Genomic DNA, 57106 nt, shown 5'->3' on the forward strand with positions numbered 1-57106 from the left:
CGAGCGCCTCGTAGGTGAGGCCGTTGAGGCCGATGACCTCCGGCCAGGACGTGGGGTCGTCGCGCAGCACGCCGAGCCTGGCGTGCTCGAGGTCGATGGCGCCGACGAGCTTGTCGGGACGCAGCGTCAGACGTCCGGCCTGCAGGCCGCGCGCCTCCACCGCGTGCCCTCCCGGGTTCTCCAGGTCGGCGTCGGTGAGCTGAAGGATGCGGCCTATCTTCGCCTCCGCGACCCGCAGCACCCCGTCGATCCGCGCGCGGCCGAGGAACACGTCGCCGGTCACGTCGGCGAGCGACAGCCGCAGCGCGACGTCGCCGGGATGGGAGAACTCGGCGTCCCTGCCGTCGACCATGTCGACTATCCGCGCGCCGCGCAGCGCGACCTCGCCCGTCACCTTGGCGTGGTTCATCCGCAGCGAGCCCGCGCTCAGGCCGTCGGCGACGATCGCCTTCGCGCCGTCGCCCTCAAGCCTCGAGTTCTCGATCCGGATCTCACCGCTCACCTGCGAGCCGCGCAGCATGATCCGGCCCACCGCCGACAGGCCGGGCGCCCAGATCCCGCCCGCCGTGAGCCAGTCCGCGCCGAGCGCGATCCCGCCCGGGGTCGTCAGGACCGCCTCGGCGAGGTCGATGACGCTGCTGACGTTCGTCGCGCGCACCGACACGATGCCGTCGGCGACGAGCCCCGAAAGGTAGATGTTGACGGCGGTCGAACCCTCGACCGTGAACGCGTAGCCCTTCTCGTCGGCCGTCGCGTGGGCGTTGCGCGCCGAGATGTCGCGCGCTATCTGGGTGCCGCGCATCGACACACGGCCCGCGGCGTGCATGTCGTCGAGGTTCACCCGCGCCGCGCTCATCCCGCCCGCCACCAGCGACACGCCGCTCAACCCGGAGGACACCCGCGCCTGGCGCAGGTCCAGATCGCCGACGATCTGCGCGCCGCGCAGCGAGATCCTGCCGTCGATCCGCGCGTCCCAGCCGAGCACGTGCACCGCCTGGAGGCCGTCCGCTGACAGCGCGCGGCCTTCGAGGTCGCGGCCGACCTCGGCGGCGATCAGGTTGACGTCGCCGGAGATCGCGGCCGCGCGCAGCGAGATCCGGCCGCCCGCCCTTGCCGACTCGAGCTTCAGGCCGCCCGAGGACAATCCGTCGGCCGAAAGGCACAGGCCGGTGGCGTCGGTCGAGACGGACACGGAAGAGAAGTCGATCTCTCTGGTGACCTGTGCGTCATCGAAGGTGAGCAGCCCTTGGGCGCGTAGGCGGGCCGCGCGTACGCCGCCCGCCTGAAGTCCCGCAGCGGTCAGTGCCGAACCCTCGGTGTCGCCCTCGAGGACGATGCCGCGCAGGTCGACCTCGCCGGTGATCCGGGCGTCGTCAAGGGACACGAGGCCCGTCGCGTAGGCGGAGTTGAGGGACAACTGGGCGGCGTCCATGCCGTCGGCGACGAACGCGAGACCGTCGTCGCCCGCCGTCAGCCGGGACTCGCCGAACCGCACCCCGCCCGTGAAGGTCGCGCCGCGCAGCGTCACCCGTCCCTCGGTCGTGACGCCTTCGGCCGACAACGCGCCCGCGTGCGCGCGGTCGAGCCGCAGCGCGTAACCGTCAAGGCCCGCGACGAGGACCGCCTGGTCGATCTCGACCTCGCCGATCCGGGTGTTGCGCAGCGAGACCCTGCCCGTCGCGTGCAGGCCGTCGAGCTTCACCGTCGCGGCGGTCATGCCGTCGGCGGACAGGGCGACCCCGTCCGGCCCGGCGGTGACGCGCGCGCCAGGCAGCACGACGTCGCTGATGAGCTGCGCGTTCACCAGCCTGACCTGCCCGCCCGCGACGACGAGGCCGCGCCCCTCGAGCCCCGAGATCACCGCGCCCTCTAGGTTCAGCGACGCCCGGTCGAGCCGCGCGTCGTTCAGCGTCAGATGCCCGCGCAGCGTCGCCCCGATGAGCCTCACCTCGCCCTCGGCGCTGAACCCCCGGTTCATCCACACCGAGCCGTGCGCGGTGATGCCGCCCGCGCTCACCGACACCCGCCCCGGATTGCGCACCGACGCGTTCGTCAGCGAGAACGGCCCCTCGATCTGGGCGTTGTCCACGAGCAGCGCGGCCCACTGGTCGGCGGCCTCCACGGCGGCCTCCCCGAAGTTCAGCCTGCCGCCGAACCGCGCGTGCGTCAGATGCACGCTGCCCCGCGCGTTGAACCCCCGATTGAAGTTCGCGGTACCGCTGACCCGCAGACCCTCCCCGTAAAGCGCGGTCTTCCCGGGCCCGGCGCCGATCTGCGCGCCGGTCATGTGGATCTCGCCCTCGATCCGCGCGTGGTCGAGCCGCACCTCCCCGGCGATGACCGAACCCCGCAGCGACAGCAGCCCGTCGAGGTGCAGCCGCGCGAGCCCGAGCCCCGGCATCGTGCACCGCACGAACCGCACGGTCTTCGTCGTCGACTCCATGAACTGCGGAGCCTCGTCGAGCTCGCACTCGGTCAGCACCACCGGGCACCCGACCGTCGCCGCCCGCAGCTCAAGCCGCCCCACGACCCGCGCCCCCCGCAACCGCACCCCCGGCGACCTCCCCGGCACCGCCTCCGAGGCCCCCAACAGCAACGCCGCGATCACCCGCGCCCGAATCCGCCGATCCCCCTCCTCCCGCGACAAATCCAACGTCGCCCCATCCGGATAACACTCCCAAAGCCTCCGCTCAACCTCCGACAACCCCTCCGTCCCCATCCCCCCAATCTCCCAGAAACCCCCACCCCTTTTCCACATCCCCCCCAACAAACCCCCACCCCCACCAACCAACCACCCCTCCCCTCCAAACCACCCCCCACCCCCACCCTCCCCAACACCCACCCCCACCCCCCCAACCTCCGCGCCACCCAGGCTCCGCACCCCCCAAGCTCCGCACCCCCCGACTTCCGCACCGCCCAACCTCCGCGCCACCCGACTCCCGCGCTACGCGAGCCCCAAAACAAGCACCCCACCCCCAAGCTCCCCGCCCCCCGGACCCGCCGCCCAGGTCCCGCACCCCACCTACTCCGCGCCACCCGAACCTCACAACGAAACGCATGCCGCCCGGATCCCACGCCCCCCAGGCTCCGTGCCACCCAGGCTTCGCACCCCGCAGCCCTCCGCGCACTCCGCACCGCCCAGCCGTTCACGCGGGCTACACGCCGGTGAGGGCTCCATGCTGCCTAGGCTTCGCGCGCCGCAGCCCCACCGCGCGCTCCGCGCCGCGCAGAAGTCCGCGTGGGCTCGCGCCGCCCGGGCTCCGCAACAGGCCAGGCTCACCACCCGACCTCCCCGCACACGCGCAGACTCCGCGCCGCCAGGTATTCGCGCGGGCTCCGCGCTAGCCGGGCACCGTCCCGCCCGGGCTTCGCGCCCCGCAGGCCCGCCGCGCGCTCCGCGCCGCGTGGTCTCCACGACGGGCAGGCCCGCCGCCCGCGCTCCACGCCCCGCAGACTTCACACCGCGCAGGCCCGCCACACAGCCGTCCGCGCGGATTTCACGCGACGCAGGCGAGGCACCTGGGCCCAACAACAGACAGGCATACCACGCAGACTCCACGCCGCCCGGGTTTTGCGTCGCACAGGCCCGCTGCGCGCTCCGCGTCGCGCAGGCGTCCACACGGGCTTCACGCCGCGCGGGTTTCGCACCGGGCAGGCGTGCCGGTCAGGCTGCACGCCGCGTGGGCTCCTTGCCGCCCGGCCCTCCCGTCGCGTAGGCCCGCTTCGCGCTCTGCGTCGCGCGGTTGTTTGTGTGAGCTTCGCGCCGCGCGGTTTCCGAGTCGCCCGCGCTTCGCGGCGGGCAGGAGTGCCGCGTGGGCTTCACGCTCTGCGCGCTCCGTGCTGCCCGGGCACCGTGCCGCCCGGTTTCCGCGTCGTGCAAGGCCCGCTGCGCGCTCCGCGTCGCGCGGTTGTCCGCACGGGCTTCGCGCGGCGCGGGTTTCGCGACGGCCGAGCGTGCCGCATGAGCTCCGCGCCGCATGGGCTCTTTGCCGCATGGAGCTCGGGTCGCGTAGGCCCGTGCTTTGCGCCGCGGGTGTTCGCGGGGACGGCACGCCGTGCGGGCTCCGAGCTGCCCGGGCTCCGGGTCGAGCAGGCACGCTGCGCGTTCCGCGTCGCGCAGACGTCCGCGCAGGCTGCACGCCCTGTGGGCTGCGCGCGCGTGGGCTCCTTGCCGTCTGGGCCTTGCGTTGCGTGGGCGCGCTGCGCGTTCTGCGTTGTGCAGGTGTGCGCCGGTTGGGCTTTGCGGCGGGCGGGCGTGGTGGGCGGGGTTCATGGGGCGTAGGTCTGAGGCTTAGGTTTTGGGCTGTGTGGGTCTTGTGGGGAGTAGGGGGTCGGGCTGGGTGGGTTTTGGGTGGGGGAGGAGGGGTGGGGTGGGTGGGGTTAGGTGGGTGGGGAGGGGTGGGGGCGGGTTGTGATGTGGGTGGGGGTGGGGGTGGTGGGGGGGAGGAGGGGGTCGGGGTGGGGGGTGCCGAAGGTGGTGTGGAGGGGGAGGACGCCGGCCCAGATGGGCAGGGAGTAGTCGTCTTCGTCGTCTATGGGGGGGCCGGTGCGGATTTTGACTGAGGACTCGGTTAGGGGAAGGGCTACTACTAGGGTTGCGGCGAGTTCCTTGCGGGTGGGGGCGCGGACGACGTCCCACTGGCCTGGGGCGAGCTGCTCGGTGATCGCGCGCAGGGCGGCGAGCCGCTCGTCGGGGTCGGTGACCTTGCGGGGGACGCCGTAGATCATCGCCGAGCGGTAGTTGAGCGAGTGGTGGAACGCCGACCTCGCCAGGACGATCCCGTCGAGATGGGTCACCGTCACGCACACCTCGCCCTCCAGCCGCAGTGAGCGCGCGCCCGTGGAGCCGTGCAGGTACAGGGTGTCGCCGATCCTGCCGTAGCCCGTCGGCACGACCATGGGCGCGCCGTCCGGCCGCACCACCCCGAGGTGGCAGACGAGTCCGGCGTCGAGGATCGCGTGCAGATCGGCCGGGTCGGTGGACGCGCGGTGCGCACCCCGGCGCAGCCGGGTGCGTTCGGTAGCGGAAAGCATGCCCCCTATCCTTCGACCAAGTGGACCGGTATTACATGGCCACTTCGTACCGATACTCGAAGACCACTTTCTGTCCGGGAGGCCCGCGCACATGGCAAGGACCCACGCAGACCTGCCCCTCCTCCTGGACCGCGCCCTGCCCGAGCCCCTGCACGTCCAGCTCGCCAACGCGCTGCGCCGGCTGATCCGCGCGGGCGGACTCCCGGCGGGCGAACGCCTCCCCTCCAGCCGGGCCCTCGCCGCCGACCTCTCCGTCAGCCGAACCGTCGTCACCGAGGCGTACCAACAGCTCTACGCCGAAGGCTGGCTGGAAGGCCGCCACGGCTCCGGCACCTACGTGGTCGACACCAAGCCCTCCGACGGAGCCAGTTCCCCCGGTACCGCCCGGACCTCCGGCGACGCCGGAAGCGCCAACGCCACCGGGACCGTCGGTATCGCCGCGTCTCCCAGCGGCGCCGGGACCGTCAGCACTGCCGCGTCTGCCGGCGCCGCCGGGATCTCCGACGGTGCCACGCGTCCTGGCTATGCCAGGCCCTTCGGCGACGCCGAGACCTTCGGCGGTGCCGGGAGCGCAGGCGGTGCCGGAGCCTCCGGTAGCGCCGGGAGCTCTAGCGGTGCCGGGGCCTTCGGCGGTGCCGGGGGTTCTGGCGGTACCGAGACCTCCGGTGATGCCGGGAGCTGTGGCGGTGCCGGGAATTCTGGCGGTACCGAGACCTCCGGTGGTGCCGAGACCTCCGGCGGTGCCGGGGCCTTCGGTGGTGCCGGGACCTCTGGTGGTACCGGGAGCTGTGACGGTGCCGGGAGTTCTGGTGGTGCCGGGAGCTTCGGTGGGGTTGGGGGGGCTGGTCGTGTTGGGGGTGTTGGGAGGGGGGAGGCTCGGGGGGTGGGGTTGGTTGATCTGCGGCCCGGGGGGTCGTGGGTGAGGGGGTATTCGGAGGCGGCGTGGCGGCGGGCGTGGCGGGCGGTCGGGGGGTGGCCGCCGGGGGATGATCCGGATCCGCGGGGGTTGGCGCGGTTGCGGGTGTTGCTTTGTGAGCATTTGCGGCGGGCGCGCGGGGTTGTGGCGGGGCCGGAGAACGTGATCGTTACGCGGGGGACGGGGAATGGGCTTGATCTTGTCGCCGCGTTGTTCGCGGCGGGGCGACGGGCGGGGGTTGAGGATCCCGGGTATGGGAGGGCCAGGTCGATCTTCGCGGCGCGGGGGGCGGAGACCGTCGCGTGTCCGGTGGACCGGGAGGGGATTCTTGTCGACGGCCTGCCCGATGATCTCGCGCTGCTGTACACGACGCCCGCGCATCAGTATCCGCTCGGCGGGCGGTTGCCGATCGCGCGCAGGGAGCGGCTGTTGGAGTGGGCGTGGCGGACGGGGGCGCTCATCGTCGAGGACGACTATGACGCCGAGTTCCGTTACGACGTCGCGCCGCTGCCCGCGCTCTACGGGCTCGACCCCTCGCGGGTCGTGCTGCTCGGCACGCTGTCCAAGACGCTCAGCCCGGACCCGGGGATCGGCTGGATCGTCGCGGAGCCCGGGACCATCGACCGGATCGCGGAACTGCGCCGCGACCTCGTGGACCGCACGAGCGTGCCCGTCCAGCACGCCATGGCCGAGTTGTTGGAGCGCGGCGACCTCGACCGCCATCTGCGCAGGATGCGGCTTGAGTACGCGCGTAGGCGGGCGCTGGTCGTGGAGATCCTTGGAGACCGGGTCACCGGTGACACCGCGGGGCTGCACGTGATGGTCCCGGTCGCGCGCGATCGCCTCGCCGGGCTGGCCGAGGCCGCGTTGGCGCGCGGAGTGCTCGTTGACGACACAAGGCGCTACACCCGGGGCGACCACGACAACCACGGTCTCGTCCTCGGCTACGCCACGGCCACCATGCAGGAGCTTCGCCGAGGCTGCACGATCCTCGCCTCCCTCCTCCCCGCCTGACCGCGCGGCGTCGGGACCGGCGTCGGGTCGGGCCTGCCCGACTGACCGAGTGGCGTCGGCGTCGGGTCGGGTCTTTCCGACTGACCGGACGGCGACGAGGCCGGGTCGGGCTTCTCCAACTGGCCGCGTGGTGGCGGGGTCGGGTCGGGTCTTTCCGGGTGGCCGCGCGGCGACGGGACCGGCGTCGGGTCGGGCCTGCCCGACTGGCCGCGCGGTGGCGGGGTCGGGTTGGGGCTCTCCGAGTGGCCGCGCGGCGGCGAGGCCGGGTCGGGCTTCTCCGACTGGCCGCGTGGTGGCGGGGGCGGGTTGGGTCTTTTCGGCTGAGCGTGTGGGGGTGGGGTTGGTGGAGGGTTGGGTGGGTGGGGGTGGTGTGGTGGTATGGGGTGCGTGAATGCGGGTGTGGAGGACTCCAATCGGAGGATGTTGCGGGCGCGGGACGCGATGGACCGGGCGTATGCGCGGCCCCTTGACGTGCCCGCGCTGGCGCGGATCGCGCATGTCTCCGAGGCGCACTTCTCCCGCACCTTCCGGGCGACGTTCGGGGAGACGCCGCACAGGTACCTGCAGCGGCGCAGGGTGGAGCGGGCGATGTTCCTGCTGCGCGACACCGACCGCCCGGTGACCGACATCTGTTTTGAGGTGGGGTTCAACAGCCTCGGCACGTTCAGCCGGACGTTCCGCGGGATCGTCGGCAGCTCGCCGCGCGAGTACCGGAAGAACGCGGTGCGGGCGGGGGCGCCGACCTGCTTCACGATGGCCTGGACCAGGCCGCGCCAAGACCCGCAGGACGGCGTGGCCGAGGCCGCGGATTGATCGGTTTTGGAGAAGTACGCGAGGTCCGCACGCCCTAGCGTTGTCCCCATGTTCAACGCCATCACGCAATCGCAGATCTTTGTCCTCGACCAGGATGAGGCCCTCGACTTCTACGTCGGCAAGCTCGGCCTCGAGGTCGCCGTCGACGTGGACCTGGGCTTCATGCGCTGGCTGACCGTGTGCGTCCCCGGGCACCCCGAGCGGCAGATCCTCCTGGAGAAGCCTGGCCCTCCGGCGATGTCGGAGGAGACCGCCGCGCAGGTGCGTGACCTGCTGACCAAGGGTGCGATGGGCGGCTGGCTGATCCTCACCACGGACGACTGCCGCAAGACCTACGAGACGCTGCTCGCGCGCGGCGTGGAGTTCACCGAGGAACCGACGGAACGCCCCTACGGCATCGACTGCGGCCTGCGCGACCCGTTCGGCAACCGCGTCCGCCTCGGCCAGACGAACGCCTAGCGGACGCGAGCGCGCCGCCGCCCCGGGACCCGCGCGCCCTCCCCGACGGGCGTCGCGGATCGCGCAGGGGCGGGTCGCGGCGTTGCCTCCCGGGTCCCGGCAGGCGTCGTGGGTCGTGTGGGGGCGGGGCGCGGTGCTTGCTTCCGGGGGCCGGTGGGTGGGTGGTTCGGGGTGTCGGTTTGTGGGGGGTTGGGTGGTTTTGGGCTGTGTGGTGATCGTGTTCGTCATGCCCCCAGCATGCGCCCGTCGCGACGCTCCGAACGGGGTTGGGCACAATCTGTGGATAACTTTTTTGGGTGGGGCTGGGGGCCGTGGTGTGGGGGTGGGCGGGTTACGGTTTGGGGCTCATGGTGACGTTTCTGGCGCTTGCGGCCGCGGTCATGTACGGGGTCGGGGACTTTGTGGGCGGGGCCGCCTCGCGGCGGGCCGGGGCGCTGACCGTGCTGCTGGTGAGCATTCCGCTCGGGCTCGGCTGCACGGCGGTGGTCGCGGGCCTCGCGGGCGGGACGCCGACGGGCGCGGGGCTGGCGTGGGGGTTCGCGTCGGGTCTGGCCAGCGGGATCGGGTTCCTCGCGTTCTACCGCGCGCTGGCGATGGGGCCGATGAGCGTGGTGGCCCCGGTGGAGGCGATGGTCGGGACCGTCGTCCCGGTCGCGGTCGGCCTCGGGCTCGGGGAGCGGCCCGAGGCGCGGGTGCTGGCCGGGGTCGCGCTGTGCGTCGGCGCGATCGGGTTCGTCAGCAGGGAGCCGGGCGGCGGACGGGTCCGGTGGCGGATCACCGAGGGTCCGGGGCTCGCGCTGCTCGCCGGGCTCGGCTTCGGGGTGTTCTTCGTGCTGCTGCACCAGGCGGGGGACGGCGCGGGCCTGTGGCCGCTGGTCTCCTCGCGCGCCGGGGTCCTCCTCGTGGTGCTCCTCGCGATCCTCGCGGCGCGCGGCAAGACGACGAACCCGCGCGCCGCCCTGCGCGTCAAGGGGACGTTCGCGCTCGTCGTCGCGGCGGCGGTCATCGACGTCGGCGCGAACGTCGCGTACTTCCGCGCGAGCACGGCGGGGCTGCTCACCGTCGTGGCGGTGCTGACCTCGCTCTACCCGGCGGTCACCGTGCTGCTGGCGCGGGTCGTGCACGGCGAGCGGCTGCGCGCGGCGCAGCGGTTCGGCCTGGGGATGGCGTTGACGGGAGTGGCCCTGGTCACTCTAGGGTGAGATCCGTCTTCTATATGACCGGTAAGTGATGATTTACTACCGGAAGTCACTCAGAAGGGGGATCGCACCGGATGGCTAGGTTGGATCTGGCGAACCTGTTCGAAGCGATAGCCGACGCGATCCCCGCGCGCGAGGCGGTGGTCTGGCGCGACACCCGCCGCACCTTCGCCGAGACCGCCGACCGCGTGCGGCGGCTCGCCCGCGTCCTTGACGCCCACGGCCTCGGCCGCACCGGAGAGCGCGCCGAGCCGTGGACGTCGAACCACGACCACCTCGCCCTCTACCTGCACAACGGCCCCGCCTACCTGGAAGGGCTCGTCGGCGCGCACCGCGCGCGGGTGGCCCCCTTCAACGTCAACTACAGGTACGTGGACGACGAACTCGTCTACCTGTTCAACGACGCGCGCCCGAAGGCGATCCTCTACCACGCGGCGTTCGCGCCGGCCGTGGAACGCGTGCTGCCCTCCCTCGCGGAGCGGCCGCTCCTCCTCCAGGTCGCCGACGACTCGGGCAACCCCCTCCTGCCCGGCGCGCTCGACTACGACGACGCCCTCGCCGCCGCCCCCGAGGGAGCGCCTGACGCCGTCCCGGACGGCGACGACCTGCACATCCTGTACACCGGCGGTACCACCGGCATGCCTAAGGGCGTCCTGTGGCGGATAGAGGACCTCGTGGAGGGCCCGCTAGGCATCCTCCGCAAGGACGGCTCAAGCTACGAGTCCCTAAGCGAAGTCGTGGATATCGCCGTCGCCAGGCAGAGCGCGAAGGTGCTCGTCCTCCCGCCGATGATGCACGGCTCAGGCACCTGGACGGCCCTGGGCGGCTGGCTCGGCGGCGCGACGGTCCTCATCCCCGACGCCGTCGACAGGTTCGACCCCGTCGGCACCCTCGACCTGATGGAGCGCGAGGGCGCGACCCGCATCCCGGTCGTCGGCGACGCGTTCGTCCGCCCCCTGGTCGCCGAGCTGGAGCGCGCCCCGCGCGACACCTCGCGCATCCGACATCTGATCAACTCGGGCGCGGCGATCAACCCGGCGACCAAGGCGCGGCTCGCCGAGCTGATGCCGCACACCAAGATCTTCGACGTGGTCGGGTCGTCCGAAAGCGGCCTGCACATCACCCGCTACGGCGCGGGCGACACCCCCTTCCAGGCGACGCCGGGCGCGGCGGTCGTCAGCGAGGACCGCGCCCGCCTGCTCGCCCCCGGTGACGCCGAGCTCGGCTGGCTCGCCAAGGGCGGCTCCATCCCGCTCGGCTACCTCGGCGACGGCGCGAAGACCGCCGCGACGTTCCTGGAGATCGGCGGACGCCGCTGGGTGCTGCCCGGCGACCGCGCGCGGCACCTCGCCGACGGGACGATCGAGATGCACGGCCGCGACTCGATGACGATCAACACCGGCGGCGAGAAGGTGTTCGCCGAGGAGGTCGAGGCCGTCGTGCGGGCGCTGCCCGGGGTCGCCGAGGCGCTGGTGCTCGGCCGCCCCTCGGAGCGGTGGGGCACCGAGATCGTCGCGGTGGTCAGGCTCACCGAGGACCTGTCGGACGACGACCTGCGCGCGGCGTGCGCGGCGCGTCTGGCCCGTTACAAGATCCCCAAGACGTTCGTCCGTACCGAGCGCGACCTTCGCCTGCCCAACGGCAAGGCGGACTACGGCACGGCACGAGCCCTCACCAAGTAGCCCCACAGCAGCAGCACCACAGAAGCAACCCGTAGACGCAGGCAAGCAAGACCGGCAAGCAGAGCAGGACCCCCCGCACCGCACCGCACTCCGACTCTCCCCGGGAGCCCGCCCATGTCCCACCCCAAGACCCTCGTAGAGGCGTTCCAGAAGACGGTCGCCGAGATCCCCGACGAGGTGGCCCTGCGTACTCCGGGCGGAGCCCAGAGCTACACGTGGGCGCAGTACGCCGCGAAGGTGGAGCGCCTAGCGCGCGCGCTTCACAAGCTCGGCCTTCGCCCGGGCGACAGGATCGCGCTCATGCTGACCAACCGCCCGGAGTTCAACTTCGTGGACAGCGCGGCCCTGCACCTCGGCGCGATCCCGTTCTCGATCTACAACACCAGCTCGCCGGAGCAGATCGCCTACATCATCGGCCACGCGGGCCCGAAGATCGCGGTCGCCGAGGAGCAGTTCGTCGGACGGCTCACCGAGGGCGGCGCGGCCTCCCTCGACCACCTCATCGACGTCGCCGACCTCGACGCGCTCGAGCCGGACGAGGAGTTCGACTTCGAGGCCGCGTGGCGGAAGGCCGACCCCGACGCCGTCATCACGCTCATCTACACCTCGGGCACGACGGGCCCGCCCAAGGGCGTGGAGACGACCCACCGGGCCGCCCTGGCCAACGCCTACGCGCTCGCGCAGGGCTTCGAGGTCAGGCGCGGCGACCGCGTCACGTCCTACCTGCCGTCGGCGCACGCGGTCGACCGGATGGCCTCGCACTGGCTGCACATGCTGCACGGCACTGTCGTGACGTCGGTCGCCGACATCACCCAGATCCTGGGCGCGCTCGGCGAGGTCCGTCCGACGGTCTGGGCGGCGGTCCCGCGCGTGTGGGAGAAGATGAAGAACGGCATCCAGGCGCTGCTGGCCGGGGCCGACGAGGAGAAGCGCAAGGCCGCCGAGTGGGCGTTCGACGTCGGCCTGCGCAAGGTGCGCCTGGAGCAGGCGGGCGAGCCGGTGCCCGAGGAACTCGCCAAGGAGTACGAGCTGGCCGACCAGCTCGTCTTCGCCACGATCCGCCAGCTCCTCGGCCTTGACGAGATGCGCTACGCCTTCTCCGGCGCGGCCGCCGCGCCGAAGGAGACCCTCGAGTTCCTGCTCGCGATGGGCCTGCGGGTCGTGGAGGCGTGGGGGATGACCGAGGTGACGTCGGTGGCGATCTCCAACCCGATCGACGCGCCGCGCATCGGGACCGTCGGCAGGCCGCTGCCGGGCCTGGAGGTCAGGATCGCCGAGGACGGCGAGCTGCTGGTGCGCGGCCCGTGGGTGATGAAGGGCTACCGCAACGACCCGGACAAGACCGCCGAGGCGATCGACGCCGAAGGCTGGCTGCACACCGGCGACGTCGCGACGGTCGACGCCGACGGCTATGTCACGCTGGTCGACCGCAAGAAGGAACTGATCATCAACGCGGCCGGCAAGAACATGTCGCCGAGCAACATCGAGAACACGTTGCGGGCGCACAACCCGCTGCTCGGCGGGATCATCGTGGTCGGCGACGGACGGCCCTACAACGTCGCGGTCTTCTCCCTCGACCCCGACGGCGCGGCGGGCTACGCGGCCGCCAACGGCATCTCCGCCGACCCTGACGTGCTCGCCAAGGACCCCGCCCTGATCGCGCAGGTCCAGGAGGGCGTGGACAAGGCGAACGCGAAGCTGTCGCGGGTGGAGCAGATCAAGAAGTTCACGATCGTCGGCGGCTACTGGGAGCCGGGCGGCGACGAGCTCACCCCGACGATGAAGCTGCGCCGCAAGCCCATCCACGAGAAGTACGCCGACGAGATCGACGGCCTGTACGCGTAACGACGTGACCGCCGCCTGACGTTCGAGTGGCACGACCGTCACCCAGGGTGTACGAATCGTGCCATGGCCTTCACGCAGCGTCAGCGCTCGAGTCTTCTGTTCCAGGTGGGGCACGCGATGCGGCATCCGTCGCGCATCCGGCCCTACCTGAGCCGGTACGCCCGCGACCTTGTGCTGCGCGCGGGCGCGCCGGACCATGTCGCCTACTACCGGGAGGTCATGCGCGCGGAGGTGGCCGACAAGAGCCCGTTCGACGCCGTCGGCAGTCCGAGTCACGGTCACTGGCTGCGCAACGGGCGGCGTCAGTTCGACTATCTGCGCGCGCACGGCCTCCTGCCCGGTCACTCGGTGCTGGAGATCGGCTGCGGGAACCTGCGCGCGGGCTGGCGCTTGATCCGCTACCTGGACGCCGGCCGCTACCACGGCGTGGACATCTCGCCGGACATCCTCCTTGCGGCGTCCGACACCGTCGTCCAGTACGGCCTGCAAGACAAGCTCCCGCACCTGACGCTGGTGGCCGACCTCACCTTCTCCAGCCTGCCTGACGCCCACTTCGACGTCGTCCACGCGCACAGTGTGTTCAACCACACACCCATCGAAGTGATAGACGAGTGCTTCGCGCACGTGGGCCGGATCATGCGTCCCGACGCGTTCTTCGACCTGACCTTCGACCGCACCGAGCGCGCCGACCACCAGGTGCTCCAGGAGGACTTCTACTACCGCACCGACACCCTCACCGCCCTTGCCGAGGCCCACGGCCTCAAGGCCCTGTTCATGGACGACTGGGAGGCGGGCCCGTCCCCGCACAGCAAGCTGCGCCTGACGGTCGCGAATTAGGCGCTGCGGCGCATGGACTCGGAGATCTTCTCGGCGGCCGCGACGACGGGGCCGGCGTGGGTGCGTCCGGGGGAGCGGCTGAGGCGTTCCAGCGGGCCGGAGACGGAGATCGCGGCGATGACGCGGCCGCCGTTGCCCCGGACGGGCGCGGAGACCGAGCCGACGCCGGGCTCGCGCTCGCCCACGGACTGGGCCCAGTTGCGGCGGCGGACCGAGGCGAGGGTCGCGGCGCTGAACTTCGCGCCGCGCAGGCCGCGGTGCAGCCGGTCGGGCTCCTCCCAGGCCAGCAGGACCTGGGCGGCCGATCCGGCGGTCATGGGCAGCGACGCGCCGACGGGTACCGTGTCCCGAAGGCCGCTGGACCGTTCCGCCGCCGCGACGCACACGCGCACGTCGCCCTGCCGACGGTAAAGCTGGGCGGACTCCCCGGTGAGGTCGCGCAGCTGCGTGAGGACGGGCTGGGCGATCGCCAGGAGCCTGTCCTCGCCCGCCGCGACGGCCAGTTCCGCCAGGCGCGGCCCGAGGATGAAGCGGCCCTGCGTGTCGCGGTGCACGATCCTGTGGTGCTCGAGGGCGACGGCGAGCCGATGGGCCGTGGGGCGGGCCAAGCCGGTGGCCGTGACGAGCTGGGCCAGTGACGCGGGGCCGGCTTCGAGGGCGTTGAGGACGAGAACTGCTTTGTCCAGTACGCCGACTCCGCTAGAGTTGTCCATACCTCGATATTGCCGTCTCGATAGATGAGACGCAACTCGGGGGGACGATGATGAAGATCTCAACGGAGAGAGGTGCACCGATGGGCCGCACACTGGCCGACAAGGTTTACGACGCGCACGTCGTGCGTCGGGTCGAGGGCGAGCCCGACCTCCTCTACATCGACCTGCACCTCGTTCACGAGGTCACCTCGCCGCAGGCGTTCGACGGCCTGCGCATGTCCGGCCGCCAGGTCCGCCGCCCCGACCTGACGATCGCGACCGAGGACCACAACGTCCCCACCCAGAACATCGACCAGCCGATCGCCGACCCGGTCTCGCGGACCCAGGTCGAGACGCTGCGCAAGAACGCCTCGGAATTCGGGCTGCGCCTGCACCCGATGGGCGACGGCGGCCAGGGCATCGTGCACGTGATCGGCCCGCAGCTGGGCCTGACCCAGCCCGGCATGACCGTGGTCTGCGGCGACTCCCACACCTCAACGCACGGCGCGTTCGGCGCGCTCGCGCACGGCATCGGCACGTCCGAGGTCGAGCACGTCCTGGCCACCCAGACGCTGCCGCAGATCAAGCCGAAGATGATGGCCGTCACCGTCGAGGGCGCGCTGCCGGCCGGCGTCACGGCCAAGGACCTGATCCTGGCGATCATCGCCGAGATCGGCACCGGCGGCGGCCAGGGCTACATCATCGAGTACCGCGGCCAGGCGATCCGCGACCTGTCGATGGAAGGCCGCATGACGGTCTGCAACATGTCGATCGAGGCGGGCGCGCGCGCCGGCATGATCGCCCCCGACGAGGTCACCTTCGCCTACCTGAAGGACCGCGACCACGCCCCGAAGGGCGCGGAGTGGGACAAGGCCGTCGAGTACTGGAAGACCCTGAAGACCGACGACGACGCGGTGTTCGACAAGGAGGTCGTCATCGACGCCTCCACGCTGACCCCGTTCGTCACCTGGGGCACCAACCCGGGCCAGGGCCTGCCGCTGGGCGCGTCGGTGCCGTCGCCCGAGGAGTTCACCGACCCGGCCGAGCGCCAGGCCGCCGAGCGCGCGCTGGAGTACATGGGCCTGGAGGCCGGCACCGCGCTGCGCGACGTCAAGGTCGACACGGTCTTCGTCGGCTCCTGCACCAACGGCAGGATCGAGGACCTGCGGGCCGTCGCCGAGGTGCTGAAGGGCCGCAAGGTCGCCGACGGCCTGCGCGCGCTGATCGTGCCCGGCTCGGTCAAGGTCAAGCTCCAGGCCGAGGCCGAGGGCCTCGACCAGGTCTTCACCGAGGCCGGCGCGGAGTGGCGTGAGGCGGGCTGCTCGATGTGCCTGGCGATGAACCCGGACAAGCTGGTCGCGGGCGAGCGCAGCGCGTCGACCTCGAACCGCAACTTCGAGGGCCGCCAGGGCAAGGGCGGACGCACCCACCTGGTGTCCCCGGCCGTCGCCGCGGCCACCGCCGTCAAGGGGCGCCTCGCGGCCCCCGCCGACCTGTAGCCGCCCGGCCTGACAAGGAGATCCACGATGGAGAAGTTCACCGTCCACACGGGCCGCGCGGTGCCGCTGCGGCGCAGCAACGTCGACACCGACCAGATCATCCCGGCCGTGTGGCTGAAGATGGTCTCGCGCACCGGCTTCGACAAGGGCCTGTTCTCGGTCTGGCGCGAGGACCCCTCGTTCGTCCTGAACAACCCGGCCTACGAGGGCGCGTCGATCCTGGTCGCGGGCCCGGACTTCGGCACCGGCTCGTCGCGTGAGCACGCGGTGTGGGCGCTGCAGCAGTACGGCTTCCGGGTCGTGATCGCGCCGCGCTTCGGCGACATCTTCCGCAACAACTCCACCAAGATGGGCCTGCTGCCCGTGATCCTTGACGAGAAGATCGTGGAGGAGCTGCAGGCGGCCGCCGAGGCCGACCCGACCACGGAGATCACCGTCGACCTGGAGGCCCGCGAGGTCCGCTGCGGCGAGCTCGTCGCCTCCTTCGACCTCGACGACTACACCCGCTGGCGGCTGATCGAGGGCCTTGACGACATCGGCCTGACGCTCCGCCACGCCGACGACATCGCCGCCTTCGAGCAGGCGCGTCCGGCCTGGCTGCCCGCCACGCTCTAGGCCGCCCGCGAGGCTCCGCCAAGACCCCGGCCCGCACCAAGGCCGAGTGATGGGCGGCCGCCCACCACGCGCGGCCGCCGTTCGTCCGAGCGCGCGCCCCCCGAACGTACAGTTCTGGGGGCGCGCGTCCGTTTTCGCGCTGTCCGGTGGGCTTTGGGGTCCCAAGCGGTTCGGCTGTCGGAGGCGGCTGCGACAATGACGACATGGGTGCTGAGGATGACCGGTACGGACCGGCCTGGGACGACCCGGTCCTGATGCTGCTCGCGGCCCAGCTGCGCACCGCGCACCAGCGGATCTCGCCGCTGCCGCGCGAGTCGAGACAGCGGCTGCACCGCCAGCTCCTGGCGATCACCGACCTCGCCAAGCGCGATCACGAGCTGGCCGCGCGGCGGCTGTCGGCCTTCATCGACACCTTCATCGAGGCCGACGACGCCGACGTCGACGCGGGTCCGACCCGCTCCTGAGGCCGAGCGACTTTTCCCAACGAATCACCATAAGCAGGGCGATATCTGCCTTTGGATTCGCCCATGACATGGGAAAACTCACGACAAGGTGATTGTGCGGCCCGGTGGATGCCCTTAGTTTCGGGGTCGCAACGGGGGAAGCCGGAGGAGTAAACCCTATGAACAAGCGTGAGCTGGTCGACGCGATCGCCGAACGGCTGAACGGCAGCAAGAAGGACGCCGCCGAAGCCGTCGAGGCGTTCCTCGACACGATCCAGACGACGGTGGCAAAGGGCGAGAAGGTGGCCATCACCGGATTCGGTTCGTTCGAGAAGGCGCACCGCCCCGCCCGTACCGCGCGGAACCCCGCGACGGGCAAGACGATCGAGGTCGCCGCGACGTCGGTGCCCAAGTTCAAGGCCGGCGCCGACTTCAAGAACCTGGTCGCCGGCAAGTAGAGCTAGACGCGAGACGCCCGCACGCCGGTTGTGCGGGCGTTTTCGTGTTCCCGGGGACGGCGCGGCGGGGGCGTCAGGGGAGCGGGAGGGTGGACAGCGTGATGGCGGTGATCCTGACGCCGTCGAAGGCGAGGTTCACCCGCTGGCCGAAGCGCAGGAGGCGCAGACCGCCTGCGGCGAAGGCGTCGCCGTCGAAGGGGAGTTCGCTCCCGTCGTCGAGCAGCACGCTGCCGGAGGCCGTCGCGGTGTCGAAGTCCTTCACGGTGCCCTGCATGGCAGTCACCCTAGCCCGACGCGCGTCCGTCCGATGTGCGCGCTAGGGGAGCCGGTCGGCTGAGGGGGCAGGGAGAATGCGGGAGGCGACGCGCCGGGTACGCGGTCCCGCGCCCAGGGCGAGGGCGGCCCTGAGGTCGTCAAGGGTGTCGACGTCGGTACGGACGCTGTCCAGGTCGGCCAAAGGCAGCTCGGCGGCTCCCGTCGCCAGATGACGCGCCCGCGACGCCCCGCCGAACGCGGGCGAGAAGGGCTCCCCGGGAAGCGCCGTGTACAGGACGGTTCCGGTGCCCGCGCTGTCGGCGAGGAACGCGTGCGGGAAGGCCGACGCGGCGGACAGCGCGTAAGACAACTCCGCAGGACGCAGCGCGGGAAGGTCGGCTTGGAGCGCCGCCCGAGCCGTCGCGGAGCCCACGGCCTCGGCCCCCTGCCGCAGGGCGGAGTTCAGCCCCTGCGGGGAGCCTTCGCGCAGGACGCGCGCGCCAAGGGCGGTGAACCCGTCGGCGGCCGAAGGGTCGGCGGTCACTACGAGGACCTGGCTTACCGCCTCGCAGCGCAGGGCGGCTTCGACGGTGTCCAGCGCGACCGCGAGCGCGAGCGCGGCGCGGTGCGCCCCGGCGTCGTCGGCCAGCCGTGACTTGCCGAGCGTCGGCGGTTTCACCGGGACGATCAGCGCCCATGCGGCGGCGACGGTGTTCGACATGACAAAGACGACATTATGGTGTTCCGGTCGCCGTTCCGCCGCCACCCCGCCAGGAAGGACGCCGCCCATGCTCCCCGGCTCTTCTTCCGTCTTCGCCGCCTACCGGTTCTCCGGAGGCTGGAGGCTGTTCATCGTCGCCCTCCTGCGGCCGCTCCTGTGGGCGCTGCTCGGACGGCGCTGGCGCGGGCGCGACATGATCCCCCGGCGCGGCGGCGTCATCCTCGCGGCCAACCACCTGTCGGAGGCCGACCCGCTCGCCCTCGGTCACTTCGTCTACAAGGCGGGCCGCTTCCCCGTGTTCCTCGCCAAGGACGCGCTGTTCCGCGTGCCGCTCGTCGGCGCGCTGCTCGCGGCGTCCGGGCAGATCCCCGTGGCGCGCGGCACCGAGGGCGCGGCCCGGTCGCTCGAGGGCGCGCGTGCGGCGCTCGCGGCGGGCCAGTGCGTGATCTTCTATCCTGAGGGGACCTGCACCCGCGATCCGCTGCTGTGGCCGATGCGCGCCAAGACCGGCGCCGCCCGCCTCGCCCTGGAGACCGGCGCTCCGGTGATCCCGGTGGCGCAGTGGGGCGCCCACGAGCTGCTGCCTTACCGCTCCGGCGGGCTCCGCCTCCTGCCGCGCAAGACCATGCGGGTGGCGGCTGGCGCGCCCGTCGACCTCACCGCTTATGCGGAGGCGGCCGCCGACGCCGATACCCTCAGAGCGGCGACCGATGAGATCATGCGGAAGATCACGGGGTTGCTGGGCGAGCTGCGCGAGCAGGCGCCGCCCGAAAGACCGTACGTCCATGAGGAGCGTAGACAGACGTGACGCGCGTTGCGGTGATGGGAGCCGGGTCCTGGGGGACGGTCTTCGCGAAGGTCCTGGTGGACGCCGGAAGCGACGTGATGCTTTGGGGCCGCCGCACCGAGGTCACGCGGGAGATCAACGAGCGGCACGAGAACAGCGAGTACCTGCCCGGAGTGACGCTGCCCGCAGGGCTGCGCGCGACGACCTCCGTGGCGGAGGCGCTCGAGGGCGCGGAGTTCGTCTGCCTCGCGGTCCCGGCGCAGACGCTGCGGGAGAACCTCGCGGCCTGGGCGCCCATGATCCCCGACGGCGCGGTGCTGGTCAGCCTGATGAAGGGCATCGAGTCGGGCACCAGCCTGCGCATGTCGCAGGTGATCACCGAGGTGCTCGGGGTCGGTCCTGAGCGCGTCGGCGTGGTGTGCGGGCCGAACCTCGCGCCGGAGATCGCCCGCGAGGAGCCCGGCGCTGCCGTGGCCGCCTGCGCCGACGAGGAGACCGCGCTCCGCCTCCAGGCCGCCTGCATGAACCCGTACTTCCGCGTCTACACCAGCACCGACGTGATCGGCTGCGAGGTCGGCGGCGCGGTGAAGAACGTCATCGCCCTGTGCGTCGGCATCGCCACCGGCCTCGGCTTCGGCGACAGCACCAAGGCGCTGCTGATGACGCGCGGCCTGGCCGAGATCATCCGCCTCGGCGTCACGCTAGGCGCGCAGGAGCCGACGTTCGCCGGCCTCGCCGGGCTCGGCGACCTCGTCGGCACGTGCAGCTCGCCGTTCTCGCGGAACCGTACGTTCGGGGAGAACCTGGGCCGGGGGATGACGCTCGAAGAGGTCATCGCGGTGACCAAGCAGACCGCCGAGGGCGTCAAGTCCGCGCGGCCGATCCTCACGCTGGCCCGCGAACACGCCGTCGAGATGCCGATCACCGAGGTCGTCGCCGCCGTCATGCACGACGGGGTGCCGATCGAGGAGGCGTACCTGAAGCTCATGTCGCGCTCGCCCAAACCCGAGCGTTACGGCGTCTAGCCCCCCGAGAACACGTTTCGTGACATCATTGTCGCGATGCGTAGGAGAACGAGGGGTGAGAACACCCGGGCCGTCCAGCTTCCCGAGCCGCCGGTCCCGGCACAGCGGCCGTCCGGGCTGCCCGTCTACCGCACGAGCGGCTTCGCCTTCTCCGGCGCGGGCGAGCACGCCGACCTCGTCCACGAGGGCGGCGGGTACCTCTACGGCCGCGTCGACAACCCCACCTGCGACGCGTTCGCCGACGCCGTCGCCGCGCTCGAAGGGGCGACCGTCGAGGGCGTCAGGGCGCAGGCGTTCGCCTCGGGGATGGCCGCCGTCAGCGCGGTGCTGCTCGCCTTCACCAGGTCCGGAAGCCATGTCGTCGCCCCGCGCGCGCTGTACGGCGGGGTGTACGAGCTGCTGGCGGGGCTGATGTCCCGGTTCGGGGTGAGCGCCGACTTCGTGGACTTCGCCGATCCCGAGCGCGTCGAGGCGGCCATGCGGCCGACGACGCGGCTGGTGTGGGCCGAGGCGCTGTCCACGCCGGGCATGGAGGTCGCCGACCTTCCCGCGCTGGCGGCACTCGCGCGCGGGCGCGGCGCGCTGCTCGCGGTCGACTCGACGGTCGCGACGCCGGTGCTGTGCCGTCCCCTGGAGTACGGGGCGGATCTCGTGGTGCACTCGGCGACCAAGTACCTGGGCGGGCACGGCGACGCCGTCGGCGGGGTCGTCGCGGGCCGCGCCGAGCTGGTGGAGGAGTTGCGCAGGGTGCGGGTCGCCACGGGCGCGGTGCTCGGCCCGGACGACGCCTTCCTGCTGCGGCGCGGCCTCGAGACGCTGCCTTTGCGGGTGCGCAGGCAGTGCGACACCGCCTCGCAGTTCGCCGCCGCGCTCGTGCGGCACCCGGCGGTCGCCGCGGTGGACTACCCGGGCCTTTCCGGACACGCCGGGCATGCCCTCGCCCGGCGGCTGTTCGACAAGGGCCCCGAGGGCACCCGCTTCGGCGCGCTGGTGACCGTCACCCCGCACGGCGGCCGGGAGGCCGGGACCGCGTTCTGCGACGCGCTGCGCCTCGCCCGTCCCGCGACGTCCTTCGGCGGCACCCGCACCACAGTCGCGCACGTCGCGACCACCGCGCTGACCGGCCGTGACGACGCACTGCTCGCCGGAGGCGGCGTCGCGCCCTCGGCCGTGCGGTTCTCCATCGGCCTCGAGGACGCCGACGACCTCATCCGCGACGCCGTGGAGGCCCTCGACACGCTGCCGGGCGTGGCCCACCCTGGGAGTGCGACGGCGGGCTCCGGACGTCTCACCGAGGAGGCGGTGACCGGCTGACCGGCCGCTGAGGGCGATAGAGTCGGAGCATCATGCCGGAAAAGATCACAGTCGCCGTGGTGTTCGGCGGCCGAAGCTCAGAGCACGCCATCTCCTGCGTCACCGCGGGCAGCGTCATGGCGGCCATCGACCCCGACCGCTACGAGGTCCTGCCGGTGGGCATCGCCCGTGACGGACGGTGGGTCCTGGCCCGCGACGAACGTCTGGCGATCACCGACGGGGCACTTCCCGAGGTCTCCGGCGACGGCCCCGCGCTCGCGCTGCCGTTCGACCCCGACGCCGCGGGCCTCGTCGCCATCGAACCGCACGAGATACCCCGCGCGCTGGGCAAGGTCGACGTAGTCCTGCCGCTCCTGCACGGCCCATACGGCGAGGACGGCACCATCCAGGGGATGCTCGAGCTCGCGGGCCTGCGCTATGTCGGCGCGGGCGTGCTGGCCAGCGCCGTCGGCATGGACAAGGCGTTCATGAAGCTGGTCTGGCAGGCCCAGGGCCTGCCGGTCGGCCCGTACGTGATCATCACCGACCGCGAATGGCGGCTCGAGCGCGAACGCAAGTTGGATGAGGTCAAGCAGCTCGGCTGGCCCGTGTTCGTCAAGCCGGCCCGCGCCGGGTCGAGCATGGGCATCTCGAAGGTCAGCCGCGCCGAGGACCTGATTCCGGCGATCGAGGCGGCCCGCGAGCACGACCCCAAACTGATCATCGAGGCCGCCGTCGAGGGCGTCGAGGTCGAGTGCGGCGTCCTCGAGGGCGTCGGCGACGGGCCCAACGAGGCGAGCCTTCCCGCCGAGATCGTCATGATCGGCGAGCACGACTTCTACGATTTCGAGACCAAGTACCTCGACGGCACCTCACGGCTGGAGATCCCGGCGTCCCTGCCGGCCGAGGTCGTCGAGCGGCTGCGCGCGACGGCCGTGCGGGCCTTCGACGCGCTCGGCTGCGAGGGCCTGGCCAGGGTCGACTTCTTCGTCACGCCCGAGCACGAGCTGGTGCTCAACGAGATCAACACGATGCCCGGGTTCACGCCGACGTCGGCGTTCCCGCAGATGTGGGCGGCGACCGGGCTCGAGTACTCCGAGCTGGTGGACCGGCTTCTCCAGACGGCTCTGCACCGCTCGCTCGGCCTGCGCTGAGGTCCCCGCCCGGACGCCTCAGGCGTCCGGGCGGGCCTCATCTCACTGCTCGGGCAGCGGAATCCACTTCTCGCGCTTCAGCGTCTCGGCGTCGCTGATGCGGACGCCCGCCCAGGAGAACGTCCAGACCGAGCCGTCGATGTAGACGGCGCGGGTGATCTGGCCGTCCCTGTCCGGGTGGATGATCGAGCCGACGTTGGTGATCTTCTCCGGCGTCACCTTGAGGACAACGGCCTCCTGCCAGGTGGGCAGGACCGTCAGGCCGGTCTGCGGCCAGTACAGGAAGCCGTGGGCGTCGTACTCGGCCACCGCGGCCGCCGTCTTCGGCAGGTGCAGCTGGGACAGGCGGGTGGGGGCGTCGCCGGACACGTCGAACAGGGACGCCTGGAACCCGCGCGTCCTGCCCTGCTTCGTCGCCTCCTGGCCGATGCCGAGGAGACGGCCCTCGTCCGTCGGGTGCAGGTAGGCGGAGTAGCCGGTGATCTTCAGCTCGCCGAGGCTGCGCGGCTTGGCCGGGTCGGACAGGTCGAGCGTGTACAGCGGGTCGGTCTGCTTGAACGTGACGACGTAGCCGCGGTCGCCGATGAAGCGCACCGAGTAGATCCGCTCGCCCTTGCCGAGCCCCTCGACCGACCCGACGGTCGTCAGCTCAGGCCCGTCGATCTTGAGCGTGTGCACGCTGCTCGACTCCGCCGCGTGGTCGGTGACCGCGACGCGCAGGTGCCCGTTGTGCTCCGACAGCGAGTACTGGTTGAGCAGCCAGCCGGGCACCGCGCCCGAGCCGGTGTAGCGCGGCTCGGTCCCGGTGAAGGCGAACCTGTGGACGCGGGTCTTCTCCGGCTCGGGACGCGACAGCCGCGTCGGCTCGTCCGGGATCGGCGCGGCGCTGTTGGTCTCGGTGACGTACAGGCTGTCGGCCGTCCCGTAGACGGTCTCGCCGCCCCCGGAGACCACGGAGGTGGTGCCGGAGTCGCTGATGTCGGACAGCGGCCGGGACATGTCGAACGACATGATCGTGGTCATGGCGACGCCGTCGGCGTCGGCGGGGTGGCTGATCCGCTCGCAGGGCACGCGGCGTTCCAGAGGCAGGCCGTCGGGACCGGTCACCGTGTAGGACGGCTGGAACGACTCAAGGGGAGCCTCGCGTACGAGGTCGCGGTTGCGCTGGAGAAGGCGGGGCTCGGCCTTCCCCCAGTTGTTGAAGTCACGTTCCTTGGGCTCGGGAAGGTCGAGGCGGGGCATCCCGCTCAGCACGAGGCGCACGGTGGAGCCGACCTGACGGGCGTCCACGAGCGCACCGCGCACCTTCAACTCGGAGACCACCGCGCGCTTGGTGAGGTCGACCTGGACCCCGTGCGTCTCCCCGGAGCCCGGCATGCCGATGAAGTCCACGGCCGGGCCGCCGTAGCCGCCCTGCACCGAGTTGAGCACGAGCACGGTGTCGCCGTGCAGCAGCAGCCGTGAGCCCCGGTGGAAGCCCTTGGGGAGGGCGATCTTCGCCGCGACGTCGCCGGTGCGGGCGTCGAGGACGAGCAGGGTGTTGTCCGCGGCCAGGAGCACGCGCCGGCCGTCGGTCTTGACCTCGTCGGGCTCGTCGACGCCCGGGGTGTGGGTGTTGGTCGAGGAGTATCCGGAGGAATCGGCTTGCGCGCCGGAGGCCAAGGCGTCCACGGGCTGGGCGGAGCTCTCTTCGCGGAACAGGAATCCCGGTTCGCTGCGCGCGAGAGAGTCGTCGAGGTGGGCGTAGCCGTTGGAGACGCCGCCGTAGGCGTCCACGCGGGGCAGCGTCGCGGCGCGCAGGGAGTCCAGGAGGTCGTCGCAGCCCGCGTAGGAGACGAGCCGGTAATCGGAGAGGACCAGGGGGGCCTTGCCCGGCGGCGGTGCGCCCACCGAGGCGGCGGCGAGGATCAGGCCCGGCACGAGGAGGAGCGCGGCCAGGGGGAGGGTACGTCGCATACCCGTCCAGACGGGTCCCTGGGCCTCGCGCGTTGCTTCGGGTCCTACAGAGCGGTCCAGGCGCGCCGCTTCAGCGTGCGCGCGTCGTGCACCATGACGCCCTCGGAGGAGAACGTCCACAAGGCGTCGTCCACAAGGAGGGCGCGGTAAACGCCGGTCGAGGAGGGCCGGTGGGAGATACGGCCCAACTGCCGGATGCCTGCGTCCCGCGTGACGGACAGCACAACCGCCCCGTTGGGCACGGTCGGCAGGACGGTGACGCCGGACGCGGCGTCGTGCCAGTAGGCGTACGGGTCGTCTTCCACGCGCGCCCCCGGCATGCCGGGCCTGCGGAAGTCGGCGAGCCTGACGTGCTTGCCGGGACCCGGCTCGAACAGCGAGACGCGCAGGCCGCGCGGCGTCCCCCTGCCCGTGCGCGGCTGTCCGACGGCGAGGAACCGCCCGTCGGACGAGGGGAGCAGCCGCGTGGACGCCGCGGGGAAGGCGACGTCGCCGTCGCGGCGCGGCTTGTACGGGTTGGCGAGGTCGAGAGCCGGGAGCGGGCCTTGCGCGCGCGTGGTCGTGACGTAAGCGCGCGCCCCGAGGAACGTCACCGAGCGGATGCCGTTGTCGCCGCTGATATCGGTGAGCTTGCCTACCGGGTCCAGGACCGGCCCGTCAGTTTCCAGGATGTACAGGTCGCCCTGGGTGCGGTCGGGGTCGCCGACCGCGAGGCGGAGGTACCCGTCGTGCTCCGACATGGCCTCCCCGTCGAGGATCTCGCCCGTGACTGACCCGGACCCGACGTACAGGGGGCGCGGCCTGGTCAGGTCGAGGCGGTGGACGCGGGTGGTGACCGAGGCGGGGTCGGACTCGGCGACGAAGAGGTGCGCCGCCGTCCCGTGGACGGTGGCGGGACCGCCCGCGATCGCGACGGGCGAGGCGTCGCCGATCGGCCGTGACAGGTCGAAGGTGAACACGGTGAGGACCGACGAGGCGCGGTCGCCGACGGGCCGGTTGATGCGCTGGCACGGCACCTTGTGCCGGGTCGTCTCCCCGCCGGACGTCACGTCGTAGGACGGGTGGAACGCCTCGGCGGGCGCTTCGCGCACGATGTCCCGGTTGTGCTGACGGGCCCGCGGCGCGAAGTCGGGGCTCGCCCGCTCACGCGGCGGGGGCGGCGCGGGGAACTCGAGCCGGGGCAGCGCCCGCACCGAGACGCGGACGAGCGGGCCCGCGCGCCGCGCGTCGGCGAGCGAGCCCGGCATCCTGAGCTCACCGGTGATCCGGAACGCGCTCAGATCGACGGTGAGGACCCGGGCCGACGGCGTCGCGGGCTCGGCGCCGTCCGGGTCGTGGTCGGCGAGCAGGAGCGCCCTGCGGCCGTCGGTGACGACCCTGGCGGACTCGTAGCCCTTGGGCAGCCGGAGCCTGCGCTGGACCGATCCGTCACGCGCGCGCAGCACGAGCAGCGTGCGGCCGGAGACGAACAGCACCTGGGGCCCGCTGCGGGCGACCTGGTCGGGAAGGTCCACGTCGGAGGTGGAGGGGTCGTACGCCGGCACCTCGAGCGCGGGGGGCGGTCCCGGGTCCGGCCCGCCCGGCACGAGGCCGAGGGGTCCGGTGCGCTCGACGGCGGCCGAGCGCAGGGAGTCGAGCAGTGCCGCGCAGTCCTGCCTGCTGTGCAGGCCGGGTGAGGTGTCGGCGGCGGAGACTGAACAGGCCGTGGCCAGAAGCAGCACGACCGGTGTCATCATGCGTCGCATACATCTCAGATGTCGCCTGACGCCTCTCGGTTGGCGGTGGCCGATCGGTCTCAGAGAGTGAGATGACACTTACCGCGCTGTAAAAGCCGGGAAACGGGTCCGAAACAGCGCACGGTGCACTATCTCCTTGGCTAGTTGTTTCTTCCGGCCGGACAGGCGAGGGCGTTCGGGCCCGCCTGGGCGCGGCCCGGACCAGCGAGAAAAAGGGGGCTTCGTGCCGCTGCTGTCGTACGGCGCGCAGACCGTGCCCGGGCACACCCGGTGGCACCCCGAGATCCCCGCGGTCGCCGAGGTGATCTCCGGCGGGTCGGTGCGCATGGAGTGCCGTGGCTTCTGGGGCGCCCGCGAGGCGCTGCTGTGCGGGCCGATCGCCGTGGTCGGCGCGGAGCCCGGCGACGTCATCGTGGTCGACGTCCTCGGCATCGGAAGAGCCGACGGCGGTCCGGCGCTCGGCGCGCATCCCGGCGTGCTCGGCTGCGCCCCCGGCGACGACGCGCTGCCGGTCGAGGTCGAGCCCGACGGGCCCCTGCTGGGCAGGGTGCGGCCCGGCCTGGCCGACTACCAGCCCGTCGCGGCGCGGGCGCTGCGCTCGGCGGCGCTGGCCGGGCAGATCGTCGGCTCGTGCGCCGACGCGCGGCTCACCGCCGGATCGCGGATCGTGCTCCCGGTGCACGTGCGCGGTGCGAAGCTCTCGGCGGGCGACCTGCACTTCGGCGACGGCTGCACCGCCCTGGACGGCTGGATAGACCTGCGCGTCAACCTCACCAAACGCGGCGTCGAGCGGTTCCACGTGACGGGCCCGCTGCTGATGCCCGCCTGAGCGCGCTAGTACTGGTCCTCGGGCTTCTTCGGCAGGGCGTCGAGCGTCGAGGTGAACTCGGTGAGCAGTTCGCCGGGCGGGCTCCCGGCGGGGGTGTACTCCTGCGGGATCGTCACCTCCACGTAGACGTTCCGCGCGACGAGGGTCCAGGTGGACGGCCTGTCACCGGCGGCGGGCAGCCAGTCGAGCCCGTCGACGGTCACGATCCGCTCGATCAGCCCGGAATCCGGGTCGGTCGGACGGGCCACCCCGCACCGCACCGCGATCGCCGGACTGCCCCACGCCGCCACATACGGGGACGACGGGTCAGTCTCGCGCCGCTCAAGGCCGTTGACCTTCTCCGGGTAGGACAGCGTCTCGCACAGGGCGGCCTCGGCCGCGTCGGGGGAGGGGACGGGCACCTGGACGGGCCCGCCCGAGCAGCCGGACACGAGAAGGCCGAGCGCGACAGCGGCGGCGAGGAGGGGCCCGTGGGACGCGGCGGATCTGGCGGGACTCACAGGTGCACGATAGGACACGTCAGCGTCCGGGTGATCCCGGGTACCCCCTGGATGCGCGCGACGACGAGCTTGCCCAGATCGTCCATGTTCGACGCCTCGGCCTTGACGATCACGTCATAGGGGCCGGTGACGTCGTCGGCCTCGACGGCGCCTTCGATCACCGCGATCGTGCGGGCCACCTCGGCGGCCCTGCCGACCTCGGTCTGGATCAGGATGTACGCCTGCACCATCGCGTCTCCCCGGCTGTGGGGTGGGAGAAAGAGCGTCCGGGGGTTCACCGTACCTTGGTCCTGCCTGGAACTTGAGAGGGAGGGTCGTCATAGAGATCGGTGAGATGGGCGAGTTCGGGTTGATCCGCAGGGTCACCGGGCGGTATCCCCAGGGACCCCTCGTGGAGCTGGGGCCGGGCGACGACGCCGCGGTCCTGCGCGCCCCGGACGGCAGGGTCGTCGCGACCGCCGACATGCTCGTCGAAGGCCGGCATTTCCGTACGGACTGGTCGTCGGCCTACGACGTGGGGCGCAAGGCCGCCGCGCAGAACCTCGCCGACGTCGTCGCGATGGGCGCGCGGCCCACCGCGCTGCTGATCGGGTTCGGCGCGCCCGCCGACCTCGACGTCGCCTGGGCCGACGGGCTCAGCGACGGCCTGCGCGACGAGTGCGCGCTCCTCGGCGTCTCGATCGTCGGCGGCGACACGGTGCGCACCCCGGCGATCACCGTCGCGGTGACCGCGCTCGGCGATCTGGGCGGCGCGGCGCCGCTCACCCGGTCCGGCGCGCGCCCCGGAGAGATCGTGGCGGTGCGCGGACGGCTCGGCTGGGCCGCGATGGGGCTCGCGGCCCTCGAGGTCTCCTCGGCCGCCTCAGGGCCGTTCGTGGACGCCCACCGGCGGCCGCTGCCGCCCTACTCGGCGGGCGGCGAGGCGCGGGCGCTCGGCGCGACCTCGCTCGTCGACGTCTCCGACGGGCTCGTCCAGGACCTCGGCCACGTCGCCCGCGCCAGCGCCGTCCGGATCGAGCTCGCGGCGGCCAGGGTGCCGCGCGACCCGGGCGTCGGGCTCGCCGAGGCGCTGACGGGCGGCGACGACCACGCCTTCGCCGCGACGTTCCCCGCCGACGCCGGGCTGCCGCCCGAGTGGCGGGTGGTCGGCGAGGTCAGGGAGGGCGAGCCGGGGGCCGTCACCGTGGACGGCAGGGCGTTCGCCGGAGGCGGCTGGGACCATTTCGGTGCGTGAGCGGCATTCCCCGAATATAAGAGTTTTGTAAAAACAAGAGGCTTAGGGCCGTCCGCCTTGGTCATCCGGTAGGCGCGCTTGGTGTGGTTTTGGTATACATCCCAGGAACGAAGAGGAATGGGATGGGACGACACACCAAGTTCTGGGACCGTCCGGTGCACACCACCGAACCCCCGGCGCCCTCCCCGGCCAAGAAGGTGCGGATGGCCTGGATCGGACGGACCCCGCTGATGCCGGTGCTCGCGGGGGTGGGCGCCATCGGCGTCATCACCGCGGCATTCCTCACGCAGGACATCGCGCTCAACTTCGCCGCGCCGCCGGACTCGGCGCGGCAGGAGTCGGCGGCGTGCGCGGGCTGTGAGCCGCTGCGCGCCGACCTCCAGACGCCCGGGACCGCGCAGGCCGCAGTGCCCGGCGGCGAGTCCGAGCGCTCGGTGGTCCCGCCGGGGCTGCGCGCGACTTTCCGGCTCGACAAGACGACGGGCAGCGGCTTCGCCGCCTACGTGACGCTGCGCAACACCGACGACAAGGCGATCGCCGCGTGGAAGGTCAGGTTCCGGCTTCCCAACGCGGTCGTGCACGGGGCCGAGGGCGCGACGGTGCAGACGGTCGCCGCCAACGGCGGCACGACCGTCCTGTCGGGGACGACGCCGATCGGGGCCGGCGAGACGCTGCGCGTAAGGTTCACCGGCGAGGGCGCGTGGTCGAACCCGACGGGCTGCCGCGTCAACGGCCTCAAGTGCCGCTGACGGGCGCCGGCTCCGGAAGGCCAGGTCCCGGGAGCCTCTATTAGGCTTCCGGTTATGGTTACCGCTCCTCCCCGTGTCCTTACCGTCGCCGGCTCTGACTCCGGAGGCGGCGCAGGAATCCAGGCCGACCTCAAGACGATGCTCGCCCTCGGGGTGCACGGGATGAGCGTCATCTGCGCGGTGACCGCGCAGAACTCCCTGGGCGTCCAGGGCTACTGGGAGCTGCCTCCCGAGGCCGTCGCCGCGCAGCTCGACTCGGTGCTGTCCGACATCGGCGCGCAGGCGGTGAAGACGGGGATGCTCGCCTCGACCGTCCTGGTGGAGACCGTCGCCGAGCACCTCGGCCGCTATGACGCGCCGCTCGTGGTCGACCCCGTCGGCGTCAGCAAGCACGGCGACACGCTGCTCGCCCCCGAGGCCGTTGACGCGGTCCGTAACGAGCTGCTGCCTTTGGCCACGGTCGTCACGCCCAACCTGTGGGAGGTCGAGCTCCTCACCGGTGTGAAGGTCGAGTCCGAGGACGACCTGCTCCGGGCCGCCGAAGCCGTCAAGGAGTTCGGGCCGCAGTGGGTGCTCATCAAGGGCGGCCACCTGCCTACGCGTCCGGTGGACCTGCTGTACGACGGGTCGCAGACCCACCTGTACTCCGACGAGCGCTACGACAACCGGCACACGCACGGCACAGGCTGCACCCTCGCCTCGGCGATCGCCTCGCACCTGGCCCTCGGCCTCACCGTCCCCGAGGCGGTCGCGGCGAGCAAGACCTACATCTCCGGCGCGATCCGCGCTGGCTTCCCCCTCGGCGCGGGCATCGGCCCCGTGGACCACGCCTGGCAGACCCGCCCGACCCCCTGACCCCGGGGACGCGAAAAGACCCGGTGAGTGCGCTCACCGGGTCTTGGACGCCTTGCTCGCGACTAGCGGGCCAGCGGACGCTGGACCTTGCCGGCCTTGAGGCAGGAGGTGCAGACGTTGACGCGCTTGGTCGTGCCCGCGACCACGGCGCGGATGCGCTGGATGTTGGGGTTCCAGCGGCGCGGGGTGCGACGGTGCGAGTGGGACACGCTCATACCGAAGCCGGGGCCCTTGCCGCACACTTCGCAGTTGGCAGCCACGGTAACTCCAAACAGTCGAGAAAACGGGCACCCCGGGCGATCTTCGGCCGGGGCGCTACACGGAAAAGGTCCCCGCGCAGGGGGACGCTCGGAACAGCGTAGCCGAACCCGCCGCGACTAGGCGAATCGAGGCCGGTTCCCCCGACGTCGGCCGTCCGGAATGCCGGGATCGTCGGCTCAGCATAGGCTTTGCCGGGACACAGGACCCGCCGGCGCGCCGCGCGGCAGCACCCTGTGCCTGACCGGGAAAGGGGTCCCCCGTGCCCGACGCCCTGGACGGGCCCTCGGTGCGCCGGTGGGCGCGCCTGGCCGCCGACGCGCTCGGCCGCGCCCGCGCCGAGATCGACGCGCTCAACGTCTTCCCCGTGCCCGACCGCGACACCGGCGTCAACCTGCACCTGACCCTGCTGGCCGGGGCCGAGGCGGTCGAGGCGCTGCCGCCGACGGCGTCGCCGGAGGAGGTCTGGCGGGCGCTCGGGCGCGGCGCGCTGGTGGGCGCGCGCGGCAACTCGGGGGTGATCGTCAGCCAGGTGCTGTGCGGCCTCGCCGACGCGCTCGGCCCGCGCCCCCCGGCGTCCGGCCCCGACCTCGCCGACGGCCTCGCGCATGCCGCGCGGCAGGCCCGCGCCTCGGTGTCGCGGCCCTCGGAGGGCACCATCCTCACCGTGCTCGACGCGGCGGCTTCCGCCGCACGCGGCCCCGCCGAGCACGGCCTCGCGGGGACGCTCGCCGCGGCGGTGCGCGGGGCGCGCGAGGCGCTGCGCACGACCCCCGAGAGCCTGCCTCTGCTCGCCGAGCACGGCGTCGTGGACGCGGGCGCGGCGGGCCTGTGCGTCATCCTCGACGCCTTGGCCGCAGTAGTCACCGAGGAGTACCCCGAGCGGTACGAGGTCCCCGCGCGCACAGAGCCGACCTTCGTCATCCCCGCTCAGGGACGCGGCCCACGGGAGACCGAAGGGCCCGGGTACGAGGTGATGTACCTGCTGGAGGCCGAGGAGTCCCGCGTCCCCGCGCTGCGCAAGGCGCTCGACGGACTCGGCGACTCCCTCGTGGTCGTCGGAGCCGACGGCCTGTGGAACGTCCATGTCCACGTGAACGACGCGGGCGCGGCCATCGAGGCGGGACTGGAGGCCGGACGCACCCGCAGGATTCGCGTCACCTATCTGGGCGGCTCAAGCCGTCCCAAGGCCCCCTGCACAGGGCGCGGCATCGTGGCGGTGACGGCCGCCGACGGGCTCGCCGCCCTCTTCGAGGAGGCGGGGGCGGTCGTCGTACGCCGTCCCTCAGGCGGGATGCCGCCCTTGGCCGTCCTCGTGGAGGCCATCCTCGGCGCGGGAGACGAGGTCGCCGTCCTGCCGAACGAGCCCGAGGTCCTCGCGCTCGCCGAGGCCGCCGCCGTACGCGCGCGCGAAAGCGGCGTGCGCATCTCGGTGATCCCGACGAAGGCGTCGGTGCAGGGCCTTGCCGCGCTCGCCGTGCACGACCCGCTGCGGCACTTCCGCGACGACGTCATCGCGATGACCGGAACCGCGCTGGCGACCCGCTTCGGCGCGATAAGGGTGGCCGACGGCGAGGCGATGACGAGCGTCGGCGTCTGCCGCGCCGGCGACGTGCTCGGCCTGATCGAGGGCGACGTGGTCCTGATCGGCGCGTCGATGGCCGAGGTGGCGGGGCAGGTGCTCGCCCGGATGCTGTCGGGCGGCGGCGAGGTGGTGACGGTGGTCACCGGGACCGGCGTCCCGGCGGGGTTCGCCGCCGGGATCGCCGAAGGGCTGCGGGCGCAACGGCCCGACGTGGAGCTGACCGTCTACGACGGCGGCCAGGTCCTGTATCCGGTGCTCTTCGGGGTCGAGTAGAGCGGCACGCCGAGGACCCGGCAGACGCTGGCGGTGGCCACGTCGAGGTCGGCGGCGGCGGAGATCCGGTCTCCCCAGGGCCACCAGAGCGACTCGTCTTCGAGCACGATCTCTTCGGTGACGCCGGGAGCGGCGGGATTGCTGACGTGCAGTGCGGGCGGGCGGCCGATGGGCTGTTCGAGCCTGGCGCGCAGGCCGTGCGGGGTGAGCCGGTCGGCCAGCGAACTGAGGAGGCCCAGGTGCCCCCGCGTGGTGGGGGTGGTGGTCAAAGCGACCATGAGGTGATGCTCCACTTCATTGTGGGTGATCTAAGGCACGCTACCAGCGTGTCCCCTTTTTACTGTTTTGGGCAAGCCGATTCCCCTGATCTTTACCCTGCTGGATCCCGGCCGTGATCGCCCGGTCGGCCGATGTCGGTCCCATCGGATGTAATGGACCGCGTGACTCTCGCAGACGACCTCGGGAAGACCGTCGGCGACAAGACCGCCAAGGTCCTCAAGAGCAAGTGGGACATGGCGACGGTCGGCGACCTGCTGCGGCACTATCCGCGCAGGTACGTGCGCCACGGGGAGCTCACCGACCTCGCGTCCCTCGCCGAGGGCGAGGACGTGACGATCGTCGGACGTGTCGTCGACGCCCGCCAGCGCAAGATCACCAAGCGGCCGTTCCAGCTGCTCGAGGTCACCGTCGAGGACGCGACGGGCCGCCGCATCGCGCTCACCTTCTTCGGGACCGGCGTGCACAAGGCGGGCGCGGATCTTCAGCCCGGCGTCCTGGCGATGATCGCCGGACGTGTCGGGATCTTCCGCAACAAGGTCCAGCTCAACCACCCGGACTACGAGGTCATACCGGGACGGGCCACTGCGGAAACCGTCGAGGAGTACGCGGCACGCCCTATCCCGCTTTATCCGGCGACCAAGGACCTGCCGTCCTGGAAGATCAAGAAGGCCGTCGACTACGCGCTCGGCCCCGGCCTCGAGCTGCCCGACCCGATGCCCGCCGAGCTGCTGGCCAGGCGCGGCCTGGTCTCGCTGAGCGCGGCGATCGAGGGCATCCACCGGCCCAAGGACGACGACGAGCTGAAGGCCGCGCGCAAACGGCTCAAGTGGGACGAGGCGTTCTACGTCCAGCTCGCCCTCGCGCTGCGTCGCGCGGCCGCCGCCGACCTGCCCGCGACGCCGCGCCCCGACCGTCCCGACGGCCTGCGCGCCGCCTTCGACGCGACGCTGCCGTTCACCCTCACCGAGGGGCAGGTCGAGGTGGGCGCGGAGATCGCGGCCGACCTGGCGCGCGAGCACCCCATGCACCGGCTGCTGCAGGGCGACGTCGGCGCGGGCAAGACCGTCGTCGCGTTGCGCGCGATGCTCCAGGTCGTCGACGGCGGCGGCCAGGCCGCCCTGCTCGCGCCCACCGAGGTCCTCGCCCAGCAGCACTACCGCTCGATCCAGGCCCTGCTCGGCCCGCTCGGCCGCGCCGGGCAGATCGACGGCGCGGAGGGCGCGACGAAGGTGGCCCTGCTGACGGGCTCGCAAGGCGCGAAGGTCAAGCGCGCTGCCCTGCTCGAGGCGGCCTCGGGGAGCGCGGGGATCGTCGTGGGCACCCACGCGCTCATCCAGGAGCACGTCCAGTTCGCCGATCTCGGCCTGATCGTGGTGGACGAGCAGCACAGGTTCGGCGTCGAGCAGCGTGACGCGCTGCGGGAGAAGGTCGCCGGAGGGCGGCCGCACGTGCTCGTCATGACGGCGACGCCGATCCCGCGCACGGTCGCGATGACCGTCTTCGGCGACCTCGACACCTCGGTCCTCGCCCAGCTTCCCGAGGGCCGCTCTCCGATCGCCACACATGTGGTCCCGGCGGAGAAGCCCGCGTTCCTCGCGCGTGCCTGGGACCGCATCCGTGAGGAAGCCGCGCAAGGCAGACAGGCGTACATCGTCTGCCCTCGCATCGGTGAGGCCGACGAGCCTGCGCGCGAGGAAGGAGAGGACAGACCTCCGCTCGCCGTTATGGAGCTGCTGCCGATGCTGGAAGGCGAGCTGCTGAAGGGGTTGCGTATAGACGTCCTGCACGGGCGCATGCACCCCGACGACAAGGAGGCGGCGATGCGGCGCTTCGCCTCCGGCGAGACCGACGTGCTGCTGGCCACCACGGTCATCGAGGTCGGCGTCGACGTCCCCAACGCGACACTGATGATGATCATGGACGCGGACCGCTTCGGCGTCTCCCAGCTGCACCAGCTGCGCGGCCGGGTCGGCCGTGGCGGGCTGCCCGGACTCTGCCTGCTGGTCACCGACGCGCCCCCCGACGCCCCGTCGCGCCGGCGGCTCGACGCCGTCGCCTCGACCACCGACGGCTTCGAGCTGTCCCGGCTCGACCTCGAGCAGCGCAGGGAGGGCGACATCCTCGGGGCCGCGCAGTCCGGCAGCCGCTCGTCGCTGCGGCTGCTCACCCTCCAGTACGACGAGCGGGTCATCGCCGCCGCGCGCAAGGAGGCCACCCGGATCGTCGCGGAGGATTCCGACCTCAAGGCGCATCCCGCGCTGTCGGCGGCGCTCGCCGAACTGCTGACCGACGAGCGCGCGGACTATCTCGACAAGACCTGAACTCCGGTATGGGTCGGCGTTAAACCGCCCCCACGAGGTATTGCCTACTAAACAGGTTGACTTTATGGGGGATGTGGGCGAACATCTTCCTTATGAGCGTGCTTCTTCTGGTAGGCCGCCTGCACGTCGACCTCCGACGCCAGGCGAGCTGTCTGTGTCGCCGCAGCTGAACCACGCCGCAGGCCGACCCAGAAGGAGAGAGAACCCATGTCCGACCTGACCGTCCTGGAGGAGTACCTCCGCGACCCCGACCCCCGCATCCGCCGCGCCGCCGTCGAACTGCTCGGCGAGACCGCGCTCGGCGGCGCGGGAGACGCCCTCGCCTGGGCGCTCGCCGACGAGGACGCCGAGGTGCGCGCCGCCGCCGCGCTCGCCCTCGCCACGCTGCGCCCGCCCGTCGGCGAGGACGGCATCGACGCGCTGCGCCTCGCCGCCGCCGGAGGCAAGGACCCGCTCGTGCGCGGCACCGCCAAGGCGCACCTGACGCTGCTCGCCGACGCGCACCGCGCGCTGTACGCCCAGGGCCTCGCCGACGACGAGCCCCAGATCCGCGCCCAGGCGGTCCTCGCGCTGACGTCGCTGCGCGCGGCCGACGCCGTCCGCGAGGCCGCCGACGACCCCGCGCGCGACGTCCGCGTCGCTGTCGCCGACGGGCTCGCCCGCCTCGACAGCGCCGACGGACTCGACCAGCTCCTGGACGACCACGACCCCGTCGTCCGGCTCGCCGCCCTCGACGCCGCCGCCGCGCTCGGACTCCCGGACGCCCTCGTCCCGCCCGCCCTGCGCGCCCTCAGGCACAGCAGCTGGCAGGTGCGCAAGCGCGCCGCCCGCGTCCTCGCCGGAGCCCCCGCCGCCGAAGCCGCGTCCCCCCTCTCCGCAGCCCTCCGCGACCCCGTGGTCGACGTCCGCCGCGAAGCCGTCCAGTCCCTCGAACAGTGGGCCTCCCACGACCCCAACGTCCTAGCCGCCCTAACCGAAGCCCTAACCGACCCCGACCCCGGCGTCCGCACCCAAGTCCGCTGGGCTGTGTTCAACTGCCGCAGCTCCGCTGCGGCGGTGATCGGGCGCTCTTAGCCGCCGTCTTCCCTCCGCCTTGCTCGCCTTGCGGCTCACAAGGCTCCGGTCCAGGCGACGGCGCGCCCGATCACTCTCAGCGTTAAGCCCGAAGGCCGTGGCCCCGGCTGGGCTGGAACCCGCGGAGGTTCCAGTTCGGCCCGGGGCCGGAGGTTCCCAGAGCGTCGCCCGGCCAGGGGACAACTAGGCTCGGGTTCTATGACGAGGGTTATTGCCGGGGTGGCCGGGGGGCGGAGGTTGCGGACGCCGGAGGGGCGGGATACGCGGCCTACGAGTGATCGGGCGCGGGAGGGGCTGTTCTCCACCGTGCAGGCGTTGCTGGGGTCGTTGGAGGGCGTGCGGGCGGTTGATCTGTTCGCGGGGTCGGGGGCCGTGGGGCTCGAGGCGCTTTCGCGGGGGGCGGCGCACGCGCTGCTCGTGGAGTCGCATCCGAAGGCGGCGCGGGTGATCCGGGAGAACATCGACGTGCTGGGCCTGCCGGGGGCGCGGCTCGTCACCGACAGGGTCGAGCGGCTTGTGCGGACCGCGCCCGAGGCGTCCTACGACTTCGTGTTCGCCGACCCGCCTTACGCGGTCCCGGATGAGACGGTCGTGGAGATCCTGGAAGGGCTCCGGGACAACGGCTGGCTCTCCGACGGCGCACTCGTCGCGGTGGAGCGGGCGAGCAGGGGTCCGGCGCTGAAGTGGCCGGAAGGCTATGTCCCGGAGCGGGACCGCAAGTACGGCGAGGCCGTCTTCCACTACGCGTCCTTCGAGCACTCCGCGTAGTCCCGCTTTCCCTTCGCTTTCCCCGCCACCGGTTAGCGTCGGCCGGTGTGAACGTCCAGCTCAGGCGTACCGCGGTGGTCGCGCTCGGCATGATCTTCGCGATCATGGTCCAGGTGACGGTGATCATGGCGTTCCAGTCCGACGACCTGCGCCAGGACAGCCGCAACGCGCGCCAGTTCAACCGCCAGTACGAGCGCGACAGGGGCGCGATCCTCGCCGGGAACGTCCGGGTCGCCTATTCCGAGCGCAACGCGGACGGCAAGACGTTCGACCGGCACTACCGGGAGGGCGAGGTCTTCTCCCCGGTCACCGGCTACTTCGGCGCGTTCAGCACCACGGGCCTCGAGCACGCCATGAACGGCGTCCTTGACGGCACCGACGGCCGCGTCTCGGTGCGCGGCCTGGTCGACTGGGTGACGGGCAAGCTCCCCAAGGGCGGCGACGTCCACACCACGATCGTGCCCCGCGCCCAACGCGTCGCCTACCGGGAGCTGAAGGCGAGCACTTCCCTACAGGCCGCCGCCGTCGCGGTGAACGCCGAGACCGGCGCGATCGAGGTGATGGCGTCCTACCCCTCCTACGACCCTGAGGACGTCGCCGTCCGCGACGTGAAGGCCGCCAGCAGCGCGCTTAAGCGCCTTGAGGGCACGACCGGGAACCCCCTGCTCAACAAGGCGACCCGCGAGCTGTACCCGCCCGGCTCCTCCTTCAAGATCGTGACGGCCGCCGCCGCGCTCGCCGCCGGCATCGCCGAGAACGGCACGGTGCCGGCGGGCGCGTCCTACCGGCTGCCGGGCACCGCGACGGTCATCGGCAACAGCCACGACTCGGGCGGCTGCGGCCAGGCCAGGACGACGCTCCTGAACGCCTTCGCCCAGTCCTGCAACACGACGTTCGCCGAGATCGGGGCCGAGGAGGTCGGCAACGCAGGGATGCGGGAGCAGGCGACCGCCTTCGGCTACGGCACACGCTTCGAGTACGCGCCCGGCCTGACCGCCGTAGCCAGCGACTTCCCTGAGACCGACGCCGCACAGACCGCCCTCGCCTCCTACGGGCAGGGCGCGAACGTCGCGACCGTGCTCCAGATGGCCCTCGTCGCGGGCGCGGTCGCCAACGGCGGCGTCGTCATGCGCCCCCACCTCGTGGAGAAGATCACCGTGCGCGGCTCGACCATCGAGGAGACCGAGCCCATCGTGTTCGGCAGGGCGGTGACTGCCGCCCGAGCGGCCGAGCTCAAGGAGATGATGGCGGCCGTCGTCAGCCAGGGGACCGCGACGAACCTCAGGGGCAGGGGCGTCGCGGGCAAGACCGGCACCGCCGACGTCGACGGCGCGGCCTACAACGACCGCTGGTTCGTCGGCTACGCCACGTCCGGCCCGCACGCCATCGCGGTGATGACCCAGGGCACGGGCTACGGAGGCACCGCCGCCGGTCCGATCATGGCCGACATCGCCGCCGCGCTGAGCTGACGGTTCCGGCCCCCGGACGCCCCCGGCTCGCCCCGCCGCGTACCGGGGAAGTGCCGTTTGGTACCTTCGCGCCGTCCGCTCCGAAAGGATTTGATGGTCGTGCGCCGAGTCGTGTGTCCGGGCTCCTTCGACCCGGTGACCAATGGTCATCTCGACATCATCAGCCGTGCCTCGCGCCTGTACGACGAGGTCGTGGTGATGGTGTCGATCAACCTCGCCAAGAAGGGCCTGTTCTCCATCGAGGAGCGGCTCGACATGATCCGCGAGGTCACCCGCGACCTCGGCAACGTCAAGGTCGACTCCTTCCGGGGGCTGACGGTCGACTACTGCAAGCAGCACGACATCCCCGTGATCGTCCGTGGCCTGCGCGCGGTCACCGACTACGACTACGAGCTCCAGATCGCCCAGATGAACAACCGCATGTCGGGCGTGGAGACGCTGTTCATGGCGACGAGCCCCGAGTACGCCTTCCTTTCGTCGAGCCTGATGAAGGAGGTCGTCCGCTGGGGCGGCGACGTCGCGGGCCTGGTGCCCGTGCTGGTCCACGACAGGCTGATCGAGCGTCTCAAGGACGCCTGAGCCGACCCCTGACGCGGCCTTCGCCGGGCCGTCCGGACCCCTGACGAGGTCTCGAGTTGGGGTGCGCGCCCCGACACCGGTATCCTTGTCCATCGGCCATGCCTGACGTGGCGATCCGACCGTGCACACGTGTTCTCTCGGACCGGCGTAAAGCCGGTTCCCGAGCTGAGCCCTGAAGGGGGAGCCCTGTCCAGCCTCGATCCCAAGGCGCCGCTCGTCGTCGACACGAGGACGCTCGGCCGCCGACCGGGATCGATGAAGGAACAGCGGATCACCCCCCCGGCACCGGAGGGTCTGGGCGTCGAAATGGTCGGCGTTCCCACGGACGCCGAGATCGAGGTCGACCTTCGGCTCGAATCGGTGATGGAGGGCGTGCTCGTCTCGGGCACGGCGTTCATGCCCATCGAGGGTGAGTGCGCACGCTGCCTGGACGACATCTCCTTCACACTGGAGGTGGATTTCCAGGAACTGTTCGTCTACGACGACACCCGCTCAGGGGCGGGTGCCGACGACGACGAACGCCGTCTTGACGGGGATCTCCTCGATCTGGAGCCGGTGCTCCGGGACGCGGCGGTGCTCGCGCTGCCGTTGTCCCCCCTGTGCCAGGACGACTGTCCCGGCCTCTGCGCGGAGTGCGGTGAGCGGCTGGCCGACGCAGGCCCCGAACACTCGCACGACGTCGCCGACCCCCGGTGGGCGGCATTGCAGGGCCTTGCCGAAACACGAGAAGAAAGCCAGGAGGGCTGACAAATGGCCGTCCCGAAGCGGAAGAAGTCCCGCAGCAACACCCGCCACCGCCGTTCGCAGTGGAAGGCCCCGCGCATCGCGCTGGTCGAGTGCCCGCAGTGCCGTGACCAGAAGCTGCCGCACGTGGCCTGCTCCAACTGCGGCACCTACAACAAGCGGCAGGTCGTCGAGACGGCCTAGCCGCCGCCGCGAGACCCGTCCCCGGGGGTCGGTGCCGCACGCTGTCGCGTGTGGGGCCGTCCCCCGGTTTTCGTCACAGGGGCGCCACCTCGCGGGAGGCCACCTGAGGCCGTGGTGCACGCCGGATCTCGCCGGCGCGCACCTCGTCCCCCGGATGTCCTCGTGGACGCGCAGGTTCCGCCCTCATCCCGGCCCGCGGGCCTCGTCATGTGAGGAGCTGGAATGACCGTACCCACCGCCGCGCTTGAGGAGCGGATCGGGCTCACGCTCGATCCCGCGCTGCTGGAGCGGGCGCTGACGCACAGGTCGTACGCGTACGAGAACGGCGGCCTGCCGACGAACGAGCGCCTTGAGTTCCTCGGCGACTCGGTGCTCGGCCTCGTCGTCACCGACACGCTCTACCGGGGGCACCCGGATCTGCCCGAGGGCCAGCTGGCCAAGCTGCGCGCCGCCGTGGTGAACATGAAGGCGCTCGCGGGCGTCGCCCGGGGCCTCGACCTCGGCGCGCACATCAGGCTCGGCAGGGGCGAGGAGGGGACCGGGGGCCGCGACAAGTCCTCGATCCTCGCCGACACCCTCGAGGCGCTGATCGGCTGCGTCTACCTCGACCAGGGCCTCGGGGAGGCTTCCGCGCTGGTGCACCGGCTGTTCGACGGCCTGATCGCCAGCTCGGCCAAGCTCGGCGCGGGCCTCGACTGGAAGACCTCGCTCCAGGAGCTGACGGCCGACGAGGGCCTCGGCGTCCCGGAGTACCACGTGGACGAGAGCGGCCCCGACCACCAGAAGACGTTCCGCGCCTCGGTGCGGGTCGGCGGCCGGGCCTACGGCCAGGGCGAGGGGCGCAGCAAGAAGGACGCCGAGCAGAAGGCCGCCGAGGCCGCCTGGACGGAGATCCGCGCCGGGCTCGACGCCGCCGCCAAGACCGTCGCGGAGAAGTCGGCGGCCAAGACGGCGCAGCGGTCCAACGGCAAGCCGACCGGGGCCAAGGGCGGCGATGCCTGAACTTCCCGAGGTCGAGGTGGTCCGGCGCGGCCTGGACAGCTGGGTCGCCGGCCGGACCGTCTCGACCGTGGAGGTGCTGCATCCGCGCGCGATCCGCAGGTTCCTGCCGGGCGAGTCGGAGTTCTCCGCGCGCTTGGCCGGGGTCACCCTCGGCGCGCCGCAGCGGCGCGGCAAGTACCTGTGGCTGCCTTACGGCGACGGCGCTGTGCTCGCCCATCTGGGCATGAGCGGCCAGCTGCTCGTGGGGGAGGCCGCCGCGCCGCAGCAGAAGCACCTGAGGGTCCGTTTCACCTTCACCGACACCGGCACGCCGGACGGCACCGACCTGCGCTTCGTGGACCAGCGGACGTTCGGGCATCTCATGGTCTGCCCGCTCGTGCCCGACCCGTCGTGCGGCCCCCACCCGGTCCCCGACGTGATCGCGCACATCGCGCCGGACCCGTTCGAGGACGCGTTCGACGACGAGGCGTTCTTCAAGGCCATGAAACGCAAGCAGACCGGGGTGAAGCGGGCGCTGCTCGACCAGTCGCTGATCAGCGGCGTCGGCAACATCTACGCCGACGAGGCGCTGTGGCTGGCGAAGCTGCACGGCGAACGGCTGACCTCGACCCTCACCCGGCCGAAGACGGCCGAGCTGCTCGCCTCAGTCCGCGAGGTCATGGGCGCGGCGCTGGAGGCGGGCGGGACGTCCTTTGACAGCCTGTACGTCAACGTCAACGGGGAGAGCGGGTACTTCGAGCGCTCCCTGAACGCCTACGGCCGCCGTGACGAGCCCTGTGCGCGCTGCGGAAGCCCGATCCGCCGGGAGGTCTTCATGAACCGGTCGTCCTACAGCTGCCCGAAGTGCCAGCCGAGGCCGCGCGGCGCGGCGCGGGCGTCGTGATGGCGGCGGGGGAGGGCGTCAGGCTGACGGCCTGGGTGCGCGGCAAGGTGCAGGGCGTCGGTTTCCGCTGGTGGACGCGGGCGCGGGCGCTGGAACTCGGCCTCGTCGGGTCGGCGGGGAATCTGCGCGACGGGCGGGTCGAGGTCGTCGCTGAGGGGGACAAGGCGGCCTGTGAAAGGCTGCTTGAACTGCTGCGTTCCGGCGACACGCCGGGGCGTGTCGACGGCGTCACCGAGCGGTGGGATGTGGCGCGCGGTAATGTTGAGGGTTTCGTGGAAAGATGACCGACTGGCAATCCGCGCCAGACCTGCTAAACTCTTTACGACAGGGTTGTTACGGGTCTGTGACGTACGACTTGACCGGCGTCCCGGCCAGTGCGACTCTAGTCGAGTTGATAACCGCTGCCCTATCATGAGTGCAGTGTGATCTCTGCTGGTTACTCAGCGTGGAGGACCCTCAATCATGGCGAAGGCTCTACTCGGCCACGTCGGCGGTCCCGACCCCCGGATGGTCGCGGAGATGCGACGTCTCCAGCGGCGGGTACGGGACCTGGAAGCCGAACTCGTTCGGCTCCAGGAGGAGAACGAAGCCCTCAGCTCGTCTGAGGCCGTGCACTCCGTCGATCGCGAGCCCGCGCTCACCTGAGCGGGCTGTATCCGGGACACAATTCCAAGACCAGTCCGCACACGGTCACACCCCGGATACCGACAGACAGGGACGTCGATGACAATGGCGTCCCTTTTGTCATTTCTCAGCTTTTCGTCACGGCTGTGGAAAACCTCGGTGCGCGTCGTCGTCCGATGGGACGATGGGGAAGCCGGGCACCGGGGTTAAGCTGCTTCCTTCACTCCCGGCGACCGCTGGTCACTCCGGCCCGCCGCCGGGGCCGTGTCCGTGAGGGGGAGCGTCCGCGCGTGTATCTCAAGAGCCTGACCCTGCGCGGGTTCAAGTCCTTCGCCTCCTCGACCACGCTGCGCTTCGAGCCGGGCATCACCTGTGTGGTCGGCCCGAACGGCTCGGGCAAGTCCAACGTGGTCGACGCCCTCGCCTGGGTGATGGGCGAGCAGGGGGCCAAGTCGCTGCGCGGCGGCAAGATGGAGGACGTCATTTTCGCCGGGACGGCCAACCGGGCCCCGCTCGGCCGCGCCGAGGTCGTGCTGACCATTGACAACTCCGACGGCGCCCTGCCGATCGACTACTCCGAGGTGACGATCAGCCGGCTGATGTTCCGGTCGGGCTCCAGCGAGTACTCGATCAACGGCGACGGCTGTCGGCTGCTGGACGTGCAGGAACTGCTGTCCGACTCCGGCATCGGCCGCGAGATGCACGTGATCATCGGCCAGGGCCAGCTCGACCAGGTGCTCAACGCCGGTCCCGAGGGGCGGCGCGCGATCGTCGAGGAGGCCGCGGGCGTCCTGAAGCACCGCAAGCGCAAGGAGAAGGCGCTCCGCAAGCTCGACGCGATGCAGGCCAACCTGACCCGCGTCCAGGACCTCACCGCCGAGCTGCGCCGTCAGCTCAAGCCGCTGGGCAAGCAGGCCGAGATCGCGCGGCGCGCGGCCGTCATCCAGGCCGAGCTGCGCGACGCCAAGCTGCGGCTGCTCGCCGACGACCTCGTGACGCTCTCGGCCAAGATCGAGCGCGAGGCGGCCGACGAGGAGTCGGTGCGCAGGCGGCGCGCCGAGGTGGAGGCCGCCCTTGCCACCGCGCAGACCCGCGAAGAACAGCTCGACGCAGAAGCCGCCGAGGCCGCGCCGGTGCTGGCCGCCGTGCAGGAGACCTGGTTCCGGCTGTCGTCGCTGAAGGAACGGCTGCGCGGCGTCGCGGATCTGGCGGCCGAGCGGCACCGCGGCGCGACAGGCTTCCAGGACGAGGAGCGGTTCGGCCGCGACCCCGAAGACCTTGAGCGCGAGGCCGAGGAAGCGCGCGCCCAGGAAGAGGTGCTCGCCGAGCGGCTTGAGGAGGCGCAGGGCGCGCTTGACGAGGCGGTCGCAGAGCGCGCGGGGGCCGAGTCGGCCCTTGCCGCCGAGGACCGCCGTATCCAGCAGCTCGCCCGCGCCGCCGCCGAGCGCCGCGAGTCCCTGGCCAGGCAGCGGTCCGCGCTCGACGCGCTGCGCTCGAGGCTCCAGGCGGCGGGCGCGGAGATCGGCAGGCTCACCGAGGCCCGCCTTGCCGCCGAGGACCGCGCGGAGGCCGCGCTCGCCGAGGCCGCCGCCTTCCAGTCCGAGATCGAGGCCGATCCCGCCCTCGCCGCCGAACTTGAGCTGGCCGAGGCGGCGCTGGCGGAGGCCAAGGACGGCGCGGCGGCGGCGCGCGAGGGCGTCGCGGGGCCGCGCGGGGCGCTCAAGGCGGCCCGCGAGCAGATCGGGGCGGCGCGCGCCGCCGACCAGCGCGCGCAGAAGGAGGTCACCGCGCTCCAGGCACGGATCGAGGCGCTCGAACTCGGGCTCGGCTCGGCCGCCGACGGCGGCGAGGAGCTGCTGTCGTCGGGGATCGCGGGTGTCGAGGGCACGCTGGCCGCCTCGTTGACCGTTCGGCCCGGCGCGGAGGCGGCGATCGCGGCGGTGCTGGGCGCGCTGACCGAGGCGATCACGGTGACCTCGCTTGACGCGGCCGCCCACGCCCTTGCGTTCCTCGGTGAGCGGGGGGCGGCGGCGGGCCTGGTGATCGGCTCAGCGCCGAAGGTCCCCGGCAGCGGCCAGGCGTGCCCGTCCGGCGGGGTGTGGGCGGCCGAGCTGGTGACGGTCCCGGAATCTTTGCGTCCGGCGCTCGACCGGCTCCTGGAAGGCGTCGTCGTGGTCGAGGACCCGGCGCTGGCCCGTGAGATCGTCGCCGCCTCGCCGGCGCTGCGCGCGGTCACCCGCGACGGCAGGCTGCTCGGCGCGCACTGGGCGCGCGCGGGGTCCTCCAGCGGCCAAGGGCCGCTGCAGATGCGCGCCTCGCTTGACGAGGCCGTCGCGGACCTCACCAGGGCACGTGAGGCGGCCGAGCTGAGCGCCGCCGCCCTTGAGGAGGCGTCCGAGGCCGAGGCCGAGGCGCAGCTGGCCGTCGAGGAGGCGCAGGCGCTGGCGACGGCGGCCGAGGCGGCCGTGGGCAGGGCGCAGTCCGACCTTGACGGGGTCCGCGCCCGGCTGCGCGAGGCCGATGCCGCCGCCGCGCAGGAGGCCAAGCAGGAGGCAAGGCTTCAGGCCGCCGCGCAGGCCGCCCGACAGGAGGCCGAGCGCCTTGCGGGCAACGTACGCGACGCCGAAGACAACAGGGACGCCACCGCAGAGCGCCTCGCCGAGATGGAGGAGCGTTACGCGGTCGAGGCGGAGGCCGAGCCCGAGGAGGAGCCCGACACCGAGATCCGCGAGGAGCTCGCCGAACGCGTCACCGAGCTGCGCGGCGCGGAGATGGAGGCGCGTCTCGCCGTCCGTACCGCCGAGGAGCGCGCGGGGGCGCTCGCCGGACGCGCCGACGCCCTTGAGCGCCAGGCCGAGCAGGAGCGCCGCAGCCGCGCGCAGGCCGTCGAGCGACGCCGCCGCCGCCAGCAGCAGGCGCGGATCGCCCTGGCCGTCCAGGAGGGCGCGCGCACGGCCCTTGCCCGCATCGGGGTGTCGCTGGAGATCGCGATCGCCGAGCGGGAGGAGGCCGAGCGCCGCCGCGCCGCGCGCGAGGAGGAGCTGAAGGTGGTGCGCGGGCAGGTCCGCGAGTACGCCACCCAGCTTGAGCGGCTGGTCAACGTGGTGCACGGCAGCGAGGTCGCGCGGGCCGAACAGCGCCTGCGGCTGGAAAGGCTCCAGGAGAAGGCGCTCGAGGAGTACGGGATGGAGGTCGAGGGGCTCGTCGCCGAGTACGGGCCCGACCAGCCCGTCCCGCCGCAGGACCCCGAGGCCGCGCCCGAGCCGTTCGACCGGGCCGTGCAGGAGAAGCGGGCGAAGGCCGCCGAGCGGCAGATGGCACAGCTGGGCAAGGTCAACCCGCTCGCCCTCGAGGAGTTCGCCGCGCTCGAGGAACGGCACGCGTTCCTCACCTCGCAGCTTGAGGACCTGAAGAAGACGCGTAAGGACCTCTTCGACATCGTCAAGGACGTCGACCAGAGGGTGCAGGAGGTGTTCGCCGCCGCGTACGCCGAGACCGCAGAGCACTTCGAGGGGATCTTCTCCCGGCTGTTCCCCGGCGGCGAGGGCTCGCTGTCCCTCACCGACCCCGAGGACATGCTCACCACCGGCATCGAGGTCGCCGCGCGGCCGCCGGGCAAGAAGGTCAAGCGGCTTTCGCTGCTTTCCGGCGGGGAGCGCTCGCTCGTCGCGATCGCCTTCCTCGTCGCGGTGTTCAAGGCGCGGCCCAGCCCGTTCTACGTGCTTGACGAGGTCGAGGCCGCGCTGGACGACACCAACACGCAGCGGCTCATCGGCGTCTTCGAGGAGCTGCGCGAGTCGTCACAGCTCATCGTCATCACCCACCAGAAGCGGACCATGGAGGGCGCGGACGCGCTCTACGGCGTCAGCATGCGCGGCGACGGCGTCTCCCAGGTGATCAGCCAGCGCCTCCGCGAAGCCGAACCCGCCTGACACCCGGGCCCGGGTCCTGAGCCGGGTATATCGGGGTTCGGGACCCGGGCGGCCGGGCGGAGCCAGGCCCCGCACAGCCCGAGTCCCGAGCCTGGGATATTGGCGGAGTCTGCGAGACTGGACGGGCTATGGAATATCTGATTCTCGGTATCGCGCTGCTCGTGATCATCGCGGTCGGCGGGACTGTCGCGCTGTTGCGGTCCCGTTCGGACGCGCCGACCATCGAGGCGCCGCCGGAAACGCCGCAGATCACCAAGCCGTCGGGCACGGGTGAGGACCTCGGGGAGGGCGGGGTCGTCACGGCCCCCGAACCCCCCTCCGCACAGGCGCCGGCCGCGCCCGAGATCGAGGTGCCGCCGCCGAGCGCGGGCCGCCTCCAACGCCTGCGCGCCAGGCTCGCCCGCTCGCAGAGCACCCTGGGCCAGGGCCTGCTCGCCCTGCTGTCGCGCGACGCGCTCACCGACGACGACTGGGACGAGATCGAGGACATCCTGATCACCGCCGACGTCGGCGTGGCCCCGTCGCGGATGATCGTTGACGAGCTGCGCACCCGCGTGCGGGTGGACGGCAAGCGCACGCCGGAGGAGGTCAGGGCGCTGCTGCGGGAGCAGCTGATCGCCCAGATCGGCCCGGACATGCCGCGCGGCCTCAAGGTCGACAGGCACGGCGGCAGCGGCAACCCGGCGGTCGTCATGGTCGTCGGCGTCAACGGAACCGGCAAGACGACGACGACGGGCAAGCTCGCCCGCGTCCTGGTGGGCGACGGCAAGACCGTCGTGCTGGGCGCGGCCGACACCTTCCGCGCCGCCGCGGCCGACCAGCTCGCCACCTGGGGCGAGCGGGTGGGCGCGCACACCGTGCGCGGTCCCGAGGGCGGCGACCCGGCCAGCGTCGCGTTCGAGGCGGTCAAGGAGGGCATCGCCGAGGGCGTCGACACCGTCATCGTGGACACCGCGGGCCGCCTGCACACCAAGGTCGGCCTGATGGACGAGCTCGGCAAGGTCAAGCGGGTGATCGAGAAGCAGGCGACCGTGGACGAGGTGCTGCTCGTCCTGGACGCCACGACCGGCCAGAACGGCCTCACCCAGGCCCGTGTCTTCGCCGAGGCCGTCAACATCACCGGCATCGCCCTGACCAAGATGGACGGCACCGCCAAGGGCGGCATCGTCATCGCCGTCCAGCGCGAACTCGGCGTCCCCGTCAAGCTCGTCGGCCTCGGCGAAGGCCCCGACGACCTCGCGCCTTTTGAACCCGGCGCGTTCGTCGACGCGATCCTCGGCTGAGAAGCGCGAAAGATCGAATTGCCGGAATCCAGGCTTTCTGGATACCTGAGCTTGGAACGTTCCCCCTCGATCTGTGCTTACGTGAGGAGATAGGCACGAACCCGTACGGATCGGGGGGATCGAAGTGTCAACACCGACCAGGCGCCCGCATGGCGCGACGTCAGCAGGGGGAGAGGCCGCTCCGGGGAGCGCGGTAAGCGGTTCGTCCGCCCAGACGACCGGCGGAATGCACGGGGAAATGTCGGGGCGGCCCATGCCGCCGATGCTCTCCGCCGAGCAACGCATCACCTCGACGGCGTCGAAGGCGTCGGCGATCTCGGCGGGGGTGCTGCTCATCGGCACGCTGCTGCCGTGGCTCAGTGTGACGTTCTTCAGCGCCGCGACCTTGAGCGGCGTCCGCGTGTGGGAGGGCAAGGTCGCGCTCGTCCTGGCCTTCCTCGCCGGTGCGATGGCCCTGGCCGCGATGGTGACCAGCGGGAACCGCCGCGGGATGCTGATGGGCGCGGCGATCTGCGGCGTGCTCGCGTTCATCGCCTGCGTGGTCTTCGCGTTCCGGTTCGGTAACGCGCTGGACATCCCGCCCGTGCTGGGCGGCAGCGAGGCGGTCGCGCTCGCGGACGCCGGAATCGGCCTCGACGCCGGCTGGTACCTGTCGATCGCCGCGAGCATCGCGCTCGTCGGTTTCGCCCTGTGGGGCGCGATGGCGCACAAGCAGGCGTCGAACGTCCCCGGCATGGAATGGGTCGACCCCGGCGCTCCCGGGGCCCAGACCGGCTCCAGCGGGACGCACGCCGCCGGAGGGGCAGCCGGGCACACCGGCACCCACCGACAGCCCTGACGTCCTTCTGAGGGGCCCGTGCGCGGCACGGGCCCTTTCGCATGCCCTTTTCCCAGTTCACCGCCCCCGCGCCGTACTCGTCCCCGGATGGCGCTGTGCCGGAAAGATGTCGCTCCTGTCACATTTCGGAGTGCATTCGGATGATCACTTGACAGACGTTGGAACGATGCGAGAGGGGAAACACTTGCGAAACATCGGTTCTGGATGTTTCACACGTCGGAAACATCTGTGCCGCGAGGGTGAAACGGCCAAGGAAGAGTCTTCTGGGCGAACGGAAATCCCGCACTAGGAGGGGCGCTCTTCCTGATGGAAATCGACAGCGGCAACACAGCGTGGGTACTCGCGAGCGCGGCGCTCGTGTTGCTCATGACCCCGGGCCTCGCGTTCTTCTACGGCGGCATGACCCGCGCGAAGTCCGTCCTCAACATGATGATGATGAGCTTCGTGTCCATGGCCGTCGCGGGCATGGTCTGGGTGCTCTGGGGCTACTCGGTGGCCTTCGGCAGCGAGGGCGGCATCCCCGCCCTGTTCGGCGGGCTCGACGCCTGGGGCCTCGTCGGTCTTGAGACCGCGGTCACCGACGGTCTTCCCGACCTCGCCTTCGCCGCCTTCCAGGCGACCTTCGCCATCATCACCGTCGCCCTGATCTCGGGCGCCATCGCCGACCGGGCGAAGTTCCTCACCTGGGTGGTCTTCATCCCGGTGTGGCTGACCCTGGTCTACCTGCCCATCGCGCACTGGGTCTGGAACGCCGAGGGCTGGATCTTCAAGCTCGGCGCGATCGACTTCGCCGGTGGCACGGTCGTCCACATCAACGCGGGTTGTGCCGCGTTGGCCCTGGCCCTGGTCCTCGGCAAGCGCAAGGGCTGGCCGAAGGAGCCGATGCGTCCGCACAACCTGCCGTTCGTGCTGCTCGGCGCCGGTCTGCTGTGGTTCGGCTGGTTCGGCTTCAACGGTGGTTCGGCCCTGGCCGCCAACGAGACCGCCTCGCTGGCGTTCCTCAACACCATCGTCGCCACCGGCGCTGCGGGCTTCGGCTGGCTGATCGTCGAGAAGCTCCGCGACGGCGCGGCCACCACGCTGGGCATCGCGTCCGGCATCGTCGCCGGTCTCGTCGCGATCACCCCGGCCGCCGCGGCCATGACCCCGGTCGGCGCGCTCGTCCTGGGCCTCGTCGCCGGCGCGATCTGCGCCGTGGCCGTCGGCCTCAAGTACAAGCTCGGCTACGACGACTCCCTTGACGTCGTCGGCGTCCACCTGGTCGGCGGCGTCATCGGCGCCCTGGCGATCGGCGTCTGGGGCTCGGCCGCCTTCGGCGCGGACAGCCTCCTGGCCGGTGGCGGCATCGAGCTGCTCGGCAAGCAGGCCCTCGCCGTGGTCGCGACGCTGGCCTACTCGTTCATCGTCACCTTCATCATCGGTAAGGTCCTTGACCTGACCCTGGGCTTCCGGGTCGACGAGGAGGCTGAGGTGTCCGGCATCGACCTCGCCGAGCACGCCGAGACCGCCTACGACTTCGGGCCCTCCACCTCCGGTGGCCGCAGCGGCGCCCCCGCTCCGGTCTCCGCCGACTCGAAGGTCGAGGCAGACGCGTGAAGCTCATCACCGCCATCATCAAGCCTTTCAAGCTGGACGACGTGAAGGCCGCCCTGGAGACCTTCGGCGTCAAGGGCATGACCGTCAGTGAGGCCAGCGGCTTCGGCCGCCAGAAGGGCCACACCGAGGTCTACCGCGGCGCCGAGTACAAGGTCGACGTCGTGCCCAAGATCCGCCTGGAGATCCTCGTCGACGACGAGGACGCCGAAGAGGTCATCGACGTGGTCGTGAAGGCCGCGCAGACCGGCAAGATCGGCGACGGCAAGGTCTGGTCGACCACGGTCGACACGGTGGTCCGCGTGCGGACCGGCGAGACCGGAGCCGAGGCCCTCTAGGCCGGGGCTGTCGGGTTCGGGGGAGAGCGCGAGGGGCGTTCCGGAGCACATCCGGGACGCCCCTTACTCTGTGCGGAGAGGTGAAGCAGGTGCTGAGTTTCGCGACGGAACGGGCCGCGCGCGCGGCCGAGCTCGACGAGTGGCTGGCGGGGCTGGTCGCCGACGCCGAGGGGGTCGCGCTCGTCGCGGTCGGCAGCCTCGGCAGGAGGGACCTCACGCCGGGGGGCGACGTCGACCTCGTCCTGCTGCACGAGGGGCGCGCGGACATCGCGGAGCTCGCCGAGAAGATCTGGTACCCGGTCTGGGACAGGGGCCTCAAGCTCGACCATTCGGTGCGCACCGTCGCCGAGGCGAGGGCGGTCGCGGCCGAGGACCTGAAGGCTGTTCTCGGGCTGCTGTACGGCAGGTGCCTTGCGGGGGACCGTGCGCTCGTAGAAGACCTCCGCTCCAAGGTGCTCGCAGATTGGCGCGCCTCCGCGCGCACAAGGTTGCCGGAACTACGCGAGATGACGGTCGAGCGCTGGGAGCGCCTCGGCGAACTCGCGTTCCTGCTCGAAGGCGACGTGAAGGACGCCAAGGGCGGCCTGCGCGACGTGCACGTCATGCAGGCGGTCGTCGCGACGTGGGCGGTGCCGGAGCCGTCGCCGAAGGTCAAGGCCGCCTACAACACACTTCTGGACATCCGTCACGCGCTGCACAAGCGCACGGGCCGTTCCGCCGACCGCCTCCTGCTCCAGGAGCAGGACGGCGTCGCCGAGGAACTAGGGCTCGAAGACGGCATCGCCCTGCTCGGGGCGGTGGCCGAGGCCGCGCGGACCATCTCCTACGCGGGCGACACCGTCTGGCGCAACGTCGAACGCTTCCGGACCCCGCCCGCGCGCTCAGAGCGGACGCCCATCGCCGACGGCCTTGTGGAGTACCAGGGCGAGGTCGTTCTGGCGCGCGGGGCGAACCTGGCGGACCCGTCGATGCCGCTGCGCGCGGCGGCCGCCTCCGCCAACGCGGGCCTGCCGCTCGCCCCGGCGACGCTCGACCAGCTCGCCAAGTCCTTCACCGGCCTGCCCGTCCCGTGGCCTGAGTCCGCCCGTACGGCCCTGGTGTCCCTGCTGGGGGCCGGAGCCGCCGCCATCCCCGTGTGGGAGGGGCTCGACCAGGCGGGGCTCGTGGTGCGGATGATCCCCGACTGGACCCGGGTGCGGAACCGTCCGCAGCGCAACGCCGTCCACAAGTGGACGGTCGACCGGCATCTGATGGAGGCCGCCGCGGGCGTCGCCGCGCGCATCCGCGACTCCTCCCGGCCTGACCTGCTGCTCGTCGGCGCGTTCCTGCACGACATCGGCAAGGACGGCTCGGGCCGCGACCACTCGATCGTCGGGGCCGAGTACACCCGCGAGATCGCCGCCTACCTCGGCTTCCCCAAGGAGGACGTCGAGGTGCTCGAAGCCGTCGTGCTGCACCATCTGCTGCTTCCGGACACCGCGACCCGCCGCGATTTGGACGACCCGCAGACGATCGAGACCGTCGCCAAGGCCGTCAAGACGCCGCTCGTGCTCGAGCTGCTGCACGCCCTGGCCGCCGCCGACGCGGGCGCGACGGGCCCGGCCGCGTGGGGCACCTGGAAGTCGCGCCTCATCGACGAACTCGTCCGCCGCACCGCCGCCGCCCTGCGCGGTGACGAGCCGCCGCGCACGCCCGCCCCGACCTCCGCGCAGCTCGCGCTGGCCCGGCATGACGGAGTCGCCGTCCGGGTGAGCAGCACGGCCGTCCGGGGGACGTGGGCGCGCCACACGGGCGGCTCGCTGAGCGTCACGATCGTCGCGTGGGACCGTCCGGGGCTGCTGTGGCAGGCCGCCGGGGTGCTCGCCATGCACCGGCTCGTCCTGCGCACCGCGCGCACGTTCTCGCACGGCGACGTGGGCGGCGGCAACGCCGTCATCGAGTTCACCGCGCAGCCCGAGTTCGGCAGCCCGCCCGAGCCCGCCTCGATCGAGGCGGACCTCCGCCGCGCCCTCGCCGGCCGCCTCGACGTCGCCGACCGGCTGGAGAAGCGCGCCAAGTCCGTGCGGATCAGGCCCGGGGTGCGGGTCGCGCCGCCGCGCGTCACGTTCGTGGAGGAGGCGTCGAGCACCGCCACCGTGGTCGAGGTGCGCGCGCACGACCAGCCCGGCCTGCTGTGGCGGATCGGCAGGGTCCTGGGAGACTGCGGCCTGCACATCCGCGCCGCGAAGATCGACACGCTCGGCTCCGAGGCCGTCGACGTGTTCTACGTCGTGGGCCACGACGGCGGCCCGGTCACCGACCCCGTCCTCCTCGCGGAGATCGAGGAGGACATCATCAGCGCCCTTGGCTGAACGGCGAGAGAACCGTCATCTGGGGTGTTCGTGGGCAATTTGCCAAACAAGCCGCGAATGGACATGTGATCGGGGGCCGGCCGTTCGTCTGACGGGCCCAGGGTGAACCTCCGCGAGCCAAGCGGTTCGCCGGCGGCGGTATGGCCGCCGAAGCATCTTCGCGGAGGAAGAATGCTCAAGAAGATGGTCCTCAGCGTGGCGGCCGCCATGCTGGCCGTCTCGGTCGTCCAGGCTCCGGCGAGCGCCGACCCGGGCTTCACCCCGTCCAAGACCGACCTCGTCGGGGTCGGTTCGGACACCACCCAGGACGTGGTGAACGCGCTCGCCGCCGCCTACAACAAGAAGAAGCCGGCCGCCAGGCTCGCCAGCTTCAACGCGACGGGCTCGGCGACCTTCACGCCCAAGGCCGGTCTGCCCAAGCGGGCGCGCGTGGTCGGTTCCAGCAACGGCATCAAGGCGCTGCAGGCCGACACCGAGGGCGCCTACGACTTCGCCCGCTCCTCGCGCGCGAAGAAGACCGACGGCACCGAGGCCACGCTGGCCTTCTACGCCTTCGCGCAGGACGGCGTCACCTGGGCGGTGAACTACAACAGCTTCGCGCCCAAGAACCTGAAGAAGTCGCAGCTCGCGAACATCTACAAGTGCTCGGCCTCGGCCCGCTACTGGGACCAGGTCGGCGGCAAGAAGAACGGCAAGAAGCGCGTCGTCATCAAGCCGTGGCTGCCGCAGGCCGGCTCCGGCACCCGCTCGTTCTTCCTCGGCGCGATCGGCCTGACCGACGCCCAGGTCGGCTCCTGCGTCAACCAGAAGGCCACCAACATCGAGAACGACGGCAAGAAGGTCGGCGCGGGCCGCGCCGTCATCGCGCCGTTCTCCATCGGCCAGTGGATCGCCCAGGCGATCAACGGCAAGAACGACCGCCACGGCAAGCTCGTGCTCGGCAAGATCGGCGGCGTCTCGCCGACCACCGGCAAGATCACCATCACCAAGAAGGGCGGCGTGAAGGGCAAGAACATCCGCCTGAACGCCTCGGACTTCCCGCGCCAGCACCTGCGCCTGGTCTACAACGTGGTCCGCGCCGCCGAGGCCGCCAAGTTCGAGCCGATCTTCGGCCAGACCGGCTTCCTCTGCGACCAGACCAAGACCATCCGCGCCTACGGCTTCGAGCCGATCGGCGGCGGCTGCGGCGCGGTCTCCTGACGCCGGAACCTTCCGCACAACGAGCCGAAGGCGACCGGCGCGATCCGGCCGCCTTCGGCCCTGTCCTCATCAGAACGGTTACCACGATGAGCATGGCCCCTCCGGCCGCGCCCGGCACCGCGCCCGCCGAGCCGCGGCGCGTCGTCACCGCGCGTTTCGCGCCAGTCGACGCCGCCTTCCGGACCGCCGTGCGCGGCTCCGGCGTGACCCTCCTGGTCATCCTCGGCTTCATCGGCCTGTTCCTCGCCGTGCGCGGTTTCGCCGCGCTCGAAACCGCGGGACTCGACTTCTTCGGCACCCGGTCCTGGGACCCCGAGCTGCACGACTTCGGGATCGCCGCGGTGCTGCCGGGCACGATCGAGATCGCGCTGACGGCGCTCGCGGTGGGCGTCCCCATCGCGGTCCTCGCCGCGCTGTACATCAGTGAGTACGCGGCCCCGGGCATGCGCCGCGCGCTCATCTCCCTCGTCGACCTCATGGCCGCGATCCCGTCGATCCTCTACGGGCTGTGGGGGGTGACGTTCCTGCAGCCGCGCCTGATCGGAGTCTCGCGCTGGCTGTCGGACCACGCCTCCTTCATCCCGTTCTTCCGGGTGGACACCGACCACGCCGACCCCGGCTCCTACACCTCGTCGCACTTCATCGCGGGCATCGTCGTCGCGATGATGGTGATCCCGATCTGCTGCTCGCTGTCGCGCGAGGTCTTCTCGCAGGCCCCGCAGGCGGAGCGGGAGGCCGCCTACGCGCTCGGCTCGACCCGCTGGGGCATGATCCGGACAGTCGTCCTGCCGTTCGGGCGCGGCGGCGTCATCGGCGCGGCGATGCTCTCGCTCGGCCGCGCGCTGGGGGAGACCATCGCGGTCGTCCTCATCATCTCCCCGGACTTCCGGGCCACCCTTCACATCCTCGAAGGCGGCGGGAACTCGATCTCCGCGCTCATCGCGCTGCGCTACGCCGACTCCAGCGACTTCGGCCTGTCGGCCCTCATGGCCGCAGGGCTCGTGCTGTTCGCGCTGACGCTCGTCATCAACTTCTTCGCCGCCATGATCATCAACCGCAGCCGCTCCGGCGCTTCGACCGAGGCATGACCATGACCATCGCCGAACCGCGCACCGACCCGTCCGCCGCCGAGACACCGCCCCGCCCGACGCGCGGCCGCTTCCGACCGGGCGGCACGGTCCGCGAGGACCGCTACGCCCTCGTCGGGGCCGCCGCGGCGAGCCTCGCCCTTGTGTGGATTCTCTTCACCAGGCTGCTGCCGTTCTCCGGCGCGCTCGGCTTCGCCGTGTGCTGGTACGCGGCGTTCCTCGTCCTGTACGCGCTCGTCGTGACGCACGAGCACGGACGGCTCGCGGCGGTCGACCGGCTCGTCAGCGTGCTCGTGCACAGCGCGGGCGCGCTGAGCGTCACCGTCATCGCCGCGATCCTCGGGTTCACCGTGCTGCGCGGCGCGCAGGCGTTCGCGCACTCCAACTTCCTCACCCAGACGATGTCGGACACCGGCGCGCTCGACCCGCTGACCAGCGGCGGCGTCCTGCACGCCGTCGTCGGGTCGCTGATCCAGCTCGGCATCGGCGTCGCGATCGCGGTGCCGCTCGGCATCGCGACCGCGCTGTTCCTCGTGGAGGTCGGGGGGAGGCTGACCCGGCCCGTCCGGCTCATCGTGGACACGATGAGCGCGCTCCCGTCCGTCCTCGCGGGGCTGTTCGTGCTCGCCGCGTTCATCCTGACGTTCGGGTTCCAGAAGTCGGGCCTCGCCGCCGCCCTGGCGATCGCGATCATGATGGTGCCGATCGTCACCAGGGCGTCGGAGGTCGTGCTGCGGCTGGTGCCCGGCGGGCTGCGCGAGGCCGCCTACGCGCTGGGCGCGGGACAGTGGCAGGTCGTGTGGCGTGTCGTGCTGCCGACCGCGCGCTCCGGCCTGGCGACCGGCGTCGTGCTGGCGATGGCGCGCGGCGTGGGCGAGACCGCCCCCGTCCTGCTGACTGCCGGGTTCGCGCGCGGCATGAACGCCGACCCCTTCTCGGGGAACATGACCAACCTTCCCCTCTACATCTACACCTACGTGAAGTTCCCGCAGCCGGACATGGTGTCGCGGGCGTTCGGCGCGGCGCTCGTCCTCGCGCTCGTCGTGCTCGTGCTGTTCACCGTCGCGCGGCTGCTGGGGGGTGCGGCGCCCGGGCAGATGACGCGCCGGGCCCGCCGCAGGCTCGCCAAGGCCGACCGCGCGGCCGCCAAGACGCCCACCGCGCCGTCCGGGGACCTCCCCCTCACATCCGACAAGGAGACGTCCGCATGAGCGTTCGACGTCTTGGGGCGCTCGTCCTGGCGTCCCTGCTCGCCTTCCCGTGCGCGCGGCCCGCCGCCGCGGCCGACTTCGTGCCGGTGACCGGCAGCGGCTCGACCTGGAGCCAGGTCGCCCTCGACCAGTGGGCGGCGGCGGTGAAGAAGAACGGCATCACCGTCAACTACACCGGCTCCGGCTCGACGGCGGGCCGCACCGACTTCCGCAGCGCGCAGGTCGACTTCGCCGTCTCGGAGATCCCGTTCCAGCTGCGTCCCGAGGACGGCAGCCCGCCCGAGGTCAGCAAGCGCGACTACGCCTACATGCCGATCGTCGCGGGCGGCACCGCCTTCATGTACCACCTCACCAAGAACGGCAAGCGGGTGGAGAACCTGCGGCTGTCCGGCGAGACCATCACCAAGATCTTCACCGGGAAGATCACCAACTGGAGCGACCCGGCGATCACCAAGGACATGAACGGCGTCCAGATGCCGAACCGGAAGATCACCCCGGTGACCCGCTCGGACGGCTCGGGCACCACCGCGCAGTTCTCGCTGTGGATGGACGGCCAGTACCCCGACCTGTGGCGTGCCTTCTTCAAGAAGAAGGGCCTCACCTCCTACTATCCGACGCTGCCCGGCGGCA

At 71.8% G+C, this 57106-nt stretch carries 52 protein-coding genes and 2 pseudogenes (2 of these 54 running past the window's edge); 43 read left to right on the forward strand and 11 right to left on the reverse strand.

Translation table 11 applies throughout. The annotated features are described in order from the left end of the window. Together R9X44_RS04760 and R9X44_RS04765 are read right to left on the reverse strand one after the other, a co-directional pair. Positions 1-2551, reverse strand: the 5' portion of a protein-coding gene (locus tag R9X44_RS04760; protein WP_319812704.1) for a hypothetical protein. It extends 506 nt beyond the left edge of the window; the window shows 2551 of its 3057 coding nt (coding positions 1-2551); it begins with the start codon at positions 2549-2551; its stop codon lies off the left edge, out of view. Between the two features lie 1829 nt (positions 2552-4380). Further along, positions 4381-5034, reverse strand: coding sequence for a pyridoxamine 5'-phosphate oxidase family protein (locus R9X44_RS04765; RefSeq protein ID WP_319812705.1), 654 nt, complete (start codon positions 5032-5034; stop codon positions 4381-4383). Between the two features lie 91 nt (positions 5035-5125). Between R9X44_RS04765 and R9X44_RS04770 the strand changes: the two are divergent. The 8 genes and pseudogenes from R9X44_RS04770 to R9X44_RS04805 all read left to right on the forward strand — a co-directional run. Next, a pseudogene (locus R9X44_RS04770) lies at positions 5126-5314 on the forward strand (GntR family transcriptional regulator); the annotation flags it as partial. Positions 5315-5887: 573 nt separating this feature from the next. Then, a pseudogene (locus R9X44_RS04775) lies at positions 5888-6964 on the forward strand (PLP-dependent aminotransferase family protein); the annotation flags it as partial. Between the two features lie 420 nt (positions 6965-7384). Continuing rightward, entirely contained in the window at positions 7385-7777 is a 393-nt protein-coding gene (locus R9X44_RS04780) for a helix-turn-helix transcriptional regulator (protein ID WP_319812706.1), read from the forward strand. A 48-nt stretch (positions 7778-7825) separates the two neighbouring features. Beyond that, complete coding sequence (locus R9X44_RS04785; protein ID WP_319812707.1) at positions 7826-8236, forward strand: VOC family protein; 411 nt, start codon at positions 7826-7828, stop codon at positions 8234-8236. A 347-nt stretch (positions 8237-8583) separates the two neighbouring features. Then, positions 8584-9438 carry an EamA family transporter gene (locus R9X44_RS04790; RefSeq protein ID WP_319812708.1) on the forward strand — a complete coding sequence of 285 codons (855 nt, stop codon included), beginning with the start codon at positions 8584-8586 and terminating at the stop codon, positions 9436-9438. Positions 9439-9509: 71 nt separating this feature from the next. Continuing rightward, positions 9510-11117: an AMP-binding protein gene (locus R9X44_RS04795; protein WP_319812709.1), complete on the forward strand. Its 1608-nt coding sequence runs from the start codon at positions 9510-9512 to the stop codon at positions 11115-11117. A gap of 114 nt (positions 11118-11231) precedes the next feature. Then, on the forward strand, positions 11232-12962 hold the full coding sequence (locus tag R9X44_RS04800; protein ID WP_319812710.1) for a long-chain fatty acid--CoA ligase: 1731 nt from the start codon (positions 11232-11234) through the stop codon (positions 12960-12962). A 63-nt stretch (positions 12963-13025) separates the two neighbouring features. Beyond that, complete coding sequence (locus R9X44_RS04805; protein WP_319812711.1) at positions 13026-13799, forward strand: class I SAM-dependent methyltransferase; 774 nt, start codon at positions 13026-13028, stop codon at positions 13797-13799. Here R9X44_RS04805 and R9X44_RS04810 read toward each other — a convergent pair. Further along, positions 13796-14512, reverse strand: a complete 717-nt coding sequence (locus R9X44_RS04810) for an IclR family transcriptional regulator (protein WP_319812712.1) — start codon at positions 14510-14512, stop codon at positions 13796-13798. The genes R9X44_RS04805 and R9X44_RS04810 overlap by 4 nt on opposite strands. Before the next feature lie 80 nt (positions 14513-14592). On the opposite strand from R9X44_RS04810, the gene leuC reads away from it, so the two are divergent. The 4 genes from leuC (at position 14593) to R9X44_RS04830 (ending at position 17506) form a co-directional block, all read left to right on the forward strand. Next, the gene (gene leuC, locus R9X44_RS04815; RefSeq protein WP_319812713.1) at positions 14593-15990 is read left to right on the forward strand and encodes a 3-isopropylmalate dehydratase large subunit; all 1398 of its coding nucleotides are present in this window, start codon (positions 14593-14595) and stop codon (positions 15988-15990) included. A gap of 27 nt (positions 15991-16017) precedes the next feature. Then, entirely contained in the window at positions 16018-16605 is a 588-nt protein-coding gene (gene leuD / locus R9X44_RS04820) for a 3-isopropylmalate dehydratase small subunit (protein ID WP_319812714.1), read from the forward strand. A 203-nt stretch (positions 16606-16808) separates the two neighbouring features. Continuing rightward, positions 16809-17069, forward strand: a complete 261-nt coding sequence (locus R9X44_RS04825; RefSeq protein ID WP_319812715.1) for a hypothetical protein — start codon at positions 16809-16811, stop codon at positions 17067-17069. Positions 17070-17227: 158 nt separating this feature from the next. Then, complete coding sequence (locus R9X44_RS04830; RefSeq protein WP_230612500.1) at positions 17228-17506, forward strand: HU family DNA-binding protein; 279 nt, start codon at positions 17228-17230, stop codon at positions 17504-17506. Between the two features lie 73 nt (positions 17507-17579). On the opposite strand, the gene R9X44_RS04835 is transcribed toward R9X44_RS04830, so the two are convergent. Continuing rightward, on the reverse strand, positions 17580-17780 hold the full coding sequence (locus R9X44_RS04835; protein ID WP_319812716.1) for a hypothetical protein: 201 nt from the start codon (positions 17778-17780) through the stop codon (positions 17580-17582). A 42-nt stretch (positions 17781-17822) separates the two neighbouring features. Further along, entirely contained in the window at positions 17823-18482 is a 660-nt protein-coding gene (gene cofC / locus R9X44_RS04840) for a 2-phospho-L-lactate guanylyltransferase (protein ID WP_319812717.1), read from the reverse strand. 67 nt (positions 18483-18549) lie between these two features. Here cofC and R9X44_RS04845 point away from each other — a divergent pair, with 67 nt between their 5' ends. The 4 genes from R9X44_RS04845 to R9X44_RS04860 are packed head-to-tail and all read left to right on the forward strand — an operon-like array spanning position 18550 to position 22741. Continuing rightward, on the forward strand, positions 18550-19290 hold the full coding sequence (locus R9X44_RS04845; protein ID WP_319812718.1) for a lysophospholipid acyltransferase family protein: 741 nt from the start codon (positions 18550-18552) through the stop codon (positions 19288-19290). Beyond that, positions 19287-20294 carry an NAD(P)H-dependent glycerol-3-phosphate dehydrogenase gene (locus tag R9X44_RS04850; protein ID WP_319812719.1) on the forward strand — a complete coding sequence of 336 codons (1008 nt, stop codon included), beginning with the start codon at positions 19287-19289 and terminating at the stop codon, positions 20292-20294. The genes R9X44_RS04845 and R9X44_RS04850 overlap by 4 nt, the downstream gene beginning before the upstream one ends. A 36-nt stretch (positions 20295-20330) precedes the next feature. After that, positions 20331-21608, forward strand: a complete 1278-nt coding sequence (locus R9X44_RS04855; protein WP_319812720.1) for an aminotransferase class I/II-fold pyridoxal phosphate-dependent enzyme — start codon at positions 20331-20333, stop codon at positions 21606-21608. Between the two features lie 32 nt (positions 21609-21640). Next, positions 21641-22741 (forward strand): D-alanine--D-alanine ligase family protein, encoded by a 1101-nt coding sequence (locus R9X44_RS04860; RefSeq protein ID WP_319812721.1) that lies wholly within the window; start codon positions 21641-21643, stop codon positions 22739-22741. A gap of 42 nt (positions 22742-22783) precedes the next feature. Here R9X44_RS04860 and R9X44_RS04865 read toward each other — a convergent pair whose 3' ends face one another. Together R9X44_RS04865 and R9X44_RS04870 are read right to left on the reverse strand one after the other, a co-directional pair. After that, positions 22784-24697: a beta-propeller domain-containing protein gene (locus R9X44_RS04865; protein ID WP_319812722.1), complete on the reverse strand. Its 1914-nt coding sequence runs from the start codon at positions 24695-24697 to the stop codon at positions 22784-22786. A 44-nt stretch (positions 24698-24741) separates the two neighbouring features. Beyond that, the gene (locus R9X44_RS04870) at positions 24742-26433 is read right to left on the reverse strand and encodes a beta-propeller domain-containing protein (RefSeq protein WP_319812723.1); all 1692 of its coding nucleotides are present in this window, start codon (positions 26431-26433) and stop codon (positions 24742-24744) included. A 223-nt stretch (positions 26434-26656) separates the two neighbouring features. Here R9X44_RS04870 and R9X44_RS04875 point away from each other — a divergent pair, with 223 nt between their 5' ends. Continuing rightward, positions 26657-27262 carry an acetamidase/formamidase family protein gene (locus R9X44_RS04875; RefSeq protein WP_319812724.1) on the forward strand — a complete coding sequence of 202 codons (606 nt, stop codon included), beginning with the start codon at positions 26657-26659 and terminating at the stop codon, positions 27260-27262. Between the two features lie 5 nt (positions 27263-27267). Here the strand turns inward: R9X44_RS04875 and R9X44_RS04880 are convergent, their stop codons facing one another. Together R9X44_RS04880 and R9X44_RS04885 are read right to left on the reverse strand one after the other, a co-directional pair. Further along, a complete protein-coding gene (locus tag R9X44_RS04880) occupies positions 27268-27762 on the reverse strand; it encodes a DUF3515 domain-containing protein (protein WP_319812725.1) in 495 nt (164 codons plus the stop codon). Beyond that, a complete protein-coding gene (locus R9X44_RS04885; RefSeq protein WP_319812726.1) occupies positions 27759-27992 on the reverse strand; it encodes an Lrp/AsnC ligand binding domain-containing protein in 234 nt (77 codons plus the stop codon). Before R9X44_RS04885 ends, R9X44_RS04880 begins: the two co-directional genes overlap by 4 nt. A gap of 104 nt (positions 27993-28096) precedes the next feature. On the opposite strand from R9X44_RS04885, the gene R9X44_RS04890 reads away from it, so the two are divergent. The 3 genes from R9X44_RS04890 to thiD all read left to right on the forward strand — a co-directional run bounded on the left by R9X44_RS04890 (position 28097) and on the right by thiD (position 30600). Further along, complete coding sequence (locus R9X44_RS04890) at positions 28097-28996, forward strand: thiamine-phosphate kinase (protein WP_319812727.1); 900 nt, start codon at positions 28097-28099, stop codon at positions 28994-28996. Positions 28997-29118: 122 nt separating this feature from the next. After that, entirely contained in the window at positions 29119-29745 is a 627-nt protein-coding gene (locus tag R9X44_RS04895; protein WP_319812728.1) for a cellulose binding domain-containing protein, read from the forward strand. Between the two features lie 54 nt (positions 29746-29799). Then, entirely contained in the window at positions 29800-30600 is an 801-nt protein-coding gene (gene thiD / locus R9X44_RS04900) for a bifunctional hydroxymethylpyrimidine kinase/phosphomethylpyrimidine kinase (protein ID WP_319812729.1), read from the forward strand. Positions 30601-30662: 62 nt separating this feature from the next. On the opposite strand, the gene rpmB is transcribed toward thiD, so the two are convergent. Then, positions 30663-30860: a 50S ribosomal protein L28 gene (rpmB, locus tag R9X44_RS04905; protein WP_123662495.1), complete on the reverse strand. Its 198-nt coding sequence runs from the start codon at positions 30858-30860 to the stop codon at positions 30663-30665. A 260-nt stretch (positions 30861-31120) separates the two neighbouring features. Here rpmB and R9X44_RS04910 point away from each other — a divergent pair, with 260 nt between their 5' ends. Then, positions 31121-32716 (forward strand): DAK2 domain-containing protein, encoded by a 1596-nt coding sequence (locus R9X44_RS04910; protein ID WP_319812730.1) that lies wholly within the window; start codon positions 31121-31123, stop codon positions 32714-32716. Here R9X44_RS04910 and R9X44_RS04915 read toward each other — a convergent pair. Beyond that, positions 32668-32994 (reverse strand): hypothetical protein, encoded by a 327-nt coding sequence (locus tag R9X44_RS04915; protein ID WP_319812731.1) that lies wholly within the window; start codon positions 32992-32994, stop codon positions 32668-32670. The two genes, R9X44_RS04910 and R9X44_RS04915, sit on opposite strands and share 49 nt — an antisense overlap. A gap of 153 nt (positions 32995-33147) precedes the next feature. On the opposite strand from R9X44_RS04915, the gene recG reads away from it, so the two are divergent. From recG to pstS, 22 genes are all read left to right on the forward strand, one after another. Further along, on the forward strand, positions 33148-35316 hold the full coding sequence (gene recG, locus R9X44_RS04920; protein WP_319812732.1) for an ATP-dependent DNA helicase RecG: 2169 nt from the start codon (positions 33148-33150) through the stop codon (positions 35314-35316). A gap of 92 nt (positions 35317-35408) precedes the next feature. Continuing rightward, positions 35409-35486, forward strand: coding sequence for a putative leader peptide (locus R9X44_RS35695; protein WP_413774907.1), 78 nt, complete (start codon positions 35409-35411; stop codon positions 35484-35486). A gap of 37 nt (positions 35487-35523) precedes the next feature. Beyond that, complete coding sequence (locus R9X44_RS04925; protein ID WP_319812733.1) at positions 35524-36390, forward strand: HEAT repeat domain-containing protein; 867 nt, start codon at positions 35524-35526, stop codon at positions 36388-36390. 198 nt (positions 36391-36588) lie between these two features. After that, positions 36589-37158, forward strand: coding sequence for a 16S rRNA (guanine(966)-N(2))-methyltransferase RsmD (gene rsmD / locus R9X44_RS04930; RefSeq protein WP_319812734.1), 570 nt, complete (start codon positions 36589-36591; stop codon positions 37156-37158). Between the two features lie 47 nt (positions 37159-37205). Beyond that, positions 37206-38627, forward strand: a complete 1422-nt coding sequence (locus R9X44_RS04935) for a penicillin-binding transpeptidase domain-containing protein (protein WP_319812735.1) — start codon at positions 37206-37208, stop codon at positions 38625-38627. 99 nt (positions 38628-38726) lie between these two features. Continuing rightward, the gene (gene coaD, locus R9X44_RS04940) at positions 38727-39206 is read left to right on the forward strand and encodes a pantetheine-phosphate adenylyltransferase (protein ID WP_319812736.1); all 480 of its coding nucleotides are present in this window, start codon (positions 38727-38729) and stop codon (positions 39204-39206) included. A 129-nt stretch (positions 39207-39335) separates the two neighbouring features. Further along, positions 39336-39953: a YceD family protein gene (locus tag R9X44_RS04945; protein WP_319812737.1), complete on the forward strand. Its 618-nt coding sequence runs from the start codon at positions 39336-39338 to the stop codon at positions 39951-39953. A 3-nt stretch (positions 39954-39956) separates the two neighbouring features. Beyond that, positions 39957-40133: a 50S ribosomal protein L32 gene (gene rpmF, locus R9X44_RS04950; RefSeq protein WP_319812738.1), complete on the forward strand. Its 177-nt coding sequence runs from the start codon at positions 39957-39959 to the stop codon at positions 40131-40133. 222 nt (positions 40134-40355) lie between these two features. Beyond that, complete coding sequence (rnc, locus tag R9X44_RS04955) at positions 40356-41135, forward strand: ribonuclease III (protein ID WP_319812739.1); 780 nt, start codon at positions 40356-40358, stop codon at positions 41133-41135. Further along, entirely contained in the window at positions 41128-42018 is an 891-nt protein-coding gene (gene mutM / locus R9X44_RS04960; protein WP_319812740.1) for a bifunctional DNA-formamidopyrimidine glycosylase/DNA-(apurinic or apyrimidinic site) lyase, read from the forward strand. The genes rnc and mutM overlap by 8 nt, the downstream gene beginning before the upstream one ends. Beyond that, the gene (locus R9X44_RS04965) at positions 42018-42302 is read left to right on the forward strand and encodes an acylphosphatase (RefSeq protein WP_319812797.1); all 285 of its coding nucleotides are present in this window, start codon (positions 42018-42020) and stop codon (positions 42300-42302) included. The genes mutM and R9X44_RS04965 overlap by 1 nt, the downstream gene beginning before the upstream one ends. A 178-nt stretch (positions 42303-42480) precedes the next feature. Then, positions 42481-42663, forward strand: coding sequence for a hypothetical protein (locus R9X44_RS04970; protein WP_319812741.1), 183 nt, complete (start codon positions 42481-42483; stop codon positions 42661-42663). Positions 42664-42932: 269 nt separating this feature from the next. Continuing rightward, complete coding sequence (gene smc, locus R9X44_RS04975; RefSeq protein WP_319812742.1) at positions 42933-46574, forward strand: chromosome segregation protein SMC; 3642 nt, start codon at positions 42933-42935, stop codon at positions 46572-46574. Positions 46575-46702: 128 nt separating this feature from the next. Then, entirely contained in the window at positions 46703-47857 is a 1155-nt protein-coding gene (gene ftsY / locus R9X44_RS04980; protein ID WP_319812743.1) for a signal recognition particle-docking protein FtsY, read from the forward strand. A gap of 253 nt (positions 47858-48110) precedes the next feature. Then, positions 48111-48695, forward strand: a complete 585-nt coding sequence (locus R9X44_RS04985; protein ID WP_319812744.1) for a hypothetical protein — start codon at positions 48111-48113, stop codon at positions 48693-48695. A gap of 306 nt (positions 48696-49001) precedes the next feature. Further along, positions 49002-50291 carry an ammonium transporter gene (locus tag R9X44_RS04990; RefSeq protein ID WP_319812745.1) on the forward strand — a complete coding sequence of 430 codons (1290 nt, stop codon included), beginning with the start codon at positions 49002-49004 and terminating at the stop codon, positions 50289-50291. Continuing rightward, positions 50288-50626: a P-II family nitrogen regulator gene (locus R9X44_RS04995; protein WP_319812746.1), complete on the forward strand. Its 339-nt coding sequence runs from the start codon at positions 50288-50290 to the stop codon at positions 50624-50626. The genes R9X44_RS04990 and R9X44_RS04995 overlap by 4 nt, the downstream gene beginning before the upstream one ends. 89 nt (positions 50627-50715) lie before the next feature. After that, positions 50716-52977, forward strand: a complete 2262-nt coding sequence (locus R9X44_RS05000; protein ID WP_319812747.1) for a [protein-PII] uridylyltransferase — start codon at positions 50716-50718, stop codon at positions 52975-52977. A 171-nt stretch (positions 52978-53148) separates the two neighbouring features. Beyond that, positions 53149-54177 carry a substrate-binding domain-containing protein gene (locus tag R9X44_RS05005; protein WP_319812748.1) on the forward strand — a complete coding sequence of 343 codons (1029 nt, stop codon included), beginning with the start codon at positions 53149-53151 and terminating at the stop codon, positions 54175-54177. 86 nt (positions 54178-54263) lie between these two features. Beyond that, positions 54264-55265, forward strand: coding sequence for a phosphate ABC transporter permease subunit PstC (gene pstC, locus R9X44_RS05010; RefSeq protein ID WP_319812749.1), 1002 nt, complete (start codon positions 54264-54266; stop codon positions 55263-55265). A gap of 2 nt (positions 55266-55267) precedes the next feature. Further along, positions 55268-56476 (forward strand): phosphate ABC transporter permease PstA, encoded by a 1209-nt coding sequence (pstA, locus tag R9X44_RS05015; protein ID WP_319812750.1) that lies wholly within the window; start codon positions 55268-55270, stop codon positions 56474-56476. Then, positions 56473-57106, forward strand: the 5' portion of a protein-coding gene (pstS, locus tag R9X44_RS05020) for a phosphate ABC transporter substrate-binding protein PstS (RefSeq protein ID WP_319812751.1). The gene runs 845 nt beyond the window's last position; the window shows 634 of its 1479 coding nt (coding positions 1-634); its start codon is at positions 56473-56475; its stop codon lies beyond the right edge, outside the window. The genes pstA and pstS overlap by 4 nt, the downstream gene beginning before the upstream one ends.

The sequence above is a fragment of the Actinocorallia sp. A-T 12471 genome (assembly GCF_033875155.1).
Classification (GTDB): domain Bacteria; phylum Actinomycetota; class Actinomycetes; order Streptosporangiales; family Streptosporangiaceae; genus Actinocorallia.

Coding starts and splice junctions, on each gene's coding strand:
- R9X44_RS04985 (WP_319812744.1), top strand. CDS start 48,111: ATGCCGCCGATGCTCTCCGCCGAGCAACGCATCACCTCGACGGCGTCG.
- rpmF (WP_319812738.1), top strand. CDS start 39,957: ATGGCCGTCCCGAAGCGGAAGAAGTCCCGCAGCAACACCCGCCACCGC.
- R9X44_RS04965 (WP_319812797.1), top strand. CDS start 42,018: ATGGCGGCGGGGGAGGGCGTCAGGCTGACGGCCTGGGTGCGCGGCAAG.
- leuD (WP_319812714.1), top strand. CDS start 16,018: ATGGAGAAGTTCACCGTCCACACGGGCCGCGCGGTGCCGCTGCGGCGC.
- cofC (WP_319812717.1), bottom strand. CDS start 18,482: ATGTCGAACACCGTCGCCGCCGCATGGGCGCTGATCGTCCCGGTGAAA.
- R9X44_RS04915 (WP_319812731.1), bottom strand. CDS start 32,994: ATGGTCGCTTTGACCACCACCCCCACCACGCGGGGGCACCTGGGCCTC.
- R9X44_RS04790 (WP_319812708.1), top strand. CDS start 8,584: ATGGTGACGTTTCTGGCGCTTGCGGCCGCGGTCATGTACGGGGTCGGG.
- rsmD (WP_319812734.1), top strand. CDS start 36,589: ATGACGAGGGTTATTGCCGGGGTGGCCGGGGGGCGGAGGTTGCGGACG.
- R9X44_RS04865 (WP_319812722.1), bottom strand. CDS start 24,697: ATGCGACGTACCCTCCCCCTGGCCGCGCTCCTCCTCGTGCCGGGCCTG.
- R9X44_RS04780 (WP_319812706.1), top strand. CDS start 7,385: ATGTTGCGGGCGCGGGACGCGATGGACCGGGCGTATGCGCGGCCCCTT.
- R9X44_RS04805 (WP_319812711.1), top strand. CDS start 13,026: ATGGCCTTCACGCAGCGTCAGCGCTCGAGTCTTCTGTTCCAGGTGGGG.
- R9X44_RS04890 (WP_319812727.1), top strand. CDS start 28,097: ATGGGCGAGTTCGGGTTGATCCGCAGGGTCACCGGGCGGTATCCCCAG.
- R9X44_RS04765 (WP_319812705.1), bottom strand. CDS start 5,034: ATGCTTTCCGCTACCGAACGCACCCGGCTGCGCCGGGGTGCGCACCGC.
- R9X44_RS04845 (WP_319812718.1), top strand. CDS start 18,550: ATGCTCCCCGGCTCTTCTTCCGTCTTCGCCGCCTACCGGTTCTCCGGA.
- mutM (WP_319812740.1), top strand. CDS start 41,128: ATGCCTGAACTTCCCGAGGTCGAGGTGGTCCGGCGCGGCCTGGACAGC.
- thiD (WP_319812729.1), top strand. CDS start 29,800: ATGGTTACCGCTCCTCCCCGTGTCCTTACCGTCGCCGGCTCTGACTCC.
- R9X44_RS04800 (WP_319812710.1), top strand. CDS start 11,232: ATGTCCCACCCCAAGACCCTCGTAGAGGCGTTCCAGAAGACGGTCGCC.
- R9X44_RS04895 (WP_319812728.1), top strand. CDS start 29,119: ATGGGACGACACACCAAGTTCTGGGACCGTCCGGTGCACACCACCGAA.
- rnc (WP_319812739.1), top strand. CDS start 40,356: ATGACCGTACCCACCGCCGCGCTTGAGGAGCGGATCGGGCTCACGCTC.
- pstA (WP_319812750.1), top strand. CDS start 55,268: ATGACCATCGCCGAACCGCGCACCGACCCGTCCGCCGCCGAGACACCG.
- recG (WP_319812732.1), top strand. CDS start 33,148: ATGGACCGCGTGACTCTCGCAGACGACCTCGGGAAGACCGTCGGCGAC.
- pstC (WP_319812749.1), top strand. CDS start 54,264: ATGAGCATGGCCCCTCCGGCCGCGCCCGGCACCGCGCCCGCCGAGCCG.
- R9X44_RS04835 (WP_319812716.1), bottom strand. CDS start 17,780: ATGCAGGGCACCGTGAAGGACTTCGACACCGCGACGGCCTCCGGCAGC.
- R9X44_RS04990 (WP_319812745.1), top strand. CDS start 49,002: ATGGAAATCGACAGCGGCAACACAGCGTGGGTACTCGCGAGCGCGGCG.
- R9X44_RS04970 (WP_319812741.1), top strand. CDS start 42,481: ATGGCGAAGGCTCTACTCGGCCACGTCGGCGGTCCCGACCCCCGGATG.
- R9X44_RS04810 (WP_319812712.1), bottom strand. CDS start 14,512: ATGGACAACTCTAGCGGAGTCGGCGTACTGGACAAAGCAGTTCTCGTC.
- R9X44_RS04860 (WP_319812721.1), top strand. CDS start 21,641: ATGCCGGAAAAGATCACAGTCGCCGTGGTGTTCGGCGGCCGAAGCTCA.
- R9X44_RS04925 (WP_319812733.1), top strand. CDS start 35,524: ATGTCCGACCTGACCGTCCTGGAGGAGTACCTCCGCGACCCCGACCCC.
- R9X44_RS04885 (WP_319812726.1), bottom strand. CDS start 27,992: ATGGTGCAGGCGTACATCCTGATCCAGACCGAGGTCGGCAGGGCCGCC.
- R9X44_RS35695 (WP_413774907.1), top strand. CDS start 35,409: ATGAGCGTGCTTCTTCTGGTAGGCCGCCTGCACGTCGACCTCCGACGC.
- R9X44_RS04830 (WP_230612500.1), top strand. CDS start 17,228: ATGAACAAGCGTGAGCTGGTCGACGCGATCGCCGAACGGCTGAACGGC.
- R9X44_RS04785 (WP_319812707.1), top strand. CDS start 7,826: ATGTTCAACGCCATCACGCAATCGCAGATCTTTGTCCTCGACCAGGAT.
- R9X44_RS04825 (WP_319812715.1), top strand. CDS start 16,809: ATGGGTGCTGAGGATGACCGGTACGGACCGGCCTGGGACGACCCGGTC.
- ftsY (WP_319812743.1), top strand. CDS start 46,703: ATGGAATATCTGATTCTCGGTATCGCGCTGCTCGTGATCATCGCGGTC.
- leuC (WP_319812713.1), top strand. CDS start 14,593: ATGGGCCGCACACTGGCCGACAAGGTTTACGACGCGCACGTCGTGCGT.
- R9X44_RS04795 (WP_319812709.1), top strand. CDS start 9,510: ATGGCTAGGTTGGATCTGGCGAACCTGTTCGAAGCGATAGCCGACGCG.
- R9X44_RS04855 (WP_319812720.1), top strand. CDS start 20,331: ATGCGTAGGAGAACGAGGGGTGAGAACACCCGGGCCGTCCAGCTTCCC.
- R9X44_RS05005 (WP_319812748.1), top strand. CDS start 53,149: ATGCTCAAGAAGATGGTCCTCAGCGTGGCGGCCGCCATGCTGGCCGTC.
- R9X44_RS04870 (WP_319812723.1), bottom strand. CDS start 26,433: ATGATGACACCGGTCGTGCTGCTTCTGGCCACGGCCTGTTCAGTCTCC.